The sequence below is a fragment of the Reichenbachiella faecimaris genome (assembly GCF_900176375.1).
Lineage (GTDB): Bacteria > Bacteroidota > Bacteroidia > Cytophagales > Cyclobacteriaceae > Reichenbachiella > Reichenbachiella faecimaris.
In genome coordinates this window covers 230,687-288,214 of sequence record NZ_FWYF01000003.1, presented here as the reverse complement: position 1 = coordinate 288,214, position 57,528 = coordinate 230,687, and the positions used below count along the sequence as shown (strand labels likewise).

General features: G+C 39.0%; 57 protein-coding genes and 1 pseudogene (1 of these 58 running past the window's edge). 29 read left to right on the top strand and 29 right to left on the bottom strand.

All coding sequences use genetic code 11. The features are described 5' to 3' along the window. Positions 1–8 precede the first annotated feature (8 nt). The 3 genes from B9A58_RS13800 to B9A58_RS13790 all read right to left on the bottom strand — a co-directional run bounded on the left by B9A58_RS13800 (position 9) and on the right by B9A58_RS13790 (position 3,849). On the bottom strand, positions 9–911 hold the full coding sequence (locus tag B9A58_RS13800) for an ABC transporter ATP-binding protein (RefSeq protein WP_084373458.1): 903 nt from the start codon (positions 909–911) through the stop codon (positions 9–11). A 148-nt stretch (positions 912–1,059) separates the two neighbouring features. Next, positions 1,060–1,458 (bottom strand): response regulator, encoded by a 399-nt coding sequence (locus B9A58_RS13795; RefSeq protein WP_084373457.1) that lies wholly within the window; start codon positions 1,456–1,458, stop codon positions 1,060–1,062. Positions 1,459–1,515: 57 nt separating this feature from the next. Continuing rightward, positions 1,516–3,849, bottom strand: a complete 2,334-nt coding sequence (locus tag B9A58_RS13790) for a PAS domain S-box protein (RefSeq protein ID WP_084373456.1) — start codon at positions 3,847–3,849, stop codon at positions 1,516–1,518. Positions 3,850–4,131: 282 nt separating this feature from the next. On the opposite strand from B9A58_RS13790, the gene B9A58_RS13785 reads away from it, so the two are divergent. Genes B9A58_RS13785 through rpiB form a run of 3 tightly spaced genes read left to right on the top strand, consistent with a single transcriptional unit; the run spans position 4,132 to position 6,714 of the window. Continuing rightward, on the top strand, positions 4,132–5,421 hold the full coding sequence (locus B9A58_RS13785; protein WP_084373455.1) for a serine hydroxymethyltransferase: 1,290 nt from the start codon (positions 4,132–4,134) through the stop codon (positions 5,419–5,421). Between the two features lie 13 nt (positions 5,422–5,434). Further along, positions 5,435–6,262 carry a twin-arginine translocase subunit TatC gene (tatC, locus tag B9A58_RS13780; protein WP_394334431.1) on the top strand — a complete coding sequence of 276 codons (828 nt, stop codon included), beginning with the start codon at positions 5,435–5,437 and terminating at the stop codon, positions 6,260–6,262. A 17-nt stretch (positions 6,263–6,279) separates the two neighbouring features. Then, positions 6,280–6,714 carry a ribose 5-phosphate isomerase B gene (gene rpiB / locus B9A58_RS13775; RefSeq protein WP_139793895.1) on the top strand — a complete coding sequence of 145 codons (435 nt, stop codon included), beginning with the start codon at positions 6,280–6,282 and terminating at the stop codon, positions 6,712–6,714. Positions 6,715–6,721: 7 nt separating this feature from the next. Here rpiB and B9A58_RS13770 read toward each other — a convergent pair whose 3' ends face one another. Further along, positions 6,722–8,137, bottom strand: coding sequence for a hypothetical protein (locus B9A58_RS13770; RefSeq protein WP_139793894.1), 1,416 nt, complete (start codon positions 8,135–8,137; stop codon positions 6,722–6,724). Positions 8,138–8,308: 171 nt separating this feature from the next. Here B9A58_RS13770 and B9A58_RS13765 point away from each other — a divergent pair, with 171 nt between their 5' ends. From B9A58_RS13765 to B9A58_RS13715, 11 genes are all read left to right on the top strand, one after another. Next, positions 8,309–8,689 (top strand): ribosome-binding factor A, encoded by a 381-nt coding sequence (locus B9A58_RS13765; protein WP_084373451.1) that lies wholly within the window; start codon positions 8,309–8,311, stop codon positions 8,687–8,689. Between the two features lie 3 nt (positions 8,690–8,692). Continuing rightward, positions 8,693–9,913, top strand: coding sequence for an ABC transporter permease (locus B9A58_RS13760; protein ID WP_084373450.1), 1,221 nt, complete (start codon positions 8,693–8,695; stop codon positions 9,911–9,913). Between the two features lie 14 nt (positions 9,914–9,927). Continuing rightward, a complete protein-coding gene (locus B9A58_RS13755; protein WP_084373449.1) occupies positions 9,928–10,410 on the top strand; it encodes a regulatory protein RecX in 483 nt (160 codons plus the stop codon). Between the two features lie 95 nt (positions 10,411–10,505). After that, entirely contained in the window at positions 10,506–11,024 is a 519-nt protein-coding gene (locus B9A58_RS13750; RefSeq protein WP_084373448.1) for a hypothetical protein, read from the top strand. A gap of 7 nt (positions 11,025–11,031) precedes the next feature. After that, entirely contained in the window at positions 11,032–12,141 is a 1,110-nt protein-coding gene (locus B9A58_RS13745; RefSeq protein WP_084373447.1) for an ATP-grasp domain-containing protein, read from the top strand. After that, entirely contained in the window at positions 12,138–12,740 is a 603-nt protein-coding gene (locus B9A58_RS13740; RefSeq protein WP_084373446.1) for a LysE family transporter, read from the top strand. Before B9A58_RS13745 ends, B9A58_RS13740 begins: the two co-directional genes overlap by 4 nt. 62 nt (positions 12,741–12,802) lie before the next feature. Then, complete coding sequence (locus tag B9A58_RS13735; protein WP_084373445.1) at positions 12,803–16,066, top strand: caspase family protein; 3,264 nt, start codon at positions 12,803–12,805, stop codon at positions 16,064–16,066. Between the two features lie 104 nt (positions 16,067–16,170). After that, positions 16,171–16,509, top strand: a complete 339-nt coding sequence (locus B9A58_RS13730) for a PadR family transcriptional regulator (RefSeq protein ID WP_084373444.1) — start codon at positions 16,171–16,173, stop codon at positions 16,507–16,509. Continuing rightward, on the top strand, positions 16,506–19,142 hold the full coding sequence (locus tag B9A58_RS13725; RefSeq protein ID WP_084373443.1) for an ABC transporter permease: 2,637 nt from the start codon (positions 16,506–16,508) through the stop codon (positions 19,140–19,142). The genes B9A58_RS13730 and B9A58_RS13725 overlap by 4 nt, the downstream gene beginning before the upstream one ends. 15 nt (positions 19,143–19,157) lie before the next feature. Beyond that, positions 19,158–21,782 (top strand): ABC transporter permease, encoded by a 2,625-nt coding sequence (locus B9A58_RS13720; protein WP_084373442.1) that lies wholly within the window; start codon positions 19,158–19,160, stop codon positions 21,780–21,782. A gap of 93 nt (positions 21,783–21,875) precedes the next feature. Then, positions 21,876–22,634 carry a DUF5995 family protein gene (locus B9A58_RS13715; RefSeq protein WP_084373441.1) on the top strand — a complete coding sequence of 253 codons (759 nt, stop codon included), beginning with the start codon at positions 21,876–21,878 and terminating at the stop codon, positions 22,632–22,634. Here B9A58_RS13715 and B9A58_RS13710 read toward each other — a convergent pair. The 4 genes from B9A58_RS13710 to B9A58_RS20395 form a co-directional block, all read right to left on the bottom strand. Further along, positions 22,623–22,934, bottom strand: coding sequence for a hypothetical protein (locus B9A58_RS13710; RefSeq protein WP_084373440.1), 312 nt, complete (start codon positions 22,932–22,934; stop codon positions 22,623–22,625). The two genes, B9A58_RS13715 and B9A58_RS13710, sit on opposite strands and share 12 nt — an antisense overlap. Before the next feature lie 44 nt (positions 22,935–22,978). Then, positions 22,979–24,172 carry a lipoprotein N-acyltransferase Lnb domain-containing protein gene (locus B9A58_RS13705; protein WP_084373439.1) on the bottom strand — a complete coding sequence of 398 codons (1,194 nt, stop codon included), beginning with the start codon at positions 24,170–24,172 and terminating at the stop codon, positions 22,979–22,981. A 12-nt stretch (positions 24,173–24,184) separates the two neighbouring features. Beyond that, a complete protein-coding gene (locus B9A58_RS13700; protein WP_139793893.1) occupies positions 24,185–24,748 on the bottom strand; it encodes a hypothetical protein in 564 nt (187 codons plus the stop codon). 74 nt (positions 24,749–24,822) lie between these two features. After that, the gene (locus B9A58_RS20395) at positions 24,823–24,969 is read right to left on the bottom strand and encodes a hypothetical protein (protein WP_176214786.1); all 147 of its coding nucleotides are present in this window, start codon (positions 24,967–24,969) and stop codon (positions 24,823–24,825) included. Between the two features lie 206 nt (positions 24,970–25,175). Between B9A58_RS20395 and B9A58_RS13690 the strand changes: the two genes are divergently transcribed. Continuing rightward, positions 25,176–26,147, top strand: a complete 972-nt coding sequence (locus B9A58_RS13690; protein ID WP_084374003.1) for a radical SAM/SPASM domain-containing protein — start codon at positions 25,176–25,178, stop codon at positions 26,145–26,147. Continuing rightward, complete coding sequence (locus B9A58_RS13685) at positions 26,140–26,685, top strand: 2'-5' RNA ligase family protein (RefSeq protein ID WP_084373436.1); 546 nt, start codon at positions 26,140–26,142, stop codon at positions 26,683–26,685. Before B9A58_RS13690 ends, B9A58_RS13685 begins: the two co-directional genes overlap by 8 nt. On the opposite strand, the gene B9A58_RS13680 is transcribed toward B9A58_RS13685, so the two are convergent. The 3 genes from B9A58_RS13680 to B9A58_RS13670 all read right to left on the bottom strand — a co-directional run bounded on the left by B9A58_RS13680 (position 26,672) and on the right by B9A58_RS13670 (position 27,985). Further along, positions 26,672–26,983 carry a HigA family addiction module antitoxin gene (locus tag B9A58_RS13680; RefSeq protein WP_084374002.1) on the bottom strand — a complete coding sequence of 104 codons (312 nt, stop codon included), beginning with the start codon at positions 26,981–26,983 and terminating at the stop codon, positions 26,672–26,674. The two genes, B9A58_RS13685 and B9A58_RS13680, sit on opposite strands and share 14 nt — an antisense overlap. Positions 26,984–26,993: 10 nt before the next feature. After that, on the bottom strand, positions 26,994–27,275 hold the full coding sequence (locus B9A58_RS13675; protein ID WP_084373435.1) for a type II toxin-antitoxin system RelE/ParE family toxin: 282 nt from the start codon (positions 27,273–27,275) through the stop codon (positions 26,994–26,996). 218 nt (positions 27,276–27,493) lie between these two features. Further along, complete coding sequence (locus B9A58_RS13670; protein WP_139793892.1) at positions 27,494–27,985, bottom strand: DUF6702 family protein; 492 nt, start codon at positions 27,983–27,985, stop codon at positions 27,494–27,496. A 115-nt stretch (positions 27,986–28,100) separates the two neighbouring features. Between B9A58_RS13670 and B9A58_RS13665 the strand changes: the two genes are divergently transcribed. After that, complete coding sequence (locus B9A58_RS13665; RefSeq protein ID WP_084373433.1) at positions 28,101–28,562, top strand: HupE/UreJ family protein; 462 nt, start codon at positions 28,101–28,103, stop codon at positions 28,560–28,562. A 17-nt stretch (positions 28,563–28,579) separates the two neighbouring features. Beyond that, a complete protein-coding gene (locus tag B9A58_RS13660; protein WP_084374001.1) occupies positions 28,580–30,811 on the top strand; it encodes a M1 family metallopeptidase in 2,232 nt (743 codons plus the stop codon). Positions 30,812–30,942: 131 nt separating this feature from the next. On the opposite strand, the gene B9A58_RS13655 is transcribed toward B9A58_RS13660, so the two are convergent. Both B9A58_RS13655 and B9A58_RS13650 read right to left on the bottom strand, forming a co-directional pair. Next, positions 30,943–32,049 (bottom strand): adenylate/guanylate cyclase domain-containing protein, encoded by a 1,107-nt coding sequence (locus B9A58_RS13655; protein ID WP_084373432.1) that lies wholly within the window; start codon positions 32,047–32,049, stop codon positions 30,943–30,945. After that, positions 32,046–32,951 (bottom strand): 1-aminocyclopropane-1-carboxylate deaminase/D-cysteine desulfhydrase, encoded by a 906-nt coding sequence (locus B9A58_RS13650; protein WP_084373431.1) that lies wholly within the window; start codon positions 32,949–32,951, stop codon positions 32,046–32,048. Before B9A58_RS13650 ends, B9A58_RS13655 begins: the two co-directional genes overlap by 4 nt. A gap of 151 nt (positions 32,952–33,102) precedes the next feature. On the opposite strand from B9A58_RS13650, the gene B9A58_RS13645 reads away from it, so the two are divergent. After that, positions 33,103–34,029, top strand: coding sequence for a tellurite resistance TerB family protein (locus B9A58_RS13645; protein WP_084373430.1), 927 nt, complete (start codon positions 33,103–33,105; stop codon positions 34,027–34,029). Here B9A58_RS13645 and B9A58_RS13640 read toward each other — a convergent pair whose 3' ends face one another. From B9A58_RS13640 to B9A58_RS13630, 3 genes are read right to left on the bottom strand one after another with little or no spacing between them, the layout of a single operon-like run. Further along, positions 34,030–34,476 (bottom strand): response regulator, encoded by a 447-nt coding sequence (locus tag B9A58_RS13640; RefSeq protein WP_084373429.1) that lies wholly within the window; start codon positions 34,474–34,476, stop codon positions 34,030–34,032. Between the two features lie 6 nt (positions 34,477–34,482). Beyond that, the gene (locus tag B9A58_RS13635) at positions 34,483–35,427 is read right to left on the bottom strand and encodes a sensor histidine kinase (RefSeq protein ID WP_084373428.1); all 945 of its coding nucleotides are present in this window, start codon (positions 35,425–35,427) and stop codon (positions 34,483–34,485) included. A 25-nt stretch (positions 35,428–35,452) separates the two neighbouring features. Next, positions 35,453–35,992 (bottom strand): tellurite resistance TerB family protein, encoded by a 540-nt coding sequence (locus tag B9A58_RS13630; RefSeq protein ID WP_084373427.1) that lies wholly within the window; start codon positions 35,990–35,992, stop codon positions 35,453–35,455. 81 nt (positions 35,993–36,073) lie between these two features. On the opposite strand from B9A58_RS13630, the gene B9A58_RS13625 reads away from it, so the two are divergent. Together B9A58_RS13625 and B9A58_RS13620 are read left to right on the top strand one after the other, a co-directional pair. Next, positions 36,074–37,093, top strand: coding sequence for an RluA family pseudouridine synthase (locus B9A58_RS13625; RefSeq protein WP_084373426.1), 1,020 nt, complete (start codon positions 36,074–36,076; stop codon positions 37,091–37,093). Continuing rightward, positions 37,094–38,326 carry a lysophospholipid acyltransferase family protein gene (locus B9A58_RS13620; RefSeq protein ID WP_084373425.1) on the top strand — a complete coding sequence of 411 codons (1,233 nt, stop codon included), beginning with the start codon at positions 37,094–37,096 and terminating at the stop codon, positions 38,324–38,326. On the opposite strand, the gene prmC is transcribed toward B9A58_RS13620, so the two are convergent. Then, positions 38,318–39,172 carry a peptide chain release factor N(5)-glutamine methyltransferase gene (gene prmC / locus B9A58_RS13615; protein ID WP_084373424.1) on the bottom strand — a complete coding sequence of 285 codons (855 nt, stop codon included), beginning with the start codon at positions 39,170–39,172 and terminating at the stop codon, positions 38,318–38,320. The two genes, B9A58_RS13620 and prmC, sit on opposite strands and share 9 nt — an antisense overlap. Before the next feature lie 100 nt (positions 39,173–39,272). Here prmC and ribD point away from each other — a divergent pair, with 100 nt between their 5' ends. Continuing rightward, positions 39,273–40,301: a bifunctional diaminohydroxyphosphoribosylaminopyrimidine deaminase/5-amino-6-(5-phosphoribosylamino)uracil reductase RibD gene (gene ribD / locus B9A58_RS13610; protein WP_084373423.1), complete on the top strand. Its 1,029-nt coding sequence runs from the start codon at positions 39,273–39,275 to the stop codon at positions 40,299–40,301. Between the two features lie 107 nt (positions 40,302–40,408). Here the strand turns inward: ribD and B9A58_RS13605 are convergent, their stop codons facing one another. Then, complete coding sequence (locus tag B9A58_RS13605; RefSeq protein WP_084373422.1) at positions 40,409–42,754, bottom strand: ribonucleoside-diphosphate reductase subunit alpha; 2,346 nt, start codon at positions 42,752–42,754, stop codon at positions 40,409–40,411. 49 nt (positions 42,755–42,803) lie between these two features. Further along, the gene (locus tag B9A58_RS13600) at positions 42,804–43,793 is read right to left on the bottom strand and encodes a ribonucleoside-diphosphate reductase small subunit (protein ID WP_084373421.1); all 990 of its coding nucleotides are present in this window, start codon (positions 43,791–43,793) and stop codon (positions 42,804–42,806) included. Positions 43,794–44,248: 455 nt separating this feature from the next. Between B9A58_RS13600 and rplU the strand changes: the two genes are divergently transcribed. Then, complete coding sequence (gene rplU, locus B9A58_RS13590) at positions 44,249–44,557, top strand: 50S ribosomal protein L21 (RefSeq protein WP_084374000.1); 309 nt, start codon at positions 44,249–44,251, stop codon at positions 44,555–44,557. Between the two features lie 9 nt (positions 44,558–44,566). Beyond that, positions 44,567–44,833 carry a 50S ribosomal protein L27 gene (rpmA, locus tag B9A58_RS13585; protein WP_084373419.1) on the top strand — a complete coding sequence of 89 codons (267 nt, stop codon included), beginning with the start codon at positions 44,567–44,569 and terminating at the stop codon, positions 44,831–44,833. Positions 44,834–44,905: 72 nt separating this feature from the next. On the opposite strand, the gene B9A58_RS13580 is transcribed toward rpmA, so the two are convergent. After that, the gene (locus B9A58_RS13580) at positions 44,906–45,835 is read right to left on the bottom strand and encodes a PH domain-containing protein (protein WP_084373418.1); all 930 of its coding nucleotides are present in this window, start codon (positions 45,833–45,835) and stop codon (positions 44,906–44,908) included. Between the two features lie 401 nt (positions 45,836–46,236). Here B9A58_RS13580 and B9A58_RS13575 point away from each other — a divergent pair, with 401 nt between their 5' ends. After that, entirely contained in the window at positions 46,237–47,247 is a 1,011-nt protein-coding gene (locus tag B9A58_RS13575) for a tetratricopeptide repeat protein (protein ID WP_139793891.1), read from the top strand. On the opposite strand, the gene B9A58_RS13570 is transcribed toward B9A58_RS13575, so the two are convergent. The 4 genes from B9A58_RS13570 to B9A58_RS13555 all read right to left on the bottom strand — a co-directional run bounded on the left by B9A58_RS13570 (position 47,244) and on the right by B9A58_RS13555 (position 50,306). After that, entirely contained in the window at positions 47,244–48,338 is a 1,095-nt protein-coding gene (locus tag B9A58_RS13570; RefSeq protein ID WP_084373416.1) for a ferredoxin--NADP reductase, read from the bottom strand. The two genes, B9A58_RS13575 and B9A58_RS13570, sit on opposite strands and share 4 nt — an antisense overlap. A 275-nt stretch (positions 48,339–48,613) precedes the next feature. After that, entirely contained in the window at positions 48,614–49,399 is a 786-nt protein-coding gene (locus B9A58_RS13565; RefSeq protein ID WP_084373415.1) for an inositol monophosphatase family protein, read from the bottom strand. Further along, the gene (gene rsmI / locus B9A58_RS13560; RefSeq protein WP_084373414.1) at positions 49,396–50,073 is read right to left on the bottom strand and encodes a 16S rRNA (cytidine(1402)-2'-O)-methyltransferase; all 678 of its coding nucleotides are present in this window, start codon (positions 50,071–50,073) and stop codon (positions 49,396–49,398) included. Before rsmI ends, B9A58_RS13565 begins: the two co-directional genes overlap by 4 nt. Continuing rightward, a complete protein-coding gene (locus B9A58_RS13555) occupies positions 50,073–50,306 on the bottom strand; it encodes a 4a-hydroxytetrahydrobiopterin dehydratase (protein ID WP_084373413.1) in 234 nt (77 codons plus the stop codon). The genes rsmI and B9A58_RS13555 overlap by 1 nt, the downstream gene beginning before the upstream one ends. A 70-nt stretch (positions 50,307–50,376) precedes the next feature. On the opposite strand from B9A58_RS13555, the gene B9A58_RS13550 reads away from it, so the two are divergent. Further along, positions 50,377–51,084: a DUF6962 family protein gene (locus B9A58_RS13550; protein WP_139793890.1), complete on the top strand. Its 708-nt coding sequence runs from the start codon at positions 50,377–50,379 to the stop codon at positions 51,082–51,084. A 174-nt stretch (positions 51,085–51,258) separates the two neighbouring features. On the opposite strand, the pseudogene B9A58_RS20805 reads toward B9A58_RS13550, so the two are convergent. The 3 genes and pseudogenes from B9A58_RS20805 to B9A58_RS13540 form a co-directional block, all read right to left on the bottom strand. After that, positions 51,259–51,699: pseudogene (locus B9A58_RS20805) on the bottom strand (DUF6934 family protein). Positions 51,700–51,701: 2 nt separating this feature from the next. Next, positions 51,702–53,024, bottom strand: a complete 1,323-nt coding sequence (locus tag B9A58_RS13545; RefSeq protein WP_084373411.1) for a TRAP transporter large permease — start codon at positions 53,022–53,024, stop codon at positions 51,702–51,704. Continuing rightward, positions 53,021–53,527, bottom strand: a complete 507-nt coding sequence (locus B9A58_RS13540) for a TRAP transporter small permease subunit (RefSeq protein ID WP_084373410.1) — start codon at positions 53,525–53,527, stop codon at positions 53,021–53,023. Before B9A58_RS13540 ends, B9A58_RS13545 begins: the two co-directional genes overlap by 4 nt. 283 nt (positions 53,528–53,810) lie before the next feature. Here B9A58_RS13540 and B9A58_RS13535 point away from each other — a divergent pair, with 283 nt between their 5' ends. Beyond that, on the top strand, positions 53,811–55,070 hold the full coding sequence (locus B9A58_RS13535) for a Fic family protein (RefSeq protein WP_176214785.1): 1,260 nt from the start codon (positions 53,811–53,813) through the stop codon (positions 55,068–55,070). 70 nt (positions 55,071–55,140) lie between these two features. Here B9A58_RS13535 and B9A58_RS13530 read toward each other — a convergent pair whose 3' ends face one another. Next, entirely contained in the window at positions 55,141–55,617 is a 477-nt protein-coding gene (locus B9A58_RS13530) for a YcxB family protein (RefSeq protein WP_084373408.1), read from the bottom strand. 7 nt (positions 55,618–55,624) lie between these two features. Further along, positions 55,625–56,485 carry a carboxylating nicotinate-nucleotide diphosphorylase gene (nadC, locus tag B9A58_RS13525; protein ID WP_084373407.1) on the bottom strand — a complete coding sequence of 287 codons (861 nt, stop codon included), beginning with the start codon at positions 56,483–56,485 and terminating at the stop codon, positions 55,625–55,627. Positions 56,486–56,620: 135 nt separating this feature from the next. Between nadC and B9A58_RS20800 the strand changes: the two genes are divergently transcribed. Continuing rightward, on the top strand, positions 56,621–57,061 hold the full coding sequence (locus B9A58_RS20800) for an amidohydrolase family protein (protein WP_394334428.1): 441 nt from the start codon (positions 56,621–56,623) through the stop codon (positions 57,059–57,061). After that, a protein-coding gene (locus B9A58_RS13520; RefSeq protein ID WP_394334427.1) for an adenine deaminase C-terminal domain-containing protein crosses the window boundary here: on the top strand, positions 57,058–57,528 show its 5' portion. It continues 723 nt past the right edge of the window; only the first 471 of its 1,194 coding nucleotides appear in the window; its start codon is at positions 57,058–57,060; the stop codon falls past the right edge of the window. The genes B9A58_RS20800 and B9A58_RS13520 overlap by 4 nt, the downstream gene beginning before the upstream one ends.

Below are 57,528 nucleotides of genomic sequence, written 5' to 3'. Positions count from 1 at the left end.
CGAAAAGATTAAACTGCAACTACTTCTTGTACAGCACCTTGCTCGGCACCAAATATCTGAGCGAAGTACACATCCTCCAAGTCGGCAGCTACTGATTCAAAGGAAGCATCAGGGAGACTTTCAGCATAAACATGAATAATAGGTTTTCCAGAAATCAGCTTCTCGGACACCACTTTATAATTTGCTTTATAGTCTTCAAGCTCTGTTTTTTCTATCACCTTTCTCCAAATCTTGCCCTTTATGGTATCAATAGATTCGATTGGATTGCCTTTTAAAAGTACTTCTCCTTTGTTAATGATAGCCATATCTGTACACAGCTCTTTCACATCATCCACGATGTGAGTTGATAAAATCACCACCGTGTTTTCTCCCAGTTCACTCAATAGATTATGAAACCTATTTCTCTCAGCAGGATCAAGTCCGGCAGTGGGCTCATCCACTATGATCAGCTTAGGGTCGCAAAGTAAAGCCTGAGCAATACCAAATCGCTGCTTCATACCTCCAGAAAATCCTCCTAAATTCTTCTTCCTAGAATCGTACAAATTGGTTTTTTGCAATAAGGAAGCGACCAATTCTTTCCGCTCTGATCGCTTAGTAACGCCCTTCAACACCGCCAAATGATCTAGTAGTACTTCAGCCGATATTTTTGGATAAACACCAAACTCCTGTGGCAGATAGCCCAATAATTTTCTTACCTCATCTTTTTGTTTGAGTACGTCTATCTCCCCAAAGGTTATGGAACCCGTGTCAGGTTCTTGTAGGGTAGCTAGGGTTCGCATTAAGCTGGACTTTCCTGCACCATTTGGTCCGAGCAGACCAAACATTCCAGTATTAATTTCAAGATTTACACCCTTGAGTGCATGGACACCATTGGCATAAGTTTTAGATAGGTTTTTAATTTCGAGTTTCATAAGGTAGTAAAGGGTTTTCGTTTAATGTCAGTTGATCTGGTTCGTCTAAACTAACCACTCTGTGCAAGACACAGAAATTCAACCGAACATTCATTAGTGCCCGCCCCTTCACAATTCTTACAAATGGAAATGAAAACTTAGAAAAAGCTTAGGAGAAGATTTCCTCAAGCTTCTCATTGGTGAGTGGCTTGCTCACAAAACCAACAATATCTTGGTTATCACCAGCTCGATCTATATCCGATTGAATCACAGATGAGGTGACCATATACAAACTGATTTTGCTTTTGATATCCTTAGAGATGTGGGCATAATCTTCCAAGAAGCCCCATCCATCCTTGACAGGCATATTTACGTCCAGCATGACCAAATCTGGTGCATTGCCATTGGCTCCTTCAGTTTCTAATTTTTTGAAAAAATCGATAGCCTCCTGACCATTATAAAAGTTCAGAATATCGCATTCGATATTTTTCATCTCGATTTGCTTTTTGATGATCAGTTGAAAAACTTCATCATCATCAATTACCGCAATTTTCTTTTTCTCGCTCATTTACAACAATTCCTAAAATCAAGCGCTACTTTTTAGCTGGTTGTTAGTAGGTTAAGATTAACCTTCCCCAAAATTAATAATAAAATTCGATCCTTTCCCCATTTCGCTCTCAACTCTGATCGTTCCGCCCATGGACTCCACTTGCGCCTTAGTGATAAAGAGTCCAACACCACGAGCATCAGGATGGTTATGAAAGGTTTTTCTTAGGCCAAATATTTTACTCCCGTATTTATTAATATCAATTCCCAAACCATTATCCTTCACTTCCAGTCTTTTCATTCCGTCATGCAAAGTAGTTTTGACTTGAATTATCAGCTTTCTTTTGGGGTCAGCATACTTCAGACCATTAGTTATCAAGTTAATCAAAATACTTTCAATATAAACTTTTGGGTAGGTAATCTCATCAAAAGCAGTAAAATCACTTTCTATCTCCCCTTCTGATTCCAATAATTCGTTTTTGATACTCGCAAGTATTTTGTTGAGCGCACTAGACAGTCTAACTTTTCTTTTTCGCTTGTCCAATTCCCATGAGGACTTCACTACCTCATTGAGTTCTACAATTGTTTCATCCAGGTTGGCAACACCTTTCTTCAGATTTTCCCAAACAAATAATTCTGTAGCCGCATCTTGATCACTTTCTTTGATTTGAATCAGAGACATCATATTTGTGATTGGCGCTCTGAGGTTATGAGAAGCGATATGCGCAAATTCCTCCAATTGATGATTTTGCCTGGTTAGATGATTATTTAAGTGTTTTAAGTTTTTTTCATTCTCCAAAATCTTCTCCTGAGCCAATTTTCTATCCGTAATATCATAAATGGCTATTTGCACGGCTGGTTCTCCCTCGAAAGAGATCAAAGTGCCCATAGCCTCTACCCAGATGATGCTGCCGTCCATGCATATAAACTTCTGCTCATTTTTATGAGCTGTTTTCTTTGTATAAATGTTATGTATACGCTGACTCGCCACTTCATGAGAGTCTGGATGAATAAAATCCATTGGACTCTTTCCCAAAATCTGCTTAGCGGATTTGGCCTTTGTCAATCTGACTGCTTCCGCATTTATTTTCTTAATAATGCCTTTAGAGTGAATGATTATACCAACGGGTGAATGATCAAACAAAGACTGTAGACGCTGGGCATCATCTGAAACTCTGGACTCACTTCTGATAATCTCTCTCCTTCTTTTATTGATTTCTGTAACGTCCTGAAGACTGGTTAGAGATTTTTCAAAATTCCCTTGATTGTCTTTTACCACAACAGATGAAAATAAAACATCCATCACCTCTCCATTTTTCTTCACAAACTGAAAAGGCACATCCTTGCAGTATCCAGTTTTGACATATTCAGGAAAGACCTTTGTCATCCCATAAGACTTAGACTCGGGTGTAAGAAGATCAAAAGCCATCTTACCTATTACCTCCTCTCGTGTATAGCCAGTAGTTTCTAAAAAATAATCCCCCGCTTCTATGATATGACCTTCCGCATCTACCGAATTGAACAGTGCAGGAGTATTATGATAAAGCGCTTTGAATTTTTCCTCACTCTCCTCGAGTTGCTTGGTTCTTCTGATTCGATCAAGTTCTGTAATCGCCCTGGTTGAAAAAATTCTGAGTATTTTTTCATAATGCTGAAAAGTGTGGTAGTATTTCTGAAACAATACACACATCACACCAGCTGGCTTGTCCTGATGATCAGGATAAAATAATGGAATTCCAATAAATCCTTGGACATCATATTTTTTGAATGGTTCGAAGGTCGGATATACCAATTGACAATCTGCAGGAATACTTAGGATCTCTTGATGATGAAGATGTTCAAAAGGAGACCCTGCTATATCAAAGGTTTCGTTTTCCAACATCTTGTTATAAGTGGAGAAAGACACTGCACTCAAGCCTTCATTTTCAAATAAGGCAATAAATGAATAATCTCCATTAAATGCCTTGCAAAACTGACGTGTCAAATGATCTAAAAACGCATGGCCTGTAGAAGAAGCTGTACCCTGATAAATGTCCTGAATCAGGTTATAATATTGGATGAGTTCAGCTTCTCGTTTTTTTCTATTTGTAATTTCTTTAACTAAAGCTATCACCTCACTGGCAGAAGAGGGCTCTATTTCGACCTCAAAATATCTTCCATCACCCTCTCGTTCTGGTACAGAAAAGTAGGTGACTTCTGATTTTTGATTGTCCAAACAGAACTTTATCACATCTACCCCATTGGGCAAATAATCGAACTCATTAATATTTCTTCCCACCAAATTTCCTGTAAAGGGTAGTGCATTGAAATCCTTATGAATGTGACATTCCAATATCACCCCATGCTTATCAATTCTGAAAATTGGGTATTTGACTACACTAAGTAAGTTTTTCTGGATGTCTATCTCACTCATCGACTTTTGCACATGGTCTATTTTGACCGATAGGTGTTAGGTTATTTTATTATTACGAACTGCGCCAGTTTATGGAATAATACAAGTAAGACCTTTCAAATAGATCGGAAAATATACAGAATAAATGGCAAAACTGAATGGTAGAAACATAAGAATCATACGATATTTCCATTTTTCAATTCAAATTTTCCCAATCTTACAATTTTCTTCTCCAGCCTAGTGGTTTTCTTTGTTTACATCTAGTCATCTCGTATTTTTGCGCTTCATAGAAATTCATAAATCATGCAGAGAGACCAACAAGTTTTTGACTTAATCGAAAAGGAAAGACAACGCCAAGAGAATGGCTTAGAATTGATCGCTTCGGAAAATTTTGTTTCCGCTCAAGTGATGGAAGCCGCAGGTAGTGTATTGACCAATAAATACGCTGAAGGATTACCAGCCAAAAGGTATTATGGCGGATGTGAGGTGGTAGATCAGACCGAAAATATCGCTATCGAAAGAGCCAAAGAATTGTTTGGAGCTACATGGGCTAACGTACAGCCTCATTCTGGTGCTCAGGCCAATGCTGCTGTGATGCTTGCATGCTTAAAACCAGGTGATAAAATCTTGGGATTTGATCTTTCTCATGGAGGTCACTTGACACATGGTTCACACGTAAATTTTTCAGGAAAACTATACGAACCACATTTCTATGGTGTAGACAAAGAAACTGGCAGAATAGACTACGATCAACTCGAAGAAGTAGCAAAGAAAGAAAAGCCAAAAATGATCATTTGTGGTGCATCTGCCTATAGTAGAGACTGGGACTATGCTAAATTCCGTGAAGTGGCTGACGAGGTGGGTGCTATCCTGCTAGCAGATGTCTCTCACCCTGCAGGATTGATTGCCAGAGGATTATTGAACGATCCGCTAGAATACTGTCACATCATTACTACTACAACTCACAAGACCTTGAGAGGCCCAAGAGGTGGAATGATCTTAATGAGAGAAGATTTTGAAAATCCATTTGGCCTTAAAAATCCAAAAGGTGAATTGAGAAAAATGACGGCTTTATTGGACTCTGGTGTATTTCCAGGCACACAAGGCGGCCCATTGGAGCACATCATAGCAGCCAAAGCTATCGCTTTTGGAGAAGCACTTTCTGATGACTATATGAACTATATTGTCCAGGTTCAGAAAAATGGTCGTGCTTTGGCGGAAGCTTTCATGAGTAAAGGATATCACGTGATTTCTGGCGGTACGGACAACCACTGTGCCCTGATAGATTTGAGATCAAAAGACCTGACTGGTAAACTGGCAGAAAATTCTTTGGTTAAAGCAGACATCACTGTCAACAAAAATATGGTGCCATTCGACGACAAATCTCCATTCGTAACATCTGGTATCAGAGTGGGTTCTGCAGCTGTCACAACCAGAGGTATGAAAGAAGCAGATATGAGTAAAATTGTGGATTTGATTGATACTGTTTTGATGAATCCAGAAAGTGAAGAGAACCTAACTGCAGTAAGAGGACAAGTCAACAACTGGATGGCTGACTTTCCGTTATACAAGCATTTGGATTCTCTAGTATAAGTAGATGCAGCAACTGCCCCCGGATCAACAACACCTTGCGGAACAAACTGAGATGTCCTTTTTGGATCATCTCGAAGAATTGAGATGGCACATCATTCGTGCCTTCATTGCCATTAGTGTGTTCACTATTGCGGCTTTCGTTTCCAAAGAATTCGTATTTGGCACCTTGATCCTAGGGCCTTCTAGAATTGATTTTTGGACTTATCAGCAACTCTGCTATCTATCTGAACTCATTCAGATAGAAGCTTTGTGCATTGATCAGTTGCCGTTCATTATTCAGAGTCGTCAAATGACTGGGCAGTTTACCATGCATATTACCTCCTCATTTGCAGTGGGTATTATAGCGGCCTTTCCCTATGCGTTTTGGGAAATATGGAGGTTCATTAGTCCTGGTCTCTATATTAAGGAAAGAAAACTAGCCCGTGGTGCAGTTTTCTATGTGAGCCTTTTGTTTACTATTGGCGTACTTTTTGGGTATCTGATCCTTACCCCCCTTTCAGTGAATTTTTTGGCCAACTACCAATTGGATCCTTCCATATTAAACGAGTTTGACATTGTTTCCTATGTATCCACTATTACTACACTTGTGTTGGCCTGCGGATTGCTGTTTCAGTTGCCCATGGTCGTTTACTTTTTGACAAAAGCTGGGCTACTCACACCAGACATCATGAGAAACTATAGGAAGCATGGGATTGTGGTCATCTTTTTACTTGGAGCCATGCTCACACCACCAGACCCATTTAGCCAGATTCTGATAGCCATTCCATTGATCGGATTGTATCAGTTTAGTATTATGATTTCGAATAATACGTACAAGAAAATATCAAGAGATTTAGATTAATTTTATAAGCAAAACCCATTACCATGAAAATTGCCATAGGAGGAGATCACGCTGGATTTGATTACAAAAAGGAAATTATTTCAATGCTAGAAGCACAAGGACATACCCTACAGGATTTCGGCCCTAATTCAGCTGATTCTGTGGACTACCCAGATCACGTGCATCCTTTGGCTGCTTCAATTGAAAAGTCTGACAACGAACTTGGCATTTTGATTTGTGGAAGTGGCAATGGTGTGGCTATGACTGCCAACAAACACCAGGGCATTCGTGCGGCACTGTGCTGGCAAAAAGAATTGGCAGAACTTGCGCGCCAGCACAACAATGCCAATGTGATGGCAATTCCTGCCAGATTTGTTTCTCTAGATACAGCCAAGGAAATGGTATCAGCTTTCGTATCCACTGACTTTGAAGGTGGCAGACACCAAAACAGAGTGGACAAGATTTCTTGCTGATACAGCACTACTCCTTCAATAAATAAATTTCTGGATATCCCTCGTGATGAATGTATTGCGAGGCTATGGTTGGCATAGTTCCCAGCAATTCGGGCATGGATTCTTCCTGATCAATGATCACCTCTGGCAAGTCTTCACTAAAATTCACAAAGACTTCCGCGCTATTGTCATAGTAATTGAGATGTTTCAACTGAATCTGACTCAGTCGCCAATTGAGATAAGGTGTGGCCAGAGACGCATTTTTATAATGGTGTAGCTCATCTCCCAAAACCAAAACTTTCTTACCATTTACCAGCTTACCGTAAACACTTTTTTCAATCATCACAGGTTCATAACTAACAAATTGATCCACATGAAACCATTTTTTGGAAATTAATAAGTGATTAAACAATATTAAAATCACTATGATCCCAACACTCAGTTCTGCGATCAACCAATGTTTGATAAGCAGTAAATAATGCACAACAAAAAAGGCTACTGTTGGTACAAAAAATATGAGCTGATAAGTAGAAACCTCTCTGGCCATCATCAATGCCAAAAAGCCCGAAAGGAAAAACATGAGCATCACCTGCTGAATCTTCTCCTGAAAATTGATGTACTTGCCAAGCTTCCGAACTTTATAAATAGAGGTAATGAAAATCAAAAGTGGTACTGCCGTAGCCAAAGTCAGCTCTGTCCAGTTCAGGTATTTAATCGTATCAATAACCCAAAGTGACTTAAACACGTGGTGCTGGAAAATTAAGAAATCGTCGAACCAGAAAAAATACAAACCAGCAAAAGCAAGAACAAGCGCAAATCCATAGATCAGTAGCATCATTCGCCTAATAATAGAGCCTGTATAAAGTATCAATGAAAGAATAGTAACTACAAAAAACCAAATGGAAGGAAGATAAAATAAAGTCGCAACCCCTAAGTAAACACCTGTAAATATGAAAAGCTCATCTTTGGTTTGATTGTCCATACGCTTGAATAGATTGTTCATGGCTAGCAAAACAAAAGTCATACTCATCAAGACAGGAGACAAGGTGAGAAAATCAAAAAAGGCATTCATAAAGATCATATAGATCAATGCGGGCACGTATGTACTGCTGTTATAAGCCTTATTGCGAAGCATTACGTTATTAAAAATACCAGCCTGCACGACTACGAGAATGATGGATAGTATAAAATAGGGCACACGGGTTTTTCCAAAAAAGACAAACAGCCACTTATATACAAAAACAGAAAGTGGCGCAGTATAGTCCCAAACATCCTGATACATAATGTAATCTGCAGATCCTAAGCGCTCTCCGATCAGCAACCACTTAAGCTCTGGCAAAATCATAGACACCCCAGAAATAAATATGGGCACCCGAATCACTAGGAGCAAAAGAAAAACGCCGATTAAACGGTATGGATCGTTGGTTTTGAAAAATGTAAGCAAGGATTATTGCATTTGACTTGGTAAAAATTTAATGAGCAGGCAAAGTTAGTTTTTATAATCAGTCCGAGACACTTGATTCTTAGCTTATAAAAAATTGAATCACTCAATGGCGACGAAAATAAGGTTTTATTAAAATATAATATAAATTAATCGGGATATTTGCCGAGAGATATGAGTAGTACAAGACAACTGAAGTATGCAGGGTTAATAAAAAAAGACCTGAGCGAATTATTCCAAAGAGATACCAGACATTGGTTTGGCAAGGCCTTCATCACAATCACGGATGTGGAAGTGAGTCCAGACCTTAGTTTTGCCAAGATATTTTTAAGTTTAATGATGGTAGATGACGAGCCCGCTTTTCTTGAATTAATAAAATCCAAAAAGAGTGAAATTAGAAAAGCCCTTGGATTGAAAATAGGAAAGCAAGTTCGAGTGGTACCAGACCTCAATTTTTACCTAGACGATACGCAAGAAAACGCACAAAAAATTGAAGACCTTTTGTCAGGACTTCATATTCCACCAGCTCCGGAAGAAGACGAAAGCGAAGACTAACATTTGAATCTCCCGTTATTTATATCGAAGCGCTATTTCTTCTCTAAGAAGAAGAAAAATTTTATCAATATCATCGCCATTATTTCTATGCTGGTAGTGTCTATTGGGACAGCTGCTCTAATCATTGTGCTTTCCGTGTTCAATGGCATGGAAGGCCTTCTACGGTCGATATATGGCACTTTTGATGCACCACTTCAGGTACTGCCTAGTGAGGGCAAATCGTTTATATATACCACTGACTTAAAAGACAAAATCATAAGCATAGATGGAATATTGGACATTACTGAGGTCATAGAGGACAATGCGCTGATACGCTATAGTGATGCGCAAATGATCGTGAAGATTAAAGGGGTGAGCGACAACTTCATTGCGCAAGGTCGCATGGAAAATGCGATCCGCCAGGGTGAACTCAAATTTCAAGATGGCAATACTTCGTATGCGATTATCGGAAGAGGTATTCAGTTTAACCTGGGTGTTTCATTGAGAAATGATTTTTTGGCCCTTCAGTTTTTCTATCCCAAAAACACTAAGCCAGGCACGTTAGATCCATACAAACATTACAATCGCGCCAACATCATGCCAGGAGGTGTTTTTGCGCTAGAGCAGCAATACGACGACAATTATGTTTTCGTTCCGCTTGCTTTCACCGAAAAACTATTTGACTACAAAGACAAGAGAACTTCTCTTGAATTGATGGTGGATCCAGACAAAGATTTACTGACCATTCAAGCGGGGCTTGCCGAGCAACTGGGGCGTGATTTCATGGTACTAAATAGCGACCAGCAGCACGCAGATTTGTACAAAGTACTGAAGATTGAAAAGCTATTTGTGTTCATCATCTTTTCTATGATTGTAGGCATTGCCTCTATCAACATATTCTTCTCTCTCTCCATGCTAGTCATTGAGAAGAAACCAGACATTAGCAGCCTATTTGCCATGGGTGCTTCAAAAAAATTGATTCGGAAAATATTTTTAATGGAAGGTGCCATCATTGCTTTTATTGGGGCTGGCAGTGGCCTTGTTTTAGGTTTTTCGATTTCATGGCTGCAGCAAACTTATGGCCTGGTCTCCATGGGGGTAGCCTCCTCTGTGACTCAGGCATATCCAGTAGAAATTATCGGGACAGATTTCCTGTTTACTGCATTTACAATCATTTTCATCACCTTTGTCGCTTCCATACAGCCAGCAATCATGGCTTCTCGCCAAGGTATACAGCGAGTATAAAACAGCCCATTATCGTGGAGGACAAAAAGAAACCAAAACGCCACACCCCAAAAGAAGCTAAACTCAAAGCCGCTAATTTTTGTGCATATCAAGAGCGATCTCAAAAAGAAGTTCGAAACAAACTTTATGATCTGGGGCTGTATCCTGATGAAGTAGAAGAGGTCTTGACAGATTTGATTATGGACAATTTTGTCAATGAGGAGCGATTTGCTAAAGCTTATATAGGCGGAAAATTTCGAGTCAAAAAGTGGGGGCGCAAAAAAATACTCATTGGCCTCGCACCTCACAAGCTATCACCCTACTGCGTCAAAAAAGGATTGGAAGAAATTGACGAAGAAGATTATATCCATACCCTAGAAGAACTAATCTTGAAGAAAGCAAATGCTGTCAAAGAAACTGATTTATTCAAAAAAAGAAATAAGGTGGCCGTTCATGCCATTTACAAAGGGTTTGAATCCGATTTGGTGTGGGAAACCGTGAAGCGATTAGTAAACTGAACTTTTGCCAGCTAATAGAAGTTAGGTAAAAACGAGTTCTTCAAAATCAGGACTATTTATTATCTTAACAAAGCTAATATAGACGACTCAACTTAATGGATATAAAACCAGCATCACAGAGGATTTTAGATCAATTGACCTACCTTTTAGAAAATCTCACCAACGACGAGTACAGCAAAACACTCTCTGTTCTTCACGACAATTCTATCGGTCAGCACATGCGACATACTTTGGAATTTTTCACTTGCCTGATGACAGGACGACCACTAGGATTGGTCAACTATGACGAAAGAGAGCGAGATGTTTTTCTTGAGAGCAATACTTTAGAAGCACTAAGTACTATTTCAACTCTAAAAGTGGAATTTGCAAATATTGTTGATAATCAACCACTCATCTTGGTTCGCCAAGGGTACGATCTGTCCTCAAATGAGAAACATGAAGTGGAAAGCAATTTATATCGCGAATTGATCTACAATATAGAACATGCCGTTCATCACATGGCGCTGATGAAGATTGGCTTGAAGGAAATCAAGTCAGAATTAGAGCTGCCTAAAGACTTCGGAGTTGCCAGCTCGACGATCAAATTTCGCCAATCCCAACAAGCCAGCGCCTAATATCATCATGATGAATATTGCGGTCGAAACCGATGAGAAAATTCAAGAACCCGCCCAGGAAAAGACACTTTATGATAAGTTGAGCACGCATGTAGTTTGGGCAAAAATATTCAGGTGGGAGTTTTGGCCGTTTTCTGTTTTCTATTTTCCAGTGATGTTTTATTGGGTTTGGCTTTCGCTAAAAACCCGTTCCTTGTTTTTTTTTACAGCTTCCAATCCCACCATCGAATTCGGGGGAATGTTGGGTGAGTCTAAGGATAAAATATTCCAACTCATTCCCAAGCAATATATTCCTAAAACCTATAAACTACATGCTTCTGTAGATCAGGAAAGCTTTCTTGACCGACTACAGTTGGAAGGCCTAAACTATCCTTTCATTCTCAAACCAGACATTGGAGAGCGTGGCTGGATGGTCGAGCTAATCAAAACAAAAGATGATTTATCCAACTACCTGAATCGCATCCAAGTAGATTTTTTGGTACAAGAATATGTTTCTTATGAAGTGGAATTGGGTGTATTCTATTATCGCTATCCGAATTGCGATCATGGCACAGTCAGCTCCATTGTGATGAAAGACATGCTCAGTGTCTTGGGTGATGGCGAGCGCAACATAGCATCACTCATGGCAGATGATGCCCGATCCAAAATGCACATAGAAACCCTGCGAGCAAAAAATCCAAAACAGCTGGATCAAATCCCAGCTAAAGGAGAAAAAGTGGAGATTAACTCGATTGGTAATCACTCCCGAGGTACGACTTTCCTCAATGGCAATCATTTGATCAATAAAAGGCTAATTAAGATAATGGACAAGATCAGCAGCCAAGTCGACGGTTTCTATTTTGGGAGATACGATTTGAGATGCAGATCTGTAGAGGATTTATACAAGGGTGAGCATTTCAAAATCCTGGAACTGAATGGTGCAGGTGCCGAACCTGCACATATTTACCACCCTGGTTTTTCATTGATTCAAGCCTATAAGGACATCATTCACCATCTGAAGGTATTGGCAGATATCAGCATGATAAATCATAAAAGAGGAGTTTCGTATTACAGTTTTCGTGAAGGCATGAAAGATATCTTGAAAATCAGGGAATATAATCAGCAGAAAGTTTCATGAGTATATTGATTCTTTTTGGAGTAGCATTTTTGTTCAGTTTTATTGGATCAATTCCACCAGGCAGTATCAACATCACCATTTTACAATACGCGCTGGAAAAACGCATCAAGGCAGCTTATGCATTTGCAACAGCGGCCGCACTTACTGAATATCTATACGCTGCCATTGCTGTACGTTTTCAAATTTATTTGACGGCAAATGCCAATGTCTCGCAATACTTTCAGGTCATCTCAGGATCTGTACTGATCCTATTAGGAGTTTTGAATCTGCTCAAAAAACCAGACCAATCGAATCCCACAGCAATTGGAGAAAAACGAAACGCTTTCAAAAAAGGCATACTGCTCAGTCTGACCAATCCGCTCGCCATTCCCTTTTGGCTGATGGTGACAGCTTACTTGCAAAGCATGGGCTTAGTCTCCCTCACCCATCAAAATTTCTGGATTTATGTAGCAGGTGTTTCAGTTGGCACCTTCTGTTTGCTAATATCTGTGATTCATTTGGGTTCCAGGTTTACAGCTACCCAAGGCAATACCTTTCTGATCTATCGCGTCCCTGGGCTAATCTTTATTGGGATAGGGATTTGGAGTTTTGTTACTTAGATCAATTGTATTTGGTGCTATCTTTATAAGATAGATATTTAGACCAAATCTCATATACTTGAATGTTACTATTAGCTAAAAAAACGAAAAAAATAGAGCCCGCTGGATTATTTCTACTACATTTTCTCAAATCCATTGCTTTACTTTTACTTTCCTCCAGTCTTTTCGCACAGCCAACGGATCCGGTCTTCGTACTGAACAACCCGAAAGGACACTATGCTGATGTATTCAGGTTCCATGTAACAAGTGATCGAACCACCGCAATTACAGTGAGTCGCGACAAAAGCATATGCTTTTGGGATATTGCAAGTGAAACACTCACAAAAAAAATATGGTTCGACATGGGAACGGGCGAAAAAGGAAAACTATTGGACTCCGATTTTGATGCTAAAACAAATCTCTTGGCTGTTGCTCGAATAAATTCTGAGGGACAAGCAGTAGTCAATCTGATGGATATCACTACTACAAAAATCATTGGCACATTTGGAGGGTTTTCGAAAGAGCTAGGTACAGTACGATTCGATCCCAACTCAAGATATATTTTGACTGCAAGTGGTCTCAATAGTTTTCGGGAGCCACTTAAACTTTGGGCACTTCCAACTAAGTCCAAAGAACCATTCTTCAAAGAAAATCCGAGTACTATTGAAAATGATCATGAGGTTTCCAGTATTATTTTTTACGACAAGAATAGTAAAATATTAACCTTTGGGAATCCTACGTTTAAACATACTCGAAATTCTAACTTCAGCATAGAATTTAATCGAAATACCATACCACCATTTAATATTAAGAAGATTAAACACCCTATAAAAGAAAACCCACAAACAGGTGTTTATCTAAATAAATCTAATTCCTTCCTGTTTGTCTCTCCAAAAGGTAAAGTTCAGATTTTTGACAAAACTGGGAAAATAAAAGAGCTTTATCAGAGTTCAATTACACAATATTCTGATCTTTTTATTTCTCCATCAGAAAACTTAGCTATTGTTCGGTTTTCAAATTCTACTTCCTCAGAAGCATTACTTTTGAATATTGCTAATAGAGAATATTATCGCATAGATTTTTCATTCGATCAGCTATGTTTCTTAAATGAATCTACAGTACTTGTTACAAGCGAAGGAAAGCTTCAAACTTTGAAACTTGAAGATCAATTGGACTCAACTTCCAAAAATTTTTATCAACACAATAAAAAGGGAAATTCAGAAATTGCATTTGGAGCTAATAAGATTGTATTATATGATGATTTAGGTAAATGCTTTTCCTTTTCTGAACTTTCACTTTTTACCAACCCAATAATATCTGATGCATTTTCGTTTAGAAAAACTTCCCATAATGATGTAACAGTCGAAAAAAAAGAATGGCACATGTTACTCATTAACGACAAAACAATTCGCCTGACTCCATTTTATTCTAACAAAAATTTTTCATTCCTAAATAGTGGGAATTTATTAGTTTCAATGAATCATACTTTCAGCTCTCATTTTCATACAACGGAGGCAAAAACTCTACTATATCAGCCCAATTTAAAGAGTGAATATTTACTGCCACTAAAAGAATTTGGAGGCTACCAATTTAACTTAACAGGAATAGCACCTTCCCCTGAAATATCGTCTTCCTTATTTATAACACAAGATTTGAATGGTAGAATTGATTTGTATGATGAATTCTCAGAAAAAAGGAATATGAGTCTGAGGCTGGATTACTCAACCGGACACATCAATACAAATTTCAAAAATTTTGACCTCATATATCCGAACTTAAAAGTTAAGGTACATTCAGATTATGAAGGAAATCTTACCAACAATGACGTGCTATATAGCATAAACGATCGTTTGTTTGATTCGGATAACTACGGTTTTTTAGGATTGTCACGATTGGAATTTTTGAATCCACTGGAGGCAGTCAAACTTCAAGCAAAACGTGGAGAAGAAATCATAACCAGTTATGAGTACCTAAATGCCACTCCAGTTCTACCTCCTCTACTGTCTTATTATGAACAAGACAATGAATGGCTCTGTTGGACACAAGAAGGTTACTATGCTTCGTCTGCTGGAGGTGAGCGTTTGGGTGGCTGGGTTGTCAATCAAAATGTTAATCAAATCGCTGAATACCATCCGTTGTATGATTTCAAAAAAGAGTATTATAAACCAAGCCTCATCAAGTTAATAACCGAAGAAGAGTCGTTCGACCAAGCTATGACACTCTACAATCGCACCGCGATAGTGCCGCTCTCCAAAAATGCGAAGGTGACCGATAACCTGCCTCCAAGTGTACAATGGATTACGCCAATGATCAAGGACACAACGTATCAGAAAAATGCTGTTATCCTAAAGACCAATGTACAATCTGCTTCTCCTGTCACCAATGCCAAAGTTTTACTCAATGGACGTACGATTATCCGATGGGATCAAATAAAAATAACCAACCAAGGTGAATCCAATTATCAGTTGTCCTTTGAAATGGAACTTCTGTTACTGGAAAATACGATCAACATATTTGTTGAAAATGAGCATGGGTCTACTATTTCAGAGGAACGTATATTAAGATCGGAGAAACTACAGCAAGGCTTGGAACGGTACAAACCTAATCTGTATCTTCTGAGCATAGGAGTCTCTCAACATAGCAATCCCAATTATAGTCTTAGTTATGCTGATAAAGACGCACTAGAAATATCATCGCTTTATCGGGGTCAAAAGGGGAGGCTATTCAAAGATGTATTTGATAAAACTTTGACAGATAAACAAGCTACTAGGAGCAACATACTAGATGCCTTTTATTGGCTTGAAGAAAATGCGACACAGAAGGACGTTGTACTCATATTTATCGCATCACATGGCATCAATCAAAAGGAGCGATTCTACATTTTGCCATATGACGGTGATCCCAACCGTATTCGAATTACAGGTGTAGATTGGCTAGATTTCTCCGACGTACTAGGTAACCTTCCATCCAAAGTACTGGTATTCATTGACGCTTGCCATAGCGGTAAACTCGGCACCAATCTATTAGCAAGTAGAGGAGAAACAGACCTGTTGGAAGCTATTCGAACGTTAGCTACTGAAGAGAATGGAGTCGTCATCATGGCAGCCTCAACAGGAAAGGAATATTCGTATGAAAAACCCGAATGGGGTCATGGTGCATTTACGCTAGCTCTGCTCAATGGCTTGAAAGATGGTAAAGCTGATTTGAATCAGGACGGGATCGTTAACATCAGAGAAATTGATTACTTCGTGGCAGAACGTGTCAAAGAGCTCACACATGGCAAGCAACATCCAACAACCCAAAAGCCCAGTGTTGTAGCAGAGTTTCCTCTTATTCAAATTGAATAAGAAGTATGGTGATAATAAAAAAATTCACTCAAACCATCAATACTACATTTAGGTATTCATAAAAATTCCCTATACTTGCAATACTACATTTAGATATTGCTATTATGAAGAAGTATCAACTAGGTGAATTTGAAGAGATCGTTTTGCTGACCGTGGGGGTCTTATATGACAATGCCTATGGCGTGGCGATCAAGGATGAAATAGAAAAACGGCTAGAGCGGAAGGTGAGCTTGGGCGCTTTGCAGTCTGCACTTCGGCGAATGGAAACCAAAGGCTTTTTGGAATCCGAAACTGGTGAGATGACCGAAAAACGTGGTGGTAAACCTAAACGTTTTTTCAAGATGACCAGCTTTGGCCGAAGGGCTTTGGAATACAATCGAGATGTACGTGCGGAACTGTGGAAAGCACTGCCAGATCTAGTGATTGAAGCCAAATTCGTATGATCAAGAAAATTGCAGATCGGTTATTTAAGTGGTATTGCCATCCAGACTACTATCCTGATATCCAAGGCGACTTGGAAGAGCTCCATCAAGATCAACTAGAGCAGTTCCCAAAATCTGCAGAACTCAAATACCTGAAAGAGGTCATCAAACTTTGCAGACCAGCACTGATCAGACCCCTTTTCAAAAACTCATTATTTAACTCCACAGGCATGTTCAAAAACTATTTCAAAATCAGCTTCCGTAATCTGGTGAAGCAAAAAGTATTTTCAGCAATTAATATTACAGGACTAGCCATTGGTCTTTCAGCATTCTTACTCATCAATCAATATGTGGCCTTTGAAAAAAGTTATGACCAGTTTTTTACAGATGCTAACCAGTTGTATCGACTCACAACAGATCAGGTGCTTGATGGCGTCATTGGCACGAGAGATGCCATGTCTTTTGCCCCCTCTGGAGCGGCCCTGGTTGAGCAAGTTCCTGAGATCATCAATTCGACTCTGACCTTTCAATTCAACGAATTGATTCTCCGAAAAGGGGATCGATCCTTTATCGAAAAACGTGCTATAGCAGCCGACACCAACTATTTTGAACTGTTTGATTATCAGGTATTGAGTGGTGATCCCAATACCATGCTGACAGAGCCTAACTCCATTATACTAACTGAATCCAGAGCCAAAGCCTATTTTGGAGATATCAATCCTGTGGGACAATCCATCATGCTGCTTGGCGGATTTCACAAAAATTTTAAAGTCACAGGGGTAATTCAGGATATTCCAGAAAACACGCATTACAAATTCGACCTGATGATATCCATAAGTAGCATAGAAGAAAGATTAAAAGAAGATGACTGGAGGTCTTTCAACTACTATACCTATTTGAAACTAGCACCGCAGGTCGAAATTCAAGCTTTAAGAGCCAAACTCCCACGAATGTTTGAATTATCAGGAGAAAATGAGTCTGATACAGACCTTGAATTCTACCTTCAGCCGGTAGAAGACATTCATCTTTATTCTGATTTTACTTACGAACCAGAGATTCACGGTAGTGCCAATACGGTCATTTTCCTTAACGTAATTTCTATTCTCATCATCATCATTGCCTGGGTCAATTATATCAACCTATCAACGGCCAAAGCAATTGATAGAGCAAGAGAAGTCGGTGTTAGAAAAGCTATTGGAGCACATAGGATTCAACTCGTAATACAGTTTTTATTTGAGTCTTTAATTTTGAATTTGTTAGCCGCTGGATTCGCTATTTTAATTGCCCAACTGGTTTATCCAAACTTTAATCAACTGGTTGGAAAGGATGTAATAGGTAGTGTTTGGCTAGACCAACTGTTTTTAACTAAAGTCTTCTCTTTTGCTTTAGTAGGAACTGTGGTTTCTGGATTGTATCCAGCTTTTGTCCTGTCCAATTTTCAAGCAGTAACTGTACTCAAAGGCAAATTCAGAAATTCCGCCAAAGGAACGTTTTTACGAAAAGGACTGGTCATTGTACAGTTTACCGTTTCACTGATGCTAATCGCAGCTACTTTTATCATTAACCAACAGGTGAATTATATGCAATCTGTAGATAAGGGACTTGATATGGATTTCGTAGTCGGGGTGAGGCGACCGCGCTACACCGACGATAATAGGGAAGCTGCTATTGAAAACCTCAAGCAATTTCAACAATCACTTTTAAACCATCACGCCATTACAGATGTAGGGTTTTGCAATACATTGCCGGGTGGAAGCAGCTCAGATATTGGCTCAACAACAGGAGAAATTCAGATTCCAGGTAAAACAGATATTATAAAAGGCACCACCTATTTGCAAAGGTGTGACGAAAATTATTTCGATGCAGTAGGAATTAGACTCTTGGCTGGCAGAGGTTTTAAGTCAGAATTGGCATCTGACACGTCTGCTATCATTGTGAATGAATCATTTATGAAAAAATTGGGCGTTCAGGATAATGAGTCCATGCTAAACGAATTCATCCAGTTTGGGGATGATGAAGACGGGCGCAAATATAGATTGATCGGGGTCATAGCTGACTATAATCGGACCTCGTTGAAAAATACAGTAGAGCCCACTTCCACTTTTTATCACACCTATGCTCACTATGCTGCTATAAAGATGAATCAACAGAACTACAAGGACGGATTAGCTCATTTGGAAAATACCTACCAAAGCTTTTTCCCTAATACACCTTTGTCTTATTCCTTTTTAGACGAAAGATTCAATGCGCTGTTCCAGGAAGATCAGCAATTTGGAAAAGTCGTCGCCACCTTCTCCATACTAGCCATTATTGTCGCCTCACTTGGGCTATTTGGTCTATCTGCTTTTATGGCTATCAATCGAGCAAAAGAAGTGGGTATCAGAAAAGTGCTAGGTGCTACTATTCCTCAGATACTTATGATCTTCTACAGAGAGTTTGTCGTGTTGATTGGATTATCTGCTGTGGTAGGAATTCCATTGGTCTATTACACCATGGATGGATGGCTCGACAACTATGCCTATCGGGTAGATTTTCCTTGGATATTCATTGGGATGGCAATCTTATTAGTCATTTCGTCTGCCCTTCTCACCGTAGGTTATCAAACCATCCGTGTGGCAATCAAAAATCCAAGTGAGACCTTGAGGTATGAGTAATAAACAAGCAAGCTCATGATCAAGCGATTAGCAGATCGGTTATTTAAGTGGTATTGCCATCCAGACTACTATCCTGATATCCAAGGGGACTTGGAAGAGCTCCATCAAGATCAACTAGAGCAGTTCCCAAAATCTGCAGAACTCAAATACCTGAAAGAGGTCATCAAACTTTGCAGACCAGCACTGATCAGACCCCTTTTCAAAAACTCATTATTTAACTCCACAGGCATGTTCAAAAACTATTTCAAAATCAGCTTCCGTAATCTGGTGAAGCAAAAAGTATTTTCAGCAATTAATATTACAGGACTAGCCATTGGTCTTTCAGCATTCTTACTCATCAATCAATATGTGGCTTTCGAAAAAAGTTATGACAGGTTTTTTACAGATTCTGATCGACTCTATAGACTCACCACGGATCAAATTGTAGACGGAGTAATAGGAGCCAGAGATGCCATGGCCTTTAACCCAGCAGCCAAAACATTGGATGACATAATTCCAGAAATTATTGGACACACCACCACGTACAAACTGTCCGATCTGACTTTTCGAAAAGGGGAACAATCCGTAAATGAACCTCTGGTAGTCGCAGCAGACAGCAATTATTTACAACTTTTTGATTATCAGGTGATTCATGGGGATTTGGCTTCTATGCTGTCAGAGCCATACACCATGGTTCTAACTAAAAACAAAGCGAAAATATATTTTGGAGATTCAAATCCTGTTGGGCAAACCGTAGAGTTGTTGGGTAATTTCGAAAAGCCATTCAAAGTAACTGGAGTAATACAAGACGTTCCCGAAAACACGCATTACAAATTTGAAATCCTGCTTTCCTTGAGCACGCTACAGAAACAGCTAGATAAACAAGGCTGGAATTACAACAATTATTACTCATATATAAAACTTGCTCCATTAGCAGATATTGAGGTAGTGAGGGCAAAGCTCCCTCCTGTTTCGGACTATGTGAGTACCACTAGCTTGTCCTTTAATTTGCAATCTGTAGAAAGTATTCATTTGCATTCAGACATGACTTACGAACCAGAAATTAATGGCAGTGCAGAAATGGTAGATTTTTTAAACATCATTTCTATTCTGATTCTGATTATTGCCTGGGCCAATTATATCAACCTTACCACTGCTAAGTCTATCAACAGAGCCAAAGAAGTTGGTCTCCGAAAGACTGTTGGAGCAAATAAGATTCAATTAATCACGCAATTTATGATAGAGTCCTTTTTGCTGAATTTTATCTCTGCATTTTTGGCACTGATGATTGCCGAAGGGCTCTACCCTTTTTTCAACCAATTGGTTGGCAAACCTATCATAACTGATATCTGGAGCAATAGGGATTTCACAATTTTATTAGTAACGCTCTCCCTAATCGGAACATTAGTCACTGGACTATACCCCTCATTTGTTCTATCCAGTTTTAAACCCTCTCTGGTTCTAAAAGGAAAATTTAAAACCTCTGTGAAGGGCACATTACTAAGAAAAGGATTAGTTGTCTTTCAATTTGCGGCTTCACTGATATTAGTCGCTACCACTTTGATTGTAGAAAAACAAATAAGCTATATGCTTAATAAAGAAAAAGGCCTAGATGTAGCATACGTCGTTGGATTCAAAAACCCAAGATTAAAAGAGTATCAAGGAGAGGTTTTATCCGATAAACTTAGGCAGTTCAAGCAAGCGCTTATGTCTCACCATGCCATTGAAAATGCTGGACTAACCTCGGCACTTCCTGGAGGTGACGCCTCGTCCATATGGTCTACGTCTGATCCAGTAAAAATAAACGGCAAAACCAATTCTCTTGAAGGCACAACCTACTTACTTGTTTGTGATGAAAATTTCCTTCCTTCCATCGGCGCCAAATTACTCGTTGGTCGTTCATTTGATCCTGCTATTCAATCAGATTCCTCTTCTGTCATAATCAATCAGGCATTTCTAAATCGCTATGGTTTAAAAAATGCCTCATCAGTTTTAGGGGATTACATTCAGTTTGGAGAAGATATTGGGGGTAACAAATATAGAATCGTAGGGGTTGTAGGAGATTACCATAGATCCTCTTTCAAAGCCTCTTTGGAGCCCACTGCTATGTTTTTCACAGATCGCACCAGCAAGTCTGTAGTCAGATTAAATAAGAAAAATTATGATCAGGGGTTGGATCATCTGGAACAGACCTGGAGTCAGTACTTTCCCAATGCTCCTTTTTCCTATACTTTTTTAGATCAAAAATTTGAGACACTTTACGAAGAAGACAAACGGTTTGGCTACATCACATCCATTTTTTCCGTCTTGGCTATTTTCATTGCCTCACTTGGTCTTTTCGGATTATCAGCTTTTATGGCAACCCAAAGATCAAAAGAAGTAGGTATCCGAAAAGTATTAGGCGCTTCCATTCCACAGATACTTATCATCTTTTATCGTGAATTTGTGGTTTTAATCGGATTATCGGCTGCAGTAGGCATTCCGCTCGTTTATTTCACCATGGACAATTGGCTCAATAATTATGCTTATCGCGTCACGTTTCCCTGGATCTTTGTTGGGGCAGCTATCATATTAGTCATTGCATCCGCACTTCTCACCGTAGGTTATCAAACCATCCGCGTGGCAATCAAAAATCCAAGTGAGACCTTGAGGTATGAGTAAAAAATGTATATCGTGTTATAGGTTAGGATTTAAACCCTAACCTATAAAGATATTATTTCCATTATCTTAATTGAAAAATTAAGAACCAACCTAATGAAAGAATCACCAATCGATACCATTGATCAGGTCATTATCTCACTGGATCAAATTATTCAGGAGTCGATAGAGAATGAAAGTTGTGCAGGCTACTTTGCCGCCCTGTATCGAAAAGTCACCCTCAAAGTAAAAGAAGGGATTGAACAAGACTATTTTGATAATGGTCCACGCATGGAGCATCTGGATGTGGTTTTTGCTACCAGATACATCCATGCATATAAGGCTTATAAGCATGGTGAGCCCCTGACTCGTTCCTGGCAAGTGGCTTTTGCGCTCTCCACACATTATTGGCCCATTGTCTTGCAGCACCTATTGATTGGAATGAATGCACATATCAATTTGGATTTGGGCATTGCTGCGGCTGAAATTTCAGAAGGTAAAAACGTAAACGACCTACATGGTGATTTCGACAAGATCAATGAAATCCTCTCCTCGCTGGTTCATGAAGTAGATCGTGACTTAGCCGAGATCTGGCCTACGTTCAGAATCATTGTTAAAGCGCTAGGAAAAGTGGACGATTATCTGGTTGATTTTAGTATGAAACTAGCTAGGGATGGAGCCTGGAAGTTTGCCAAACACCTAGCAGATACGCCGCTGTCATTGAAGCCAGAAATGATTATTGCTCGTGATCAAAAAGTATCCAAAAAGGCTAGTTTGATTACTAGCCCTGGGTTTTTGATCACAATCATTTTTAGATGGATTCGACTAGGTGAACGTGGATCAATTGCAAAGAAAATTGAAGATTTAAAAAATTAATCTGAGTAATTGGCCAAGTCCTATGATTCCAAAAAGGACTCCCCAATATTCCATCTTGATCCAAAACAGGGTGTGATTTGACTTTAGCTCAATTCGCTCTCCAGTGGCTTCGTCAACCACAATTCTACCAGATGCACTATTCCACTTTTTACCTAAAATCCAATTGGCGACTCCAGCCAATAGAATACTTATGGGGAAGGTATAAACACCTATTTCTTCTGAAGAAATAGAAATAAACAATACGACAGAAGTAACTAAAATCAGCGGAGTCAAGATCCCGCGACCAGACCAAATAATCATATATTAAAATTTAGATTTGAGAATTTATCAACCAAAAAGGAAAACTAATCAGAAGTGTTTTCTTTTTTCAATGAATAAGCCAAATAGAAAGATCGGATCGCTAAGGCGAGTACCAATGGAATCAAAGCAAAATGAATCACCTGAGGCAACAATTCTCTAAAAATAATTAGCAATACCTGCAGCCCGCCAAACACTTGAAAATAAAGGCTGAGCCAATCTGGCTTAGAGTTTTTCAAGAGATAAAAAAGTCCTATTAGATTTAGCGGCATAGCCCAAAGGAGATTGTAGTTGTACTTCGACAAATGGTCTGTACCAAACCATAAGAAAAGCAGGAAACAACCTAACAGTCCTGTAACCCCGAAAAGAATCACATCAATGAACCTGTAATTGACCTGGTATTTCAAGCCTCTGTGAATAATCAAACCAACTACAAAAAAGACAATCACAAATAAATGGCTGGGCTTAAATCCACCACCCAAGGGCTGCTCAGAACTGACATTCATAGTCGCAGAAGTTGCAATGGCGGGAACAGTCAAACTATCCGTTTGTAAAGTAGCAGCTAGTAGAGCCTCTTCCAGATAGAGTGGCATGTATTGATAATCAAACCCACTGGCTCTTTGATCAATTTGAGAACCCAAACAAATATCAATACCCAAATCTCCCCATGGCTGATAGGTCAGATATTTGTCCATCAAATCCCGGAAACTCATAGAGTCGCTGGCATAAGTGTAATCATATTTGATTTTATCTCCCAATGTCAAATCCAGCACATCTCTCATGCGAGTGGCGCAGTTGTCATAGCAGTAGTTGTAGTAATAATTGGCGTTTTCTGGCTTTGCGTTGTTGATGAGAAAATCAAAAATAGCCTGCTTATCTTCTTGCCCTATATTCAAAGCATGCTCTCGCCAAGAGCGATCTTCCCTCAAATAATACCTTTTGTAAGCCTCGTAGTTGCCTGTACCCAGTTTATAATACAGTTTCCCTTTCGTGAAATTCAAATAGAAATTGGGCTGATCAAAATCGAAAATCCCATAGTTGAAAACCATGTCGATTCGATTAATTGGATCACTGATCCTAAAAGCGCTATGCCCAAAAGCCGAATACAACTCGACCTGAGTAGGATCCAAAATGAGCACAATGATCTCTGCCTGGTCAGAAAGTCGGATTTGAGAATGAGCAGTTTCGCACCAAAAAAACAGCGCTAAAAAAAATGAAATAAAGGATCTTTGAAGAGACATGAACTCAATTAATTATAGATCGAAATAACTATTAACCATCATAGAAGTATGCTCATCAAATTGATTTGAATTGATAATTTCAAAGGCTCTATTTTTGTAACCATCATCTTGTGTAATTAGGTAAGCCCTTCTCAAGTAATCGATTGAAAGTAGGGGTTTAGCAATCAGGCTATCCGCCATAACTCCATAATATTCTGCTTGATCAAAAATTTGCTTGAGAAAGCTTTCTAATTTCTCTCCAAAGGAATTGTCATATTTGATATATTCGGTTCGAATAAAGTCAGACGGTATTTTAAAATTTGGCGTTTTGATGACAACAGTTTCCTTACCTAAGGCATTCATGAGTCCAAGTTCGTAATAAATATTGGCAACTGTAGTTTGTTGCATAGTCTCGGATAGAACTGCTATTCCAATAGGAACTGATAGGGCAAGGTTCCAAATTTTGGATAAAAAATCCTTTCCTGTGACCAAAGAATTCGCATCTAGAAATTGGATTTTATTTTGATTTAATGCCGAATTAAGTTGTGACAAGATATCATTCAATAATTCTGTTTTTGCACCTCCTAATTGTGTCATAATGAAGGCAGACCTCGGATTATATTTAATCCTCTTGGTTAATACATCATTGTCGGTTGGGTTATAAAATATCATTAACTACGCTTGCGGGCAACAGCTACATTTTTGAATGGGCCATCAGATTTCTTATGAGCTACAATTCTTCCTTTTTCACGATCAATTTTCACATAGCGACCAGTTTTAGGGTTTTTTACTTGTACAACTTTTTTCTTTTCACTCATGACATCTAACTTCTTAGAACATTGAATATACAACAAAATTAGAAAGCTTACATTTACTTTAACAGATTTACTAAGTATTAGTTTCATAAAAAAGCAATGCTTAAAACAAATTTGTATTTACCAAAATACGTTAAGATCAAAATAATCTCTTGGTGCATTTTCACGATAGTCTGAACATACTGACCAAACTCTCTCCCTACAAGGTAATGAATGCCATGAAGGTATTTTCAAGCTACTACCAGTCCAAGCATCTAGACCAATTTATCAACCCTTCTTTGCCACTGAGCATGGCCTTTGAGCCCACCACCTCGTGCAATCTGAGATGCCCAGAATGTCCCAGTGGGTTGCGTTCGTTCACGCGACCTACAGGTATGTTGGATGTTGATTTTTTTAAAGAAAAGATCATGGAAGTCAGATCTCATCTGACTTATCTCACCTTCTACTTTCAAGGTGAACCCTATTTGCATCCGGGTTTTTTAGATATGGTTGACCATGCGGCCAAAAACAAAATCTACACTGCCACCAGCACCAACGCGCATTATTTGGACGATGAAAAAGCTGAGGCTACCGTCAAATCGGGATTGGATCGTTTGATTATCTCAATAGATGGAACCAGTCAAGAAACGTACGAACAATATCGAGTAGGTGGGCAATTGGAAAAAGTGCTGGATGGCACTCGAAATATGGTGCGTTGGAAAAAGAAACTCAAAGCCAAAACACCACATCTTATTTTTCAGTTTTTAGTGGTAGGCCCAAATGAGCACCAGATCGAAGAGGCTCTACAGTTAGCCAAAGAAATAGGTGTAGACGAAGTTCAGTTCAAAACAGCTCAAATTTATGATTTTGAAAATGGCTCTGATCTTATGCCACAAAACCAAAAATACTCAAGGTATACCCGAGGACACAATGGAAAATTCAAACTCAAAAACCTTCTCCACAATCAGTGCTGGAAAATGTGGCAAAGCTGTGTCGTAACCTGGGATGGCAAAGTGGTGCCTTGCTGCTTTGACAAGGATGCCAAACATATCATGGGTGATTGGAACAAACAATCCTTCCACGACATCTGGTATAGTGAGCCATACGAGAAATTTAGAAAAAGCATCCTCACCTCCCGTGCCTCTATAGATATCTGTAAAAACTGCTCGGAAGGGCTCAACGTATCTTTAACTGATGGCTAAGCCCGAACAAAATCTCTACTTTCTGGCACTCATACCTGATGGGCCAGTCTTGACTGAAGTGATGGCATTTAAGCAGGAAGTGAAGGATAAATTCAACTCCAAGGGCGCTTTAAGGTCTCCTCCTCATATCACTTTGCACATGCCCTTCAAATGGCGGGTGGATAGGGAAGCGCAACTTATTGAAAAGCTCTCAAAATTCAAGTTTGATCAGTACCCTTTTCAGGTGACACTAGATGGTTTTGATTTTTTTGAGCCTAGAGTGGTATTTGTAGATGTAGCCAAAACTGAGGTGTTGACTCATCTTCAAAAAGAGCTTTCAATGTTTGTAAGAAGAGAACTCAAATTTTTCAATGCTGACTACAAAGACCGTGGATTTCACCCCCACATGACCATTGGTTTTAGGGATTTGAAGAAGGCCATATTCCCTGAAGTGAAAGCTCATTATCAAGAGCAATCCTATCAGAGACAATTCGAAGTCTCAGGCTTTTGTTTGCTCAAACACAATGGTTCGAGATGGGAAGAATTCAGATCGTTTTAGATTGATCAATTGCCTCCATCGGCACAATCTGTTCCAAAATCTCACTCTTTTCTTGGCGAGTTTTTCGTATATCATGTTTGCTTTGGAGGTTCATCCAAAGCTCTGCGCTTGTTCCAAAATATTTTGACAAACGTGTAGCCATATCTGCGGTAATGCTTGTTTTACCTTTGATAATTTGACTGATTCTAGTTTGTTGAACCCCGATCGCTTTAGATAATCTGTAGGCCGTAATCCCCATTGGCTCTAGAAAATCCTTTTCTAAAATTTCACCAGGGTGAATATTCATAATTGCTTTCATAATATTCTCTTTAATGATAATCTGTAATTTTAACATCGTAAGCATTGCCTTCTTTCCAGATAAAAACTATTCTCCATTTCATATTGATGCTAATTGAGTAGTAACCCTTTAAGTTTCCTTTCAATGCATGCAATCTATTGGATGGAGGTATTCTTAAATCTTCCAAATTAATCGCCGAATCTAGATAATCAAGCCTTCTCATTGCAGTCCGTCGAATACTTAAATCCCACTGTTCAGTATATTGACCCAGACCGACCTTTTGCGTTTCTTTACAGCTGAAGCTTACTATCATTTTATTATACTATAATATAAATATAGTATATGAATGTTACATTAACGCAATTCGATTGCGATAAGTTCTTTATTCAGCTCTTTTTGTCTCTTGACAATGACTTGTTTCACCAATCCGTCCTTCATTGTGGCTCCAGAAACCTAGGAATATCAAATGAAAATCCCGTAAGGACACTGGCCTACGTTGGACTAAAGTCACGTATCGGGCAGAATTGTTTGTTAATCAAAATTCACTTCACCCCAAGTCTCAGAATCAGAGAGCTTCAGGCTCTTCATTTGATCCCCATTTTCAAGGTGGACAATATTGGTCTGGTCGTCGTAGATTTCCATGAGTAAGGTGTTGGTCACTTTCAGCGATTTCACCTTTTTTAGGTTAGTAACAACCTGATAGCAATACATCACACTTTCTTCCTTTTCCGAGCCTAGATAGGTCGCACGCACTGATTTCCCATTGATCACGTATGTAGTTTTTTCGGTCAGGTATTTCCCAATCATTTGATCCAGATGCTTTGGATTTTCAGGGTTCAGCACATCTACCTGCTCTTCCGACCAATCGGCCAAACCTATCTCCAGATCATCCAAAAAAATCCGATGCGTAATCTCAAGCTGCTTCTTGCTTTCATCAAATTCAATCTCACAAACCGAGACATGGAAAGCATGCAGTGGCATACCGCTTATATAATTTATCAGCAATAGAAATAAACAGGTCATGAATTACGTGTTTTCCGTTATATGTTTACAGTCGTTCGCCTTTAGCAACAAACAAAAATAGACAATCTTGTTTGCGACCTTGGTGTTATTATTTGAGTGGTAAACTTCAACCAGCATGTCAGAGTTTCAGCTATTTTTCTCTCTTGGTAGAGAACATATTTTGGATGTCAACGGCTACGATCATATTCTTTTTGTGATCGCTTTGGCTGCTGTATATCTATCAACTGACTGGATGAAAGTTTTGATATTAGTAACAGCTTTCACCATTGGGCATTCCATCACCTTGGCGCTTATATCCCTTAATGTCTTTAGCATCAATTCAAGTGTGGTAGAGTTTCTCATCCCAGTAACTATCTTCATCACAGCTGTGTGTAACATCTGGAAAAGAGAGCAATACATCTCCTCTGAGGTAAGTCGTCTCAACTATTATTTAGCGCTCTTTTTTGGCTTGATCCATGGCATGGGTTATTTGATGAATAAATACATACACGTATCTCGAAAAGACTGGATATTGGCTATATCCTCGGCAGTAGCTGGAGTAGCCATTACACTTATGATAGATACTATATTTTGGTAATGAATAATATGAGTAGAATGAAAAAAAGTATGTTATGGCTGCTCATGATGAGCCCAATCTTTGCATTCGCGCAAGGCGAATGGAATCAAAAGTTTGAACAACTAGGAACCACACTTCCTACAGCAAACAGCTACAGAAATGCCTCTGGCGCACCAGGAAAAGATTACTGGCAGCAAAGAGCCGATTATGTGATTCAAGCTGAGCTGAATGACGAAAACCAATCGCTAAGTGGCAGTGAAACTATCACCTATTTCAACAATTCTCCTGATCAGTTGAGCTACCTGTGGTTGCAGCTGGATCAAAACATGAGAAGCAAAAACTCAGATACTCCTTTGGTGACCGAAAGTAAAGTTTCCAGCTCCATGGCAGGAAAGAGTATACAAAAGATCACCCAAGGATATGATTTTGATGGTGGTTTCAAGATTTCAGAAGTAACTGACGCCTCTGGCCGTCCGCTGAAATACTTCATCAATAAAACCATGATGAGGATCGACCTCCCAAAACCACTAACGTCTGGAGAAAACATTTCATTCAGTGTGGCCTGGTCATACAACATGCAAGACAGAATGCAATTAGGTGGCAGGTCGGGATACGAGTATTTTCCTAAGGATGGAAACTACCTCTACACTATCGCTCAGTGGTTTCCAAGAATGGCTGTTTATGATGACCTTAACGGTTGGCAGCACAAACAATTTTTGGGCCGAGGCGAGTTTGCTCTGGAATTTGGGGATTACCAAGTGCGTTTGACAGTACCTGCTGACTTTGTGGTAGCCTCCACTGGCGAATTGAAAAATGCTGACGAAGTACTGAGCAAAGTTCAAAAAGAAAGGTTGGTCCAAGCCAAAAAATCGTACGACAAACCCGTCCTTATTGTCACCGAAGCTGAGGCTAGAAAAGCAGAATCTTCAAAAGCAAAAAACAAAAAAACTTGGGAATATCATGCAAAAGATGTGAGAGATTTTGCTCTTGCAGCTTCAAGAAAATTTATCTGGGATGCTCAAGCTGTCAAGTTAGATACCAAGACACCCTTGGCTATGTCTTACTATCCAAAAGAAGGAAACCCGCTTTGGGAAAAGGAATCAACAAAGGCCGTAGCCAACACCTTGCTCACTTATTCTAAACACACCATAGAGTACCCATACCCTGTGGCCATTTCTGTTCATTCAGCATCAATCGGGATGGAGTACCCTATGATTTGCTTCAACTACGGCAGACCCAATGAAGATGGCTCCTTTACAGCTATGAAACGCTCTAACATGATAGGTGTAATTATTCATGAAGTAGGTCACAACTTCTTTCCAATGATCATCAATTCTGATGAACGTCAGTGGGCTTGGATGGACGAAGGTCTTAATTCTTTTGTGGAGTCGTTGACAGAAAAAGAACATTATCCAAACAAACGCAGAAAACGAGGAGATCCATTGTTGATTTTGGACTACATGAAGGGAGACAAAGAAGGTATGAGACCCATAATGACAGATCCAGAGCAAATTTTGCAGCTCGGCAACAATTCGTATGGCAAGCCAGCAGCAGCACTAAGTATATTGCGAGAGACCATCATGGGACCTGAAATGTTCGATTATGCTTTCAAAACTTACGCTGAAAGGTGGGCATTCAAAAGACCTGGTCCAGCTGATTTTTTTCGTACCATGGAGGATGCCTCTGCTATGGACTTGGACTGGTTCTGGAAGGGCTGGTTCTATACCACTGATCATGTTGATCTGTCTTTGTCCAAAGTGAAATGGTATAAAATGGACGTCTCAGAAAACGAAATTGAAAACAAAGGAAAAAAGTCCAAAAAAACCAAAATCTCCAGTGGCGAGAATAGTCAAAATTTGATAGACTTCGCGGAAGAGGCTGAAGTGTTCAGTTATATAAATGTAGAAGATGTGGTCGAAACGCCTCGACAGAAAGAGTTCATGAACCAAGTCAATGATCAGGCCATCAAAAATGCAAATGCCAATCGCAATTTTTATGAACTCACCTTCGAAAACAAAGGAGGTTTGGTAATGCCAATCATTATTGAATGGACTTATGAAGATGGCACGAAAGAGAGGGAATATTTACCCGCAGAAATTTGGAAGAAAAATGAAAACCTAGTGACCAAGGTATTCGCTAAGGATAAAAAGGTGATCAACATCGTAGTAGATCCAAACAAAGAAACTGCAGATGTCGCTACAGAAAACAATGTATTTCCACGCATAGAAAACACCTCAAGATTTGACAATTTCCAGGACGGGGGTGAATAAAATTAATCAAGATTAGGTTAGGTTGGGTCGTACTTTCGGGTACGGCCTTTTTTTTGATTTGTGCTATGAAACAAACCTAAATGAGCAAAAAAGTACTGTTCATAGAAGACGGCGAAAGTATTTCTTAAACTTTAGGTCAATGAATCTATCGAATAAATATTAATGGGCTCAGCCTTACCCTTCAGATTGATTTTTCCCATCAGTTCTTGCTTAAAGGCTATCAATTTTTCTACCTCCTTTGCAAATGCTTCAGAAACCAAAAGGCTCTTTCCCAGTTCGTTACATTTGGCCTGAATACGAGACCCTGTATTGAGCACATCTCCGTGATAAGCAATATCTCTTTTGATATATCCTACTTCAGCAGCAGTGACTGCACCTTCATTGATGCCCGCCTTAAATTCAGGGACAAACCCAAACTCCTTTTCAAATTTGGAAGCTTTGGAAACTAACTTTTCGCGAAAGGCAAAAAACAACTCAACACTTAATTTTCTAGCTTCTACATCAGACGAATTCCAAGTCAGCACGGCCTCATCCCCTACATATTGATAGATCTGAGCGCTATGGTCAAAGACAATTTCGTTGAGATATAAAAAACATTTTTGAATCAAATTAGAATATCTGATATGTCCAAGTTTTTCCGCATAAGCAGTCGAATCCTTTAAATCCAAAAACATGAAAATCCTATTTTCTATCACAGGTTTGTGATACTTACCCATGAACATGTGCCAGAGGTTGCCTGGCCCATACTTCTTACTCACTTCTAGGACGAAGTTGATGATGATTGAAAATAAGGTAAGGAAAGTGCCAAAAGCAGCATAAAATGTCCAGCTCGAAAGTGTGCTTATTACATCCTTCACACCTCGAATAGGCGTAACCTCCAGTGTTAATAAAACAGCAAAAACCATAACAAATGTCAAGACAAAGCCTATGAGGTACAAGCAGGTTTTGAAGATCATCAACCTGCCAAAAGACTTATTTCTTAAGTTCGTGTTCTCGGTCAGCCAATACACAAAGTAAAAAACTGACCCAAAAAGAAACCCAAACAATACGCCTTCTATGTACTGAAGTCCAGAGGAGAAATAGTCTATAAATTTTTGATTCTCTTGTGTGGGGAAAATTTCAAGAAAACGAAACTGGAGGTCTTGAAAAAACATGCCAATGGCAGTAATACACAAACAAGCCAAAATCCATGAGGAGATGACAAACAACCAATCTATAAAATTCCTTTTCCACTTCATGTTTTGAGCAAATCGTTGTGTTGAGCATTGAAACCAGCAATACCCTGAAGTCCTCCCGTATGTACGCAAATGACTCGACTTCCGTCAGGAAATTTACCCTTTTTCAATAAATCAAAGAATCCATACATCATTTTACCAGTGTAAATAGGATCAAGAGGAATGCCATGTGCTTCATAAAATTGATTGATAAATCCGATCAAATGACTATCAAACCTGGCATAACCCCCAAAGTGATAATTGTGAATAAGTGCCCAAGATTCAGTTTTTTTTGTCAGGCCCTGAACCATCTGCTCTAGATAACCCTCTCCTTTCAAGCAACTAATTCCCAACGCTTTTTGCTTAGCAACCAAACCTTGAATAATCCCTGCCAATGTACCTCCTGTCCCAATCGGGCATAGAATGTAATCGAAATTTATGTCAATTTCATCCACTAACTCCTTCACTCCTTTGAGTGCGGCTTCATTAGATCCACCTTCAGGAACAACAAATGCCTGATACTTTTCACTGAGGTCATTAATCCAAACTTTATCATCTCTATGCTGATAGTCACTTCTAGTGATGAATTTTAAATTCATCCCATATTCAGTGGCTTGTCGCAAGGTCGGGTTAGAGTTGGCATTCAATTCCTCTCCTCTTATAATTCCCACGGATTCAAAACCAAACCTTTTGCATGCTGCTGCAGTTGCCGCAATATGATTGGAGTAAGCCCCTCCAAAAGTTAGGATCTTTTGAAAGCCCAGCTCGCTGGCTTGGATCAGATTGTACTTCAGTTTCCTCCATTTGTTGCCAGAAATATCCACATCAATCAAATCCTCTCTTTTTAGGAATACCTCTACACCTTTTTCCAAAAACAATGGAGCGTATATCTGCTGCAAAGGGGTTGGCTTTTCCAATTCAAACATGTATCAAATCTAACATGCCTTGAGGAAAGAATGACTCTAATTAAACAAGGGATGATATTTTTTATTAATTTGTAGCATCTAATCAAACACTTGGCTCTGGCCCAAAATAGTCCAGAAAGGTTTAGTTTTTTATACGCATTGAATTTCCAAAATGGCAGAAAATCTGACTCGATCAATAACCTCACATATTGAGCACACCAAAAGTGAGCGCAGAAATAATAGATTAAACGCTTACGAATTAGGTACTGAGCTATTATTCAAAACCAAAAAAGAACTTGATGAGCTTAAAGAAAAAATAGGATCAGACGATGTGCGCTATCAATCAATAGCTGATCTATTGGCAACCGAAATACTGCAATGTGGCATCGACTATTTCAAGGCTATGAAAGATAACTCTGACTTCTCAGAAGCCAGTTCTCTTGAAATACTAAATAGCGCCAAAGAAATCTCTATAGATTCCCAAATTCAAAAAAGAATAGAGGATAACATCAAAGGCATAGGTGATTGGGTGAGTAATCAATCCTTGCGCGACAGCCAAAACAATATCTACGACTTCAATAAAATCTTGCTGAAGACCGCTTTTTCCTTCATGACCTGTGACGGCCACATCGCTCCTAACGAAGTGGCGCTTATTAGAAAAATGGCGGAAGAAGACAAAGCTTTTGGCGAAATTGATATTGATACGGAATTAGACTTCCTGATTGAAGTCATCAATTCGTTGGGCATGGGTTTTCTCAAAGACTATTTCAAAATGCTCAAAAATGCGCAACTCAAGCAAGAACAGGAACTCAAGCTTATTGAAATGGCCATCAAGACACTCTATGCTGATGGCAAAGTAGATTATAATGAGGTGAGATTTTTTAGAATTTTTCGTTCTTTATTAAGTGTGACTGACAAACAGATTACAGATTTAAACCCCAATCTGCCTGATCAGTTCTTAGAGAGTGACATCTTTAGCCACGAATATTTAGGTCAACTTTTTGATGATTATTTCGAAAAGGTTGATATACCTACTTTCGAAAAACTATCTGAGCAAAAAAGAACAGAATACGTAGATCCAGAAAAATATAAGCAGTAGTCAAGATTTCATTCGTTCCCCAAAGTGCTTTTCTACGATAGTCAAAAGTTGTTCTTTAGTGATTGGTTTTGTAATAAAATCTGACACATCCTGATACTTTTCTGCTTTGTCCTTGTCCAATTTATTCAATGAACTGGTCAGCATAGAGATCACTATACCTCCACGCAATTCTACTGGCAATAGCTTATAAGCATCCAAAAACTCAAAACCATTCATCACAGGCATATTAATATCCAACAGGATCAACTCAGGCTTAGGGTAGGTTTTTCCATTTGATGCAAACTCACCCTTATTTTCGATATAATCCAATGCCATTTTCCCGTTATGGCATTCATGAATCTGGCCACTATATTTACACACATCTGTCAACAAATGTTGCTGTAGAAATAGAGACGTTTGATCATCGTCTACTAAAAGGATATTCGATATTATATTGATGTCAATCATTATTTATTAAGCTGTAATAGGTAAGTGGATAGTAAATATAGTGCCTTCGTTTGGAATACTTTGAACCTCTATGGTTCCATTATTTTTTTCTATTTGCTCTTTCACCAGATAAAGCCCAATGCCCGATCCTGGAATTCTTGAATTGCTGCTGAATCTCTCAAATAAGGTAAAAAGCTTGTCTCCATAGGTGGCCAAATCAATCCCTGATCCATTGTCTGAAAAGACCAACTGCACCTGACTCCCTTTGGGTACTGCTTTGATATTTATTTCTGGCTGACGATCAGGATGAGCATATTTTATAGCATTGGTAATCAAATTTTTGAGAATGCTATTCAGATAAACTTCAGAGGCATACACAGATGAGATTTCGGTAAAATCTGTATTGATTTTTACACCTGATTCTTCAATATCATGCGCCAAAACCTGTTTAAGGTTTTCAATGGCTTCCTCCAATGAACACTCCTTTTTTTCCAAATCACCAGACTTTTCATGCTTCAGCAAAGACATAAAATCCTCAAAGGTCTGTAGCCAGGTATCTACAGACTCATGCACTTTATCTATAACCTCTCTTTTCTTCGACTCGGGAATTGAAGAGGTCTTCAATATTTCCGAGAGATTTTTAATATTCAGTGCTGGCCCTCTGAGGTCATGCGTGATTTTGTAAGTAAGTGTATCCAGAGATTCATTGATTCCGCTAAGTCGCTGATTGATATCATTCTTTTTTTGGTGCGTAACTCCCAAAAGAAACCCAGCCATACCTAGCACCAGAGGTGCCGTGTCCACTACATAGTGAATCACATTATTTTGATGAATGATTAGAATGCTCTTTAAAGAAAAGTCCATACCATTCAGCCAGCAATCCATCAATTGAGAAAAGACTGGAAAGCTCAGACCAAAAATGACTCCACCCAGAGTGTATTTGGCACGAACCGTAAGCGCTTTCTTTTGCATGATCTTTCTAGGCCAACTTCTAATCTCAAGAACCCGTCCCGAAATCCACAGAGTCAGAAATATCCTTTACTTGAGATAAGTCAAACATGGGAAGCTTGTTTTCCTTGAAATAGTTGCTATACAACTCTTTGATATAGATATCTGTAAAAGCATCCTTGTGAATGAAATTTTTTCCGATTTTAGGAAATTTTTCCAAAATCTTTTGGTCGGGAGATTTAAGTGCAGTCCGTAGGATCTTGAGAAAATTGATTTCTTCCCTTTTTACTTTATCATCTGCAGTAATCGTCTGAATCGCAGATTCCAACAAAAGCATTTCTTGCTCTTCCGTAAGCGTAGCGTTATTTAGTTTTTTGAAATAATCATCAAAAAAATCTAACCCCTTTAAGTTAATAAGCTCAATCAGTAATTTCAGTTCTGCATCTATATCTACCCCAGAAAGGTCTACTTTTTCCTTAGCCAACTGCTTTAGAAAAGCAATTTCTTTTGGGGAAATATGCCCATCACAGGTCATGAATGAGAAAACTGTCTTTACCAATAGTTTGGCGAAATCCGATTGATTTGTCATTTGAGTCACGTTTATTAATTGCTGCCTTTGCTGCTTTAAGATAATCAAAATTTCTAAAACTAATACTTACCTTTGCCGACTATGCAAGAGGAATCATTGGAAGAAGAATTATACGAACACCACAAAATTGTGGCTGATCCTGGCCAGGAAATTTTGCGGTTGGACAAGTTCCTAATGGATCGCCTGCCCAATGTGACCCGAAACAAACTGCAAGCAGGAATCAAGGATGGTTTCATCAAGGTCAACGATCAGGAAATAAAGCCTAATTACAAGGTTCACCCTGGAGATATAATCGTCGTAGAGCTGCCAGAGCCTCCCAAAGATACGGATATAGTCCCTGAAGATATAGAGATAAATATCATATTTGAAGATGATGATTTGCTTGTTGTAAACAAAGAACCAGGTATGGTAGTGCATCCTGCTTATCAGAATTGGTCTGGGACTTTGGTCAATGCTTTGACTTTTCATTTCAACAATCTCCCTACCATGCCTAACAATGATGGGCGACCAGGATTGGTTCATCGCATAGACAAAGACACTTCTGGGTTATTGGTTATTGCTAAAAGTGAAAAAGCCATGTCCAGTCTCGCTAAGCAGTTTTTTGATCATAGCATTGAAAGAACCTACTACGCGCTAGTGTGGGGAGAGCCAGAGGAAGATAAAGGCACGATAGATGTAAATCTGGGTCGAAGCCTAAAAGATCGCAGAGTGACGGCAGCCTTCCCCGAAAATGATCATGGGCGAAAAGCAATTACTCATTTTAAGGTGATCAAAAGATTACGTTATGTTTCTTTGATCAAGTGTAATCTGGAAACTGGACGAACCCATCAGATTCGAGCGCATATGAAGCACATTGGCCATCCCTTATTCAACGATGTGACCTATGGCGGCGATAAAATCCTCAAAGGCACCACATTTACAAAATATAAGCAGTTTGTTGAAAACTGTTTTAAGATTATCCCCAGACAAGCCCTTCATGCCAAGTCTTTGGGATTCATCCATCCTACCACAAATAAATTTGTTCAATTCGACTCTGAGTTGCCCCAAGATCTTCAAGACGTGATCGAGAAGTGGGAGCACTATGTCAATCACATAGATTAAATGATTGTAATTAAGTATCTCTGGTATTATTCTTTTTGGACTATTGTAAGGATAGGCCTGCGCCTCTATTACAGCAAAATAAAGGTAACAGGCCTGGAAAACATTCCTAAAAAAACGCCAATCATCTTTGGATCCAACCATGAAAATGCGTTTATAGATGCTCTACTAATTACAACAAGCAATACGTGCTTTGATCATTATCTGGTTCGTGCAGGTGTATTCAAAAACCCAATGGCAAAGGCCTTTTTCAATTCACTCAATCTAATGCCAGTTTATCGCGCGCAGGATGGCGTAAATCCCCTAGAAGCCAACAAGCAGATTTTTAGAGCGTGCTTCGAAGCTTTGGCAAAAAAATATGCGGTCATGCTATTCCCAGAAGGAGAGCACAACATTAGAAGACATCGCAGAGTGCTGAAAAAAGGTATTACCAGAATAGCGCTTGGCGCTGTCAATTTTGAGGGAGGCACAAAAGAGCTTTCAGTGGTTCCAGTGGGTGTTAACTATTCTGATCATACTGGATTTAGATCTACAGTTCACATCGTTTTCGGGAAACCCATTGTAGTGAAACAACAGGAGGAAAACGCAAAAAATTACAACCAATTAACTGCCCAAATTACTGAGGCGATGAGCAAGGTGCATGTCTCATTGGATAGAAAAGAATATCTTGGATTGGATGCCATTTTCTTTCATGACCAAGATGCTCATCAATTGGTAGATTATGAAAAAATTAATGCTGCCGCTAAAAAATTAGAGGGTAGATCAGCTGAAGTCAAAGCCATTGAGGAACAAAAAACAGCATTAGAATCGGCAGGCCTTTCCTTTCCTTTCAGGCCTATGAGCACACGTCATGCGTTCACATTATTTGCTCTTGCTCCATTTGCGCTAATTGGTTTGCTTATTAACCTTCCCGTTTTGCTTCCTGTCTATCTGTTTATAAAATTAAAAGTCAAAGAAATCGAATTTGTGGCCTCACTGAAATTTGGGTTCTCTCTATTAGGATTTGGCATTTGGTGGTGGCATTTAGCCAGTTGGGCCAGTGAATATACTGGTCAATGGTATTTAGGGATCATAGGTGTGGCTTTTTCTTTTGTTACCTTGATCTCTCTCAATGGTTTTATTAGAAAGTGGAAAAGATTCCGACTGACGCAATTACTTGCATCTGATGAAATCCTTCAATCCAAGTATAATGCTTTTGTTGATGAGATCGCTCAAATCAGAGCTGAGCTATTCTAAAATAGCTGAAGCAAAACGTTGCTTGTCATTCAGATCCTTATAAATTTTCGGTTCGCTATATCCGTAGTGCTGGAAAAGCAGTAAGGTTTGCTTTCCAAATTGTTCATTAATTTCAAAAAACAATACACCTCCCTTTTTCAAGGCATCCTTTGCTTTCTGCATAATGGTTTTATAAAAGATCAATGGATCATTATCTGGTACAAACAAAGCCAAAGAAGGCTCAAACTCCAGTACATTTTTTTTCATTAGTTGTTTCTCCTGATCCATGACATAGGGAGGGTTGCTGACAATCAAATCCAGCTCTTTATGAGGAATTTCATGCTTCAATATATCCAGAGGGGAAAATACTGCATTCGCACCTAGCCGAGCCGCATTGTATTGGGCAATCTTTAGCGCCTCATGACTGACGTCATAACCCACTAATTGCGAATCATTGATAGTCAGGGCAAGCGAACAAGCAATACACCCAGAACCCGTCCCAATATCAGCCATTTTGGGCTTTTCCCATTTTCTGAAATTGGAAATAATTTGAATGAGCAACTCCGTTTCCTGCCTAGGGATTAAAACGTTTTTATCAACATAAAAACGGTAACCATAAAATTCAGCCTCTTTAAAAATATATTGAATGGGTTCATTGTCCAGCAGACGCTTTACCAAAAGATTGTACTTCTTCTTCTGTAGACTGTCCGGGAAAAATTGCCGATTGACAATAATATCAGTTTTTGAAATCCTAAAGATTTTATCAAGCACAATATAAGACAAAGCCTGCCCTTCCTGGAGGCCCAATTCTGGATTGAGTAATGCTACAGTATCTTGAAAAGTGTTCCTAGGAAAATATTCCTCCATGACACAAAAATAATTAAACAGTGTAAATTTGATAGCACCCGAAAACGAGAAAAGAAAAGCAACCAATTATGGACTATTCTAGCCTTAGAATTGAATGACAATGAATAAATCAATTGACAAAAAATACATGCAGCGTGCACTCGAATTGGCAGCAAATGGACTAGGGGTAGTTAGCCCCAATCCTATGGTGGGGTGTGTGATTGTATATAAAAATAAAATCATTGGTGAAGGGTGGCACGAAAAATATGGTGAAGCACACGCAGAAGTCCATGCGATCAAAAGCGTGAAAAACAAAAAACTTCTGAAGCAGTCTACAGCTTACGTAACGCTAGAGCCTTGTGCCCATTTTGGTAAGACACCACCTTGTGCTGACTTGCTCATCAAACATCAATTAAAACGAGTGGTCATTTGTAATCAAGATAGTTTTCCATTAGTGAATGGTGGAGGCATTAAAAAACTTACAGAAGCGGGAATCGAAGTGGACGTTGGCGTGCTTTCCAAGCAAGGAAGAAAACTTAATAAGCGGTTTTTCACACGAGTGGAAAAAAAGAAACCTTACGTAATATTAAAATGGGCTCAGACTGCTGATGGTTTTGTCGCTAGAGAAAACTATGATTCAAAATGGATCAGTGGTGAGCAATCAAGAAAAATGGTGCACAAATGGCGCTCAGAGGAGGATGCCATTTGGGTGGGTACCAACACTGCAAAGTATGACAATCCAAAACTCAATGTAAGAAACTGGCAGGGCAACAACCCTATTCGACTTGTTATTGACAAACGACTGTCGCTGAATTCCGACCTTCATCTCTTTGATCAAGAAATTCCATCCATTTGTTATAACCTTAAAAAGGAAGGAAAGGAAGAAAATCTGGAATGGGTAAAGGTAGCTGATGAGCGATTGCTTGAAGATGTATTTCTTGATTTGAGACAGCGGGGTGTCCAGTCAGTCTTTGTAGAAGGAGGGGCTCATTTATTGCAATCGCTCATAGACAAGGACTACTGGGATGAGGCCAGGGTGTTTACGAGTCAAACGAATTTTGAAAAAGGAATAAAAGCACCTAAACTAAACGTAGACAGTAGCAAGGAGATGAATATCGAGGATGACAGATTGAGTATCTATCTAAAATAGAAACCTCAAATTTATTACTTCAGGCAGCTGCTAATCTCAGTTGGAAGGATCAAAAAAGCCCTTCTGATTCTCATCAGAAGGGCTTTCAATATTGATATTTTTGGCAATTAGCTACCGCATCCTACACATTCGAATTGTGAATTAGCCTCACCTTCTTTGTCATTGGCTGGGATGAAATCAACATTCTTTTCTTTCGAAACTGTGAACTTGATCGCATCAGCAGCTGCTTTTGTTCTCAAGTAGTACATACCCGTCTTCAATCCTTTCTCCCATGCATAGAAGTGCATAGATGTCATTTTACCAAAGTTAGGCTCTTGCAAGTGAATGTTTAAGCTCTGGCTTTGACAGATATATGCACCCCTGTCTGCTGACATGTCGATGATCGACTTCTGAGAAATTTCCCAAACCGTTTTGTAAAGCTCTTTGATGTTTTGAGGAATTTCAGGAATATTCTGAATTGATCCATTCGCAGTCATGATTCTATTCTTCATGCTATCATCCCATAGATTCAAGGCAATCAAATCTTTCATCAAATGCTTGTTTACCACGATGAACTCACCTGATAATACTCGTCTGGTATAAATATTTGAAGTATAAGGCTCAAAGCATTCATTGTTGCCCAAAATCTGAGAAGTAGAAGCTGTAGGCATAGGAGCCAATAGCAAGGAATTTCTCACACCATGCTTTTTCACTTCCTGTTTCAAGCTTGTCCAATCCCATCTTTTGGAAGGAGTCACATTCCACATATCATATTGGAAGATGCCTTTAGATACAGGAGAACCTTTGAATGTCTCATAAGCGCCATCCACCTTAGCCAAATCTTTAGAAGCAGTCATTGCCGCGAAGTAAATCGTTTCGAAGATTTCGCTATTCAATTGTCTGGCATCTGGAGAATCGAATGGCATTTTCATTTGAATGAAAGTGTCAGCTAATCCTTGTACACCTATTCCAATTGGACGGTGTTTCATATTTGAATTCCGTGCTTCTGGAACAGGGTAGTAATTGACATCAATTACCTTGTTCAAGTTTTTAGTGATCACGTAAGTGATATCATACAACTTCTGATGATCAAATAGGCCATCTTCAGTGACATACATTGGTAAGGCTATTGACGCCAGATTACATACTGCTACCTCATCTGGAGAAGTATACTCCATGATTTCGGTACACAAGTTACTTGACTTGATGGTACCCAAGTTTTTCTGATTCGACTTCTTGTTTGCTGCATCTTTGAATAGCATATAAGGTGTACCTGTTTCGATTTGAGATTCAAGTACTTCAAACCAAAGATCCTGTGCTTTGATGGTTTTTCTGCCTTTTCCTTCTGACTCGTATCTTTCGTATAGTTTTTCGAACTCATCCCCATAGGCATCTGCCAATCCAGGGCATTCGTTTGGACACATCAGGGTCCAGTCACCATTTTCTTTTACACGCTTCATAAACAAGTCTGGCACCCAAAGGGCATAAAACAAGTCTCTTGCTCTCATTTCCTCTTTGCCATGATTCTTTTTCAAATCAAGGAAATCGAAAATATCTGCATGCCAAGGCTCCAAATAGATAGCGAAGCTACCCTTTCTTTTTCCACCACCTTGATCTACATACCTGGCAGTCATGTCGAAGTTTCTCAACATCGGCACAATACCGTTCGATACGCCATTGGTTCCTTTAATGTAAGATCCTGTTGCTCTTACGTTGTGAATACTTAGTCCAATTCCACCAGCCGACTGAGAGATTTTTGCCGTCTGCTTCAATGTATCATATATCCCGTCGATACTGTCATCCTTCATGGTCAGAAGGAAGCATGAAGATAACTGTGGTTTTGGAGTGCCTGCATTAAATAAAGTTGGAGTCGCGTGCGTAAACCATTTTTCAGAGAGTAAGTTGTAGGTTTCGATCGCTGCTTCAATGTCTTCTTTGTGAATACCAATGGCTACACGCATCAACATGTGCTGTGGTCTTTCCACGATTTGCCCATCCAGTTTCATCAAATACGAACGTTCCAAAGTTTTGAAACCAAAGTAGTCGTAGCTAAAATCCCTATCATAGATGATAGATGAATCAAGCAAAGCTGCATTTTTCTTGATGATACCATATACATCCTTAGCCAGCAGAGAAGCATTCTCTCCAGTCTTTGGGTCTATATAGGTGTACATCCTTTTCATGGTGTTTGAAAAAGACTTACTTGTCGTTTTGTGAAGGTTGGAAATGGCGATTCTCGCTGCCAACTTTGCAAAGTCAGGATGAACTGTAGTCAGTGAAGCTGCAGTTTCGGCAGCCAGATTATCTAACTCTACTGTGGTCACACCATCATAGATTCCAGAAATCACTTTCTTAGCGATATCTACAGGCTCAATGAAATTGGTATTAAGTCCGTAGCAGAGTTTTTCTATTCTGGCGGTGACTTTGTCGAATTTGACGGATTCTCTCCTTCCGTCTCTTTTTAGTACTAGCATAAGGCAAACAGGTTACAAGTATTAAGGGATATATACGTATACAATATTTTTAAAAATCTTCGTCCAAACTAAATTTAAGCGAATCGTCATTGGCATCTTTCATGACTCCTGCTTTTTGATATTCCGCCACTCTTTTTTCAAAGAAATTAGTTTTTCCCTGTAGGGAAATCATTTCCATGAAATCAAATGGATTAGTAGCATTATATTGTTTTGAGCATCCTAACTCAAGCAATAATCTGTCTGCTACAAATTCAATATACTGACACATCAACTCCGCATTCATTCCAATTAGCTTCACTGGAATCGCATCAGTTACAAATTCTTTTTCTATTTCGACGGCGTCGATTATGATTTTTTCAACGGTGTCAGTTGAAAGTTTGTGGATCAAATGATCATTATACAGCAAACAAGCAAAATCACAGTGCAATCCTTCATCTCTTGAGATCAACTCGTTAGAGAAAGTAAGACCTGGCATCAAGCCTCTTTTCTTCAACCAGAAAATAGAGCAAAAGCTACCAGAGAAGAATATTCCTTCTACTGCAGCGAACGCAATAAGCCTTTCTGCAAAAGAACCATTGTCGATCCATCTCAATGCCCAGTCAGCTTTCTTCTTAACGCATGGGATGGTTTCTACCGCATGAAATAGTTTATCTTTTTCTTTATTGTCCTTAACGTATGTGTCTATTAATAAAGAGTAAGTTTCAGAGTGAATGTTTTCTATAGCAATTTGGAACCCGTAGAAGAACTTAGCTTCTGTGTATTGAACTTCTGACACAAAGTTCTCCGCTAGGTTTTCATTTACGATCCCATCACTGGCGGCAAAGAAAGCTAATACATGGGTGATAAAATGACGCTCGCCGTCATTTAAGTTTTCCCAGTCTTTGAGGTCTTGACTGAGGTCTATTTCTTCGGCAGTCCAAAAGCTAGCCTCAGCTTTTTTATAGAATTGCCAGATGTCATTTTTTTCGATAGGGAAAAGCACGAATCTGTCCTTGTTCTCTCTCAATAACGGTTCGTCTTGTACAAAGTCTTTTGCCATGTTTTTTTACTTCATTTCTTTTTAAAAAGGACAAATAATAGCCGTGACTAATGATACTGGTGTCAGTCATTATTCGCCTTTTTCGTGTTTTGCACCAAGGCAAAACGGTGGTGTTCGTTTCTCTATTGGATTACTTGTTCGTTAGTGTGTCGAGTCCTTTGAACAAGCAGTACAAATATGAAAAAAAGAAGGTAGAAAGACAAGGCCAGAAAACGGTTGAAAACTTGATTTTGAAGCACCTGAAAAAAACATTTAAACGCTTGAAAAATAGCAAGTTGAAAGCATACTTTTTAAACCTTAACTTGTATTCATTTGCGCTTGAATCGGCGATGTAAAAAAGTTGATTTTTTTTTTATTTTTTTATGTCCTCTAAAATGCTAGTAAAAGGGTTTGATTTCTGTCAGATAAATTTTACTTTTGCAAACCAATTTTTAAAACTGGATTTATTACAAATTATGTACGCAATAGTTGATATAGCCGGTAAGCAGTTCAAAGTAACGCAAGATCAGTATGTTTACACTCCTCGTTTGGAGGGTGAAGCTGGCGCTTCCGTAGAGTTTGACCGAGTGTTGTTGATTGACAACGATGGAAAGGTCAAAGTAGGTGCCCCAACAGTAAAGGGCGCTAAAGTTTCAGGTAAAATCCTTGCTCAGGAGAAAGACGACAAAGTGCTTGTCTTTAAGAAGAAGAGAAGAAAAGGATATAAAGTGAAAAATGGCCACAGACAGTCATTGACTAAAGTTTTAATCGAAAATATTAAATAATATAATACCATGGCACATAAGAAAGGAGCAGGTAGTTCGAAAAACGGAAGAGAATCCCATAGTAAACGATTGGGAGTGAAGATATTTGGTGGGCAAGACATTATTGCTGGAAATATCATCGTAAGACAAAGAGGAACCACTCACCATCCAGGAGAAAATGTTGGTATGGGTAAAGATCACACTTTGTTTGCTTTGACAGACGGTGTAGTTGAGTTCAAAAAAGGAAGACAAAACAGATCTTTCGTTTCAGTAGTAACTCCTGAAGCAAAAGCTTAATTAGTCTACTTAAGATATAAAAAAAGCCATCTTGATAGCTATCAGGATGGCTTTTCTTGTTTCATTTCTTTTCTATTCAGACACGTCTTCCTCTAGTTTACTCAAGTCAAATTCTTTAAGGAATTTTTGAGCTTCATTTAGGTTTTGAAACTCAAATTTTTTGACCTGACTGCCAGTAGTATGTATATCTACTTTGACCATGATCACACGAGGGCCTTCGCTCAAAGGATCTTCTACAAATTTTGTGGCTTCAGTAATTTTGAAATCGCTTGCTGATTTCTGCATAGATAGTTTTACTGTTCTCCGTTTGATACGTTTGCAATACGAGCATTTGTAATGTTTGATCAGTTCACCCTCTTCATAGTGGGATGCTTTTTGAGTGATCTCCTCTTTTTCAAGTCTTAATGTTTGGAACCCACAGCGATCACACTCCATAGCATGCAATCTCCCTTCATATTTTTCTATATGTGTATCTCCTGTATCTACATCTATCCAGACATCATAATCTACAGAAAACACATCTTCTTCTGCCTGCATGCCTTCATCTAAGTAAGCATCCTCCTCCTCTTCACTTAACAGTTTCATTGTGTTACCCGTTTTAGGATTGATCCTGGGCTGATATCGATAAACTTTCAAACGCTTCGCTTGCTGGGTTGGATAATAAAATTTGAGCATCAATAAGGCCACATATCCATAAAGCACTCCTATACAAAGGGAAATGAATAACCTTATCCAAAACCACATGAAAGAATGTGTCAACCCGTCTGCGGCATAGGTATTGCATATAAAAAAGACTGAGGCGGCTACTGCAAGATGTGCACTTAGCAAATAGCCATACTCCCGCTTGCTAACAAAGTCATATTTATCCTTTAGCAATTTAGTACTAGCCAACTTGATTTTGTAAAAAGCAAATATAAAAACACCAATACCCAGAGATATTGGAGACAGGATAAACATGGAAGTATTCCAAGAAGTTAAAAAGTTGATGATTGATTCGCTCATTATTATTATAGTATTAGTTGATTCAAGAAATTTACCTTTCCTATTTGCAGAATTAATCTGATTGGACAGACCCTAATGATAAGGCTAAAGATAGAAAAAATAATATATCGTTGTCATTCAGTTTACATGATTTTAACACCATCACTTCCTCGAACCTTTAAGTGTTCAATAAATTATATTGCCAAGTGATGGAAATGAGATTTTGAGTTGTTAGAAATGAAAGGGTTAATTTCCTAACAAGCAGCCTCTCTAAATTTTATTTTTAAAGAAATTGACAATGTTATTTTTAGCATTATGATAATGTTAGATTAGATTTGATTGTGAAAGGTTTCAATTGTCTAAAAACATAAATCAATTTGTTTTTTATTGGACTTTTTTAATATTAAGCAGTGAGTAAAACAGTGAAGCAAAGAATTATAGGTATTGTATTATTACTTACCTGCTTGAGTGGTTGTATTCAAATAGAAAACACAAAAGACACTCAAGTCAAAAAATCTATTGTGTCTGATGTATCCAATCTTGGTGCAGAAGTGGTAGAAGAAACTGAACATGAAGCTGTATCCCTACTCGGTCAGAAATTATATCCACCAACATTACCTGATAAAGTTCAAGCCAAGAGGCAGAAGGAGCTAGAAAGTGCAGAAGAAAACTTCAACAACAACCCAGATAGTCTTGACAACATTATTTGGTACGGCAGAAGGTTGGCCTACCTCTACCAGTATAAGTATGCGATCCAAATTTTCACTTTAGGGCTAAATAAGTTTCCAGAGTCATACAAGCTCTATAGACACAGAGGACATCGCTACCTCACCATTCGCCAGTTTGACAAAGCTATTCAGGATTTAGAAAAGGCTGTGTTTTATTCCAGAAATGCCCCCATTGAAATGGAAATTGACGGTCTGCCTAACAGAAGAAATATCCCCCGAAACTCAGTTCAGTACAACATCTGGTATCATCTGGGGCTTGCCTATTATATGAAAGGCAATTATGACAAATGTGTGTCTGCTTTTAAAAAATGCCTCTCTATTTCGGACAATGATGACATGCTGGTAGCGGCTTCGGATTGGCTCTATATGACCTATCGGAAATTAGGAAATTCTGAAGCTGCAGAAGCATTGCTAGAACCAATAAAAGCCAGAATGAATGTCTTGGAAAACTATGCCTATCACAATAGACTTTTGATGTACAAGGAAATAAAAAAGCCTGAACAGTTGTATAAACTGAACAAAGACGGGCAAATTGCAATAGATGATATGACATTAGGTTATGGCGTGGGTAACTGGTACTACTACAATGGCCAGACAGAACAAGCCATGGAAATTTTCAGCCTTATGATGGAAAGTCCCTACTGGCAAGCCTTTGGTTATATTGCCGCAGAAGTAGAGTTAAGCAATGTGAATGCTGGCTCTTAGCCAATTTCTACTTTGACATCATCACTTTCTGGATGCCCCACACAAAGCAACACATATCCTTCTGCTTTTTCTTCATCAGATAGACCATCATCTTCGTCCATTTTGATCGTACCTTCCAGGCATTTGCCCCTACAAGCAGTACAGAGTCCGCTTTGACAAGAATATGGCATGTCGATATTTCGATCCAATCCAGCTTCTAGAATGGTTTTATTGGCTGGCACCTCATAAGTGTATTCTTCACCTTCCAGCAAAATCGTAACTTCTCTTACTCCATTGACATCTGCAATGATGGCACTTGGAGAAGTATTGCCAGCAACAAAACTCTCCTTAAATTTTTTGTCTTCTGGTATTTTCAATTCTTCCAGTGTTTCCCAAACGATATTCATCAGTGGCTCTGGACCACAGGTCATAAATGAGAAGTCAGAATAATCCCCTTTCAGTTCTGTAATGATCTTCATCAAACTTTCTTTGGTCATATACCCAACATGACCGCTCCATTCTGCTGGAGGAGTTTCGAGGAAATGCACAACATCCAATCTCCCTTTATATTCCTTTTGCAAACCTTCAATAACACTCTTGAATATGATTGAATCTATGTCACGATTTGCATATACCAGAGATACTTTACTGTCTGGCTCATTTTTTAGTAGGGATTTTGCGATTGCCATCAATGGTGTAACTCCGCTTCCTCCACCAAAAAGAAAGACCTGTCTTTTGTTTGACTCATTGATATCCAAAACAAAAGAACCCATGGGCTCCATGATTTGAATGACATCACCAGCCTTTACTTCATGGTTGATATAGTTGGACATGATACCACCATCTACTGCCTTCACAGTAACGGCAGGTAATTCTCCCAAAGAAGGCGCACTGCATAGAGAATAAGCTCTTCTTACTTTCTTGCCATTGATGGTCAAAATCAAAGTAATAAATTGCCCAGGTTGGTATTTGAGATCTCCATTTTCAGGCTGCTCAAAAACGAGGGTTACAGCGTCATTTGTTTCTTTTACTACCTCCTTTACTGTCAAGTTGATATATCTTGAATCAGTATTTTCCTTCTTCTTTTTTTTCTTAAAAAAACTAAACGCCATTGTGATATATGCTAAGAGAGCTGATGCTCCATGTTTTTCAATCTAATATTTAGGAAAGCAAATTTAAACGCTAATCGGCTGTCGCCAAAATCATTTAATAGACTTAATTGATGAGCTCATTTGAATTGTTTTTGATTCAGATACTTCGCAGTTTCCGCATCCTTTTGGGCAACCATTCTTTGCGGTAAACTCCAAGTAAACTTTTCTAACCACAAAAAAAGTAGCCAAACTGAATAATGTCCAAATCAATAATTCCTGTATCATTTCAGGCAAAATTACCAGTGCTTTTTGATAATCGCTAGCATTTCAGCATGTATCGTATTCGCAGCCAAAATTTCACGGCCAAATAAATAGTTATCCCCTCCTGAAAAATCTGTAACCGTCCCTCCTGCTTCTTCTACAATTAATGCGCCAGCTGCAATGTCCCAAGGGTTGAGATTGTACTCGAAATAACCTTCATATCTGCCTAAGCCTACATACACCAAGTCAATAGCCGCACTACCCAATCTTCTAAGACCATGTGCATTTTGCATTAATTCATTGAGAATGGATTGGTACTCTGGCATTCTGTCAAAGTCATAATAAGGAAACCCTGTAGCAAGTAAGCTATCTCCCAACGTTGGTAATTTGGAAACACGAATGGGCTTGCCATTGCAATAAGCACCCCCACCTTGATACGCATGAAAACAGTCATCTCTCCCAATATCAAAGACTACCCCAGACACAATCTCCGTGTCTCTAGTCAGGGCAATACTTGTAGAATAAATAGGTAGGCCATGTATGAAATTTGTCGTGCCATCTAAAGGGTCAATGATCCATTTATACTCCGTATCAGATTCCTTTTCTGTTCCCTCTTCCGTAATAAATCCAGCTTCAGGAAGAATCTTTTTGAGCTTCTCCACCATCATTTTCTCGGCCTCTTTGTCTACATAAGAAACCAGATCATTTTTCCCTTTGAGCTCTACATCTTCGTAATCAAAACTTTCAGCTTCCTTTTTTATAAACGCACCACATTCGAGTGAAAGGGTTACTACTTGCTGGGTGATGTCTTTGATATTCATTTTCCTGCTATTATCACGACGATTTCTCCTTTTACTTTTTGATCTCCAAAGTGATCGATAATTTCCTGAATGCTACCATTCACAGTTTCTTCATATAATTTAGTCAATTCTCTAGAAACAGAAGCCTGCCGATCAAAACCTAAAACCTCTCCAAATTGCTTAAGTGCCTTGACCAAACGATGTGGTGACTCGTAGAAAATCATGGTTCTCGATTCCTCAACCAATGCTTGCAAGCGCGTTTGCCTTCCTTTTTTCTGTGGTAAAAAGCCTTCAAACACAAAACGATCACTGGGCAAGCCAGAAGCTACCAATGCAGGAACGAAGGCAGTTGCACCTGGCAAGCACTCCAGCTTCACATCAGCTTTCAAACATTCTCGAACCAGCAAAAACCCAGGGTCGCTAATGGCGGGCGTACCTGCATCAGAAACCAGGGCCATTGTTTTTCCAGCTTTGAATTCTTCAATCAGTTTTTCAATCTGCTTGTGCTCATTGAATATGTGATAGCTTTTTAGCTGGCTTTTGATGTCATAATGCTTAAGTAGCGTGCCTGTAGTCCGCGTGTCCTCAGCCAGGATCATGTCAACAGTTTTCAGCACTTCCAATGCACGAAGGGTGATGTCAGCCAAATTTCCAATAGGAGTAGGTACCAGGTATAAAGAAGCCTTGAATTCCATTAGTCGATCAGGGAGTCTATGACTTGAGCCAATTTTCTATCCTTCTCTGTCACAATATTACCAGCATCATGAGTAGAAAGGGTGATGGTCACTTGATTGTACACATTGGACCAATTGGGGTGATGGTTCATTTTTTCAGCTTCAATAGCCACTTTGGTCATAAAACCAAAAGCCTCTGTAAAATTCTTGAATTTGAATGTTCTTGAAAGGGTGTCGTTTTCTTCTTGCCACATAATCGTAAAAATAGGTAGATCCTTTCCCAAAGTTATAAACTTTGAGAAAGTTCGTTGATTTGACTGGGATATGTCATTCTTGCTTTATTATCATTGCGCGATGCAAGAAGTACCTACTATAGAATTGCTCGGTTTGCAGGTGACCGAGCCCATGACGTGGATTACCAATTGGATGGTGGCCACTGCCTGTTTTGTTTTTGGACATAAACTCTTTTATGATGAGCAGGCTGATGTCTCACAGAAGTTTTGGGCATTGTTTTTTTTATTTATGGGATTAGCTTCAACCACAGGGGGTATTGCTCACGGATACCTTCTCTATGTAGGTCATAAGTTTCATCAAGCTGCCTGGCTCTTGAGTGGTATAGGTATTTTTTGTGCACAATTGGCTGTTTTGCCTTTAATTGAGAAGCCAAAAATCCGATCCTTTGTAAGGATTTTCTGCTACACGCAACTCATGGTAATGTCTGCTTCTATATTGATATTTCAACATTTTTCAAGTGTATTGATTGATTCTATTGTTGGTCTAATTGGTGTAGTCATTCCTGTTTCATTGGCACATTATACCAGATACAAGGACAAAAGATCTGCATTGGTTATAGTAGGAGTGCTTACGAACCTGATTCCGGCTTTTATCCACCTACTTAAATTTTCCATCAATGAATGGTTCAATTTTAACGACATCAGCCATGTGGTGATGATTGGATGTTTTTATGTGATGTATAAGGCGGCAAAGATCGAAATTAAGGGAAGTAACGCAAGCGTCAGCCAACTCATCTAAGAACAGAATACCCAAAATTTATTTGGGAAGGTCAACCTTTTTAAGTGTTTTATTTGCGGCATTCAATTTTTCAGGAAAAATGACTTGCTCTTGATTGTTCGATCGCAGTTTCTTTTTATTCCCCTTTGATGACTCTCTCCTTTTTGTTTTCTCAACTTCCATAGTCCAATTTACTTATTTTCTTCGTGCTAAAAAAGCATCATAATTACAGCCTAGACTAAACAACTCCCATTTATTTTCTGCTAGACCATAGAGGTCGAAATTCCTGAGTATTTTGGGCAGGTTGTTAGATAGGCTCATTTGATAAAGTCGGTTTTTAATTTTTGAATTTCCTTGAGCAAAAATCCACACTTCTGGCTTTTCTAATGTGAATTTGGAAATTATGGAAGCTATTGTGGTGAGGACTTTTAAAGTATCTCCATTATTTGAAATAGCATGATCATTTAAGGTTCTGTTAGATTCTTCGATATCTCCAAATGCTAGATTCTAAACATTTTCCTTATTTGTTTTTTGAAACTCGACTACTTTCTTAATTATTCCTTGGGAACCAACGCTTAAAAATTCGAAATGATAGGAGTCTCCTTTGTTTTGAAATTCGTACCCTGAATGCTTCATAACTAATTATCCAACCAATCAGGCAACCAACTCACGATTTCGGGGAATACAATCACTGCTACAAGTAGCAATATTTGAATAGCTACAAATGGCACAATACCACGATATAAATGGCTCGTCTTGATTTCTGGAGGTGCTACTCCTTTGAGGTAAAACAATGAAAACCCAAAAGGTGGCGTAAGGAAACTGGTTTGTAAGTTCAGCGCGATCAATATACCAATCCAAATCAAATCCACACCCATTGCTGAAAAAATCGGCGCCGCCACTGGAACAATGATGAATATGATTTCGATAAAATCAATAAAAAATCCAGCTACAAATACAACAAGTAATACAACTGCCAGAAACAAATGAGGTGAAAATCCGCCTTGTGTTATCAGGTCTGAAAGCAATCGATCTCCACCCATCGCTCGGAATACCAGGGAAAAAGAGGTCGCTCCCACCAAAATCATAAATACCATACAGGTAAGAAAAGTCGTGTCTCGCATCACCTCTTTGAGAATGGTCAGGCTAAATTTCTTTTGCACGACTGTGAGCAGGATAGAACCAATAGCCCCAACTGCAGCCGCTTCTGTAGGTGAAGCAATTCCCGCGAAAATGGAGCCCAACACGAGCAAGATCAAAAGGAAAGGCAGCACAAAAGCTACCACGATTTTCTTCCACGCTCCTTCAGACCAAAAATTTTGACGTTCCTCTTTTGAAATACTTGGGGCTGCATCAGGCCTCAGGTACGATACGGCGATAATGTAAATAATATAGAGTCCCACCAAAATCACTCCTGGCACAATAGCAGCAGTAAACAAGTCCCCAACCGAAACATTCAATACCGTCCCTAAAAGTACAAGTACCACAGAGGGCGGGATGATCTGACCCAATGTGCCTGAGGAAGCAATCGTCCCAGTTGCCAGTGTTGGCGAATAGCCGCGCTTGAGCATGGTGGGTAAACTGATCATACCCATGGTGATCACTGTAGCGCCTACGATTCCTGTAGAAGCTGCCAGCATCCCGCCAACTATCACTACAGAAACAGCCAATCCTCCTTTCATTCTACCAAAGAGGCTGGCCATGGTATCAAGCAGACTTTCTGCCAATCCAGACTTCTCTAGCATAATCCCCATGAAGACAAACAAAGGCACAGCGATCAACACGAAATTGTGCATGGTGCCATAAATACGCAATGACAGCAAATAGAAAAAATCAATGTCATACATAAGAACGCCAGCCAATATAGAAAGGCCACCCAACGTAAAGGCCACAGGATAGCCAAATAAAATCAGCAAAAAGACCAGTGCAAAAAGCAGAAGAGGCAGATATTCAGAAATCATTCAGCTGGTCGATTAAGTATGATTAATAGAGAAGAAAGCCCCTCAGAAACTGCCTGAATCAATAGCAACAAAGCGCCCACTGGTATAGTGGACTTAATGATAAATCGATGTGGCAATCCTCCGGGCTCTGGGCTTGATTCAGAAATCTCCCAGGCATCTATGGCGAAGGGAATGGAGGTTTGAATGACAACCAGACAAAACGGAATTAGGAATATCAAAGTGCCAATCAAATTGACCCAAGCCTTCTTGCTATCACTAAATCTTGAATAAAATACATCAACCCTGACGTGCCTGTCATGTTTGAGGGCAAAGGCTGATCCTAACAAAAACAATGTGGCAAACAGGTGCCATTCCAATTCCTGATTAGCCGAACTACTCCAACTAAATGCATACCTCAATAATACATCTATTCCGATCAGAACTACCAAAATCAGGCTGATCCACGAGACCCATTGACCTGTTTTTTCGGTAAACTGATTGATATATTGAATGAGTTTTTTCATGAAAATTCAGTTCGCAAAATAGACAGATTTTTGGAATAATACTTTCTTGAATTAGTTAACACAAGAAGCAACTCATTACCTCGAATGAAAGAGAATTAATTACTTTTATAAACTATATATCAACACAATGAACTCAGGTTCGGTTATGAATGCAAAAACAGAGAATACCGAGAAAATAAAGTTCTTAATATCGGAACTGAAGCGTCTTATGCCAATGCAGGATAAAGATCGAAGTCGTCTTGATCGTAAGTTAAGGTTGGAGTTTAATTATAATTCTAATCACATGGAAGGCAATACACTAACTTATGGACAAACAGAACTTGTACTATTTTTTGATAAAGTAGCTGGAGATGCTCCACTCAGTGATGTTGAAGAAATGAAAGCGCACGATCTTGCTCTTATTCAGATAGAAGAAATGGCTAAAGACGATGAAAGGCCTCTCACTGAACAATTTATTAAGGAATTGAATGAAATCATTCTGGTTAGACCATATTGGAAAGAAGCAATAAGCCCTGAAGGTATTTCAACACGAAAACAAATAGAAATAGGCAAATACAAATCAACACCAAATAGCGTAAGGCTTAGAAGTGGCGAAATTCATAATTATGCCTCTCCGGAAGAAACCCCAACTTTAATGGGTGAATTAATGGAATGGTATAGAGAAAATATGAACCATTTGAATCCAATTCACTTAGCCGCTCTCTTTCACTACAAATTTGTTTGTATTCATCCATTCGACGATGGCAACGGAAGAGTCTCTAGGCTGATCATGAATTATATACTATTCAAAAACAACTTGCCTCCTATTATCATAAAATCAAAAGACAAGGAAAAGTATTTGACCGCATTACAAAAAGCTGATGTAGGTGATTTAGAAGCCATTGTCTCTTACATAGAGTCTCAAATGATTTGGTCATTGGAACTTTCCATCAAAGCGGCCAAAGGACAATCTATTGATGAACATGGCGATGTAGAAAAAGAAATTGAAATGCTGAGGAGAGAGAAACTCACATCTTCTCAAATCTACAAAACCCCTAAGGTGGCTTATAACCTCTTTAATTTTATGAAGGGAGAATTATGGGAGCCTTTGGAACAAACACTATCAAAATTTGATGACTTTTTTTCTGAAGCAAAAACCTATCGCTATTTCAATGGAATAAAAGTAGACAAGACCAGAACCATTAGATCTGGCATTTTGGCATTTGCCACCAGAGAAGAAATTGAAAAAGAATACAATATTTTTGAACACGATATAGCTGAAGACGAAGTTTCTAGTATTCAATGGACTAGACAAATGCTTTCTTTAAAATCAGCTTCTAAAAAAGTGGACATTAAAATAGGTCTCAAGATCGAGTTTAATGAATCCTCATACTTACTAACAATAGGAGAAAGCAATTCATCTGGAAAAGTAGCCCATTCTTTCAATGTTGCTTTAATTCAAAAGGACAACATCTACAACAAACTCATTATGACTGATGAGGTGGAAAATATCATTAAAACAATATCCAATCATGTCATAGAACAAATTAGACTTAATGATTAAACACTCAAAACATAAGACACAAAAAAACCACTTCAATCTCTTGAAGTGGTTCGTTAATTATCTAAAGGGATTACTCCTTGATATATCCTTTTCTTTTCAAAATGGTCTCTACGAACTTGATCTCATTGTTAGAATTAAAAATTCTATGAGGCAAGTGCACATGCTGTGCTTTGTTGATCGTCAATAGGAAGTGATCTTTGCCTGACACAGCTCTTTTGATATTGTCCCATTTCATAGGCATGCCTTGTTTGCTATTAAGTTTGATCAGAATCTGCTGACTATTGATTTCATAACTTAGTTTTTCAAACATAAACTTGCCTTGCTCCAATTGAGAAATTCCTGCAAACTGGATCAACCAAAACAATAAATACAATGATAGCACGATACTCGCCCCTGTAATCCACCAGTGGTTGGGAATCCAGAAATACCCAGCACAAATTGCCAGATAAATCAATAGCACCCACCATTGGTCTTTAATCAAATTTCCAAATGCCAATTTCACGTACGTCCCCGTGGTCATTTGATATTTTTTAGTTTTTACGTTCATTCGTGTTCTACTTTACTGCTTTCAAACTAATATCTAAACTGGTATAAGAGTGGGTCAATGCGCCTATGGATATATAATCTACCCCCGTCTCTGCCATCTCTTTAATATTTTTTTCTGTGATTCCACCTGAAGCTTCCGTCTTGCACTTGCCTCCAATGATTTGGATAGCTTCTCTCATAGCAGACGGCAACATATTGTCCAGCATAATCACATCTACACCACCCACCTCAATCGCGTCACGCACCTCATCAAGGTTTCTGGTTTCCACTTCTATTCTTAAATCTTTGTCATTGTCGACCAAATATTTTTTTGTGCGCGCTACAGCTGCTTTTACACCTCCAGCATAGTCCACATGATTATCCTTGAGCATCACCATATCGTACAAGCCGAATCTATGGTTTTCACCACCTCCAATCTTCACCGCCCATTTTTCACAAATCCTAAAATTAGGTGCCGTCTTTCTTGTGTCCAACAGCTGTGCATGTGTATGCTTAATCATATCTGCCAGCTCTCGTGTATACGTGGCAATCCCACTCATACGCTGCATGCAATTGAGCACCAATCTTTCCGTAGACAGAATGGATCTGGCTTTCCCTCTTACAGTCAACCCTATTTCTCCTTCCGAAACGACATCACCATCTTGCTTCAGCACAGTAACTTCCAACTCAGGATCAAAGCGATTAAAAATCCATTCGGCCAATTGAATACCTGCGATCACACCATCACTCTTGATCAATAATCTAGCTTCCTGCTCCAAATTCTCAGGAATAGCAGCTAAAGTGCTATGATCACCATCTCCAATGTCCTCTTTGAGGGCGGAATCAATAAACTTAAATATGGCCTGCTTGGTCAGATACTTAATTTTCATTGTTGACTTGAGTTTTCGGCTGCTGCGAGCGGCAAAAATATACAACTGAGATTTATTGGTTCAATGGTTTAATGATTTATTGCACCAATACGCGAATATCTGGCTAACTTCATTCTAAAAAACAAAGCACACCACATGACAACTGTATCTGGCCAACTCATTGATATCCCCAGCCGCACAATCTATCCAGCAAATGTTCACTTTGAGAATGGCATTATTCAAAAAATAGAAAAAGTTGAAAAAGCTCGTGATCAATACATATTGCCTGGTTTTGTGGATGCCCATGTTCATGTGGAGAGTTCCATGCTGGTGCCATCAGAGTTTGGGCGACTTGCTGTAGTCCATGGAACCATAGGCACCATTTCCGACCCACACGAAATTGGGAATGTGCTTGGCGTGAAAGGCGTGGAATATATGATTGAAAATGGTAAGCAGATCAATTTCAAATTTCATTTTGGGGCTCCCTCTTGTGTACCTGCCACTACTTTTGAAACAGCTGGTGCGGAAATCACTGTTGAAGATGTGGAATACCTGCTCAAAAAACCAGAAATCAACTATCTGGCAGAAATGAAATGATGAATTGGCCTGGCGTACTATTCAATGACGAAACAGTATTGGCAAAAATTGCAAAAGCAAAAGCATTGGATAAACCCGTAGACGGTCATGCCCCTGGTGTAAAAGGCCAACAAGCTAAAACCTATGCTGCCGCTGGCATCAGTACAGATCACGAATGTTTTACAATAGAAGAAGCTCAAGACAAGCTAGACTGTGGGATGAAAATACTCATTAGGGAAGGCAGCGCTGCCAAAAATTTTGAAGCGCTTATTCCCCTGTTGGATAAAAACTATGAACGAATCATGTTTTGCTCGGACGACAAACATCCAGACAACTTAGTAGAAGGTCATATCAATTTGTTAGTCAAAAGAGCATTGGCCAAAGGCAATGATTTGTACAAAGTCCTTCAAGCAGCTTGTATCAATCCTATCAAACATTATAATATGAATGTAGGGCTACTCCACGAAAATGATGCTGCAGACTTTATA

What these genes read in the sequence shown, in the direction of transcription:
- B9A58_RS13800 (WP_084373458.1), bottom strand. Translation starts at nt 911, where the DNA reads ATGAAACTCGAAATTAAAAACCTATCTAAAACTTATGCCAATGGTGTC.
- B9A58_RS13795 (WP_084373457.1), bottom strand. Translation starts at nt 1,458, where the DNA reads ATGAGCGAGAAAAAGAAAATTGCGGTAATTGATGATGATGAAGTTTTT.
- B9A58_RS13790 (WP_084373456.1), bottom strand. Translation starts at nt 3,849, where the DNA reads ATGAGTGAGATAGACATCCAGAAAAACTTACTTAGTGTAGTCAAATAC.
- B9A58_RS13785 (WP_084373455.1), top strand. Translation starts at nt 4,132, where the DNA reads ATGCAGAGAGACCAACAAGTTTTTGACTTAATCGAAAAGGAAAGACAA.
- B9A58_RS13765 (WP_084373451.1), top strand. Translation starts at nt 8,309, where the DNA reads ATGAGTAGTACAAGACAACTGAAGTATGCAGGGTTAATAAAAAAAGAC.
- B9A58_RS13750 (WP_084373448.1), top strand. Translation starts at nt 10,506, where the DNA reads ATGGATATAAAACCAGCATCACAGAGGATTTTAGATCAATTGACCTAC.
- B9A58_RS13745 (WP_084373447.1), top strand. Translation starts at nt 11,032, where the DNA reads ATGATGAATATTGCGGTCGAAACCGATGAGAAAATTCAAGAACCCGCC.
- B9A58_RS13740 (WP_084373446.1), top strand. Translation starts at nt 12,138, where the DNA reads ATGAGTATATTGATTCTTTTTGGAGTAGCATTTTTGTTCAGTTTTATT.
- B9A58_RS13735 (WP_084373445.1), top strand. Translation starts at nt 12,803, where the DNA reads ATGTTACTATTAGCTAAAAAAACGAAAAAAATAGAGCCCGCTGGATTA.
- B9A58_RS13730 (WP_084373444.1), top strand. Translation starts at nt 16,171, where the DNA reads ATGAAGAAGTATCAACTAGGTGAATTTGAAGAGATCGTTTTGCTGACC.
- B9A58_RS13725 (WP_084373443.1), top strand. Translation starts at nt 16,506, where the DNA reads ATGATCAAGAAAATTGCAGATCGGTTATTTAAGTGGTATTGCCATCCA.
- B9A58_RS13720 (WP_084373442.1), top strand. Translation starts at nt 19,158, where the DNA reads ATGATCAAGCGATTAGCAGATCGGTTATTTAAGTGGTATTGCCATCCA.
- B9A58_RS13715 (WP_084373441.1), top strand. Translation starts at nt 21,876, where the DNA reads ATGAAAGAATCACCAATCGATACCATTGATCAGGTCATTATCTCACTG.
- B9A58_RS13710 (WP_084373440.1), bottom strand. Translation starts at nt 22,934, where the DNA reads ATGATTATTTGGTCTGGTCGCGGGATCTTGACTCCGCTGATTTTAGTT.
- B9A58_RS13705 (WP_084373439.1), bottom strand. Translation starts at nt 24,172, where the DNA reads ATGTCTCTTCAAAGATCCTTTATTTCATTTTTTTTAGCGCTGTTTTTT.
- B9A58_RS13700 (WP_139793893.1), bottom strand. Translation starts at nt 24,748, where the DNA reads ATGACACAATTAGGAGGTGCAAAAACAGAATTATTGAATGATATCTTG.
- B9A58_RS20395 (WP_176214786.1), bottom strand. Translation starts at nt 24,969, where the DNA reads ATGAGTGAAAAGAAAAAAGTTGTACAAGTAAAAAACCCTAAAACTGGT.
- B9A58_RS13690 (WP_084374003.1), top strand. Translation starts at nt 25,176, where the DNA reads ATGAATGCCATGAAGGTATTTTCAAGCTACTACCAGTCCAAGCATCTA.
- B9A58_RS13685 (WP_084373436.1), top strand. Translation starts at nt 26,140, where the DNA reads ATGGCTAAGCCCGAACAAAATCTCTACTTTCTGGCACTCATACCTGAT.
- B9A58_RS13680 (WP_084374002.1), bottom strand. Translation starts at nt 26,983, where the DNA reads ATGAAAGCAATTATGAATATTCACCCTGGTGAAATTTTAGAAAAGGAT.
- B9A58_RS13675 (WP_084373435.1), bottom strand. Translation starts at nt 27,275, where the DNA reads ATGATAGTAAGCTTCAGCTGTAAAGAAACGCAAAAGGTCGGTCTGGGT.
- B9A58_RS13670 (WP_139793892.1), bottom strand. Translation starts at nt 27,985, where the DNA reads ATGACCTGTTTATTTCTATTGCTGATAAATTATATAAGCGGTATGCCA.
- B9A58_RS13665 (WP_084373433.1), top strand. Translation starts at nt 28,101, where the DNA reads ATGTCAGAGTTTCAGCTATTTTTCTCTCTTGGTAGAGAACATATTTTG.
- B9A58_RS13660 (WP_084374001.1), top strand. Translation starts at nt 28,580, where the DNA reads ATGAAAAAAAGTATGTTATGGCTGCTCATGATGAGCCCAATCTTTGCA.
- B9A58_RS13655 (WP_084373432.1), bottom strand. Translation starts at nt 32,049, where the DNA reads ATGAAGTGGAAAAGGAATTTTATAGATTGGTTGTTTGTCATCTCCTCA.
- B9A58_RS13650 (WP_084373431.1), bottom strand. Translation starts at nt 32,951, where the DNA reads ATGTTTGAATTGGAAAAGCCAACCCCTTTGCAGCAGATATACGCTCCA.
- B9A58_RS13645 (WP_084373430.1), top strand. Translation starts at nt 33,103, where the DNA reads ATGGCAGAAAATCTGACTCGATCAATAACCTCACATATTGAGCACACC.
- B9A58_RS13640 (WP_084373429.1), bottom strand. Translation starts at nt 34,476, where the DNA reads ATGATTGACATCAATATAATATCGAATATCCTTTTAGTAGACGATGAT.
- B9A58_RS13635 (WP_084373428.1), bottom strand. Translation starts at nt 35,427, where the DNA reads ATGCAAAAGAAAGCGCTTACGGTTCGTGCCAAATACACTCTGGGTGGA.
- B9A58_RS13630 (WP_084373427.1), bottom strand. Translation starts at nt 35,992, where the DNA reads ATGACAAATCAATCGGATTTCGCCAAACTATTGGTAAAGACAGTTTTC.
- B9A58_RS13625 (WP_084373426.1), top strand. Translation starts at nt 36,074, where the DNA reads ATGCAAGAGGAATCATTGGAAGAAGAATTATACGAACACCACAAAATT.
- B9A58_RS13620 (WP_084373425.1), top strand. Translation starts at nt 37,094, where the DNA reads ATGATTGTAATTAAGTATCTCTGGTATTATTCTTTTTGGACTATTGTA.
- prmC (WP_084373424.1), bottom strand. Translation starts at nt 39,172, where the DNA reads ATGGAGGAATATTTTCCTAGGAACACTTTTCAAGATACTGTAGCATTA.
- ribD (WP_084373423.1), top strand. Translation starts at nt 39,273, where the DNA reads ATGAATAAATCAATTGACAAAAAATACATGCAGCGTGCACTCGAATTG.
- B9A58_RS13605 (WP_084373422.1), bottom strand. Translation starts at nt 42,754, where the DNA reads ATGCTAGTACTAAAAAGAGACGGAAGGAGAGAATCCGTCAAATTCGAC.
- B9A58_RS13600 (WP_084373421.1), bottom strand. Translation starts at nt 43,793, where the DNA reads ATGGCAAAAGACTTTGTACAAGACGAACCGTTATTGAGAGAGAACAAG.
- rplU (WP_084374000.1), top strand. Translation starts at nt 44,249, where the DNA reads ATGTACGCAATAGTTGATATAGCCGGTAAGCAGTTCAAAGTAACGCAA.
- rpmA (WP_084373419.1), top strand. Translation starts at nt 44,567, where the DNA reads ATGGCACATAAGAAAGGAGCAGGTAGTTCGAAAAACGGAAGAGAATCC.
- B9A58_RS13580 (WP_084373418.1), bottom strand. Translation starts at nt 45,835, where the DNA reads ATGAGCGAATCAATCATCAACTTTTTAACTTCTTGGAATACTTCCATG.
- B9A58_RS13570 (WP_084373416.1), bottom strand. Translation starts at nt 48,338, where the DNA reads ATGGCGTTTAGTTTTTTTAAGAAAAAAAAGAAGAAGGAAAATACTGAT.
- B9A58_RS13565 (WP_084373415.1), bottom strand. Translation starts at nt 49,399, where the DNA reads ATGAATATCAAAGACATCACCCAGCAAGTAGTAACCCTTTCACTCGAA.
- rsmI (WP_084373414.1), bottom strand. Translation starts at nt 50,073, where the DNA reads ATGGAATTCAAGGCTTCTTTATACCTGGTACCTACTCCTATTGGAAAT.
- B9A58_RS13555 (WP_084373413.1), bottom strand. Translation starts at nt 50,306, where the DNA reads ATGTGGCAAGAAGAAAACGACACCCTTTCAAGAACATTCAAATTCAAG.
- B9A58_RS13550 (WP_139793890.1), top strand. Translation starts at nt 50,377, where the DNA reads ATGTCATTCTTGCTTTATTATCATTGCGCGATGCAAGAAGTACCTACT.
- B9A58_RS13545 (WP_084373411.1), bottom strand. Translation starts at nt 53,024, where the DNA reads ATGATTTCTGAATATCTGCCTCTTCTGCTTTTTGCACTGGTCTTTTTG.
- B9A58_RS13540 (WP_084373410.1), bottom strand. Translation starts at nt 53,527, where the DNA reads ATGAAAAAACTCATTCAATATATCAATCAGTTTACCGAAAAAACAGGT.
- B9A58_RS13535 (WP_176214785.1), top strand. Translation starts at nt 53,811, where the DNA reads ATGGAAGGCAATACACTAACTTATGGACAAACAGAACTTGTACTATTT.
- B9A58_RS13530 (WP_084373408.1), bottom strand. Translation starts at nt 55,617, where the DNA reads ATGAACGTAAAAACTAAAAAATATCAAATGACCACGGGGACGTACGTG.
- nadC (WP_084373407.1), bottom strand. Translation starts at nt 56,485, where the DNA reads ATGAAAATTAAGTATCTGACCAAGCAGGCCATATTTAAGTTTATTGAT.
- B9A58_RS20800 (WP_394334428.1), top strand. Translation starts at nt 56,621, where the DNA reads ATGACAACTGTATCTGGCCAACTCATTGATATCCCCAGCCGCACAATC.